The 57671-nt window shown below is 75.0% G+C and carries 47 protein-coding genes and 1 pseudogene (2 of these 48 cut by a window edge); 31 read left to right on the top strand and 17 right to left on the bottom strand.

The features are described 5' to 3' along the window. From KBZ10_RS09535 to KBZ10_RS09505, 7 genes and pseudogenes are all read left to right on the top strand, one after another. Positions 1–865, top strand: the 3' portion of a protein-coding gene (locus tag KBZ10_RS09535) for an ATP-binding protein (RefSeq protein WP_210987073.1). 800 nt of this gene lie to the left of the window's left edge; the window shows 865 of its 1665 coding nt (coding positions 801–1665); the start codon falls outside the window, past its left edge; its stop codon occupies positions 863–865. Between the two features lie 2 nt (positions 866–867). Continuing rightward, the gene (locus tag KBZ10_RS09530; RefSeq protein WP_210987072.1) at positions 868–1278 is read left to right on the top strand and encodes a roadblock/LC7 domain-containing protein; all 411 of its coding nucleotides are present in this window, start codon (positions 868–870) and stop codon (positions 1276–1278) included. Beyond that, entirely contained in the window at positions 1275–1637 is a 363-nt protein-coding gene (locus KBZ10_RS09525; RefSeq protein WP_210987071.1) for a DUF742 domain-containing protein, read from the top strand. Before KBZ10_RS09530 ends, KBZ10_RS09525 begins: the two co-directional genes overlap by 4 nt. After that, positions 1615–2256 (top strand): ATP/GTP-binding protein, encoded by a 642-nt coding sequence (locus tag KBZ10_RS09520; RefSeq protein WP_210987070.1) that lies wholly within the window; start codon positions 1615–1617, stop codon positions 2254–2256. Before KBZ10_RS09525 ends, KBZ10_RS09520 begins: the two co-directional genes overlap by 23 nt. Next, positions 2253–3488: pseudogene (locus KBZ10_RS09515) on the top strand (cytochrome P450); the annotation flags it as partial. The gene KBZ10_RS09520 and the pseudogene KBZ10_RS09515, both read left to right, overlap by 4 nt. 635 nt (positions 3489–4123) lie before the next feature. Beyond that, positions 4124–5047 (top strand): SDR family oxidoreductase, encoded by a 924-nt coding sequence (locus tag KBZ10_RS09510; protein WP_210987069.1) that lies wholly within the window; start codon positions 4124–4126, stop codon positions 5045–5047. A gap of 13 nt (positions 5048–5060) precedes the next feature. Further along, a complete protein-coding gene (locus KBZ10_RS09505; protein WP_210987068.1) occupies positions 5061–6032 on the top strand; it encodes a DMT family transporter in 972 nt (323 codons plus the stop codon). A gap of 77 nt (positions 6033–6109) precedes the next feature. Here KBZ10_RS09505 and KBZ10_RS09500 read toward each other — a convergent pair whose 3' ends face one another. Further along, positions 6110–7663 carry a glycosyltransferase gene (locus KBZ10_RS09500; RefSeq protein ID WP_247702069.1) on the bottom strand — a complete coding sequence of 518 codons (1554 nt, stop codon included), beginning with the start codon at positions 7661–7663 and terminating at the stop codon, positions 6110–6112. A gap of 135 nt (positions 7664–7798) precedes the next feature. Continuing rightward, positions 7799–8227, bottom strand: a complete 429-nt coding sequence (locus tag KBZ10_RS09495; protein ID WP_210987067.1) for an HIT family protein — start codon at positions 8225–8227, stop codon at positions 7799–7801. Positions 8228–8448: 221 nt separating this feature from the next. On the opposite strand from KBZ10_RS09495, the gene gdhA reads away from it, so the two are divergent. The 3 genes from gdhA to KBZ10_RS09480 all read left to right on the top strand — a co-directional run bounded on the left by gdhA (position 8449) and on the right by KBZ10_RS09480 (position 11922). Next, positions 8449–9831, top strand: coding sequence for an NADP-specific glutamate dehydrogenase (gene gdhA, locus KBZ10_RS09490; RefSeq protein ID WP_210987066.1), 1383 nt, complete (start codon positions 8449–8451; stop codon positions 9829–9831). A gap of 384 nt (positions 9832–10215) precedes the next feature. Further along, positions 10216–11025 carry an SAM-dependent methyltransferase gene (locus KBZ10_RS09485; RefSeq protein WP_210987065.1) on the top strand — a complete coding sequence of 270 codons (810 nt, stop codon included), beginning with the start codon at positions 10216–10218 and terminating at the stop codon, positions 11023–11025. Positions 11026–11196: 171 nt separating this feature from the next. Further along, positions 11197–11922: a Mut7-C RNAse domain-containing protein gene (locus KBZ10_RS09480; protein ID WP_210987064.1), complete on the top strand. Its 726-nt coding sequence runs from the start codon at positions 11197–11199 to the stop codon at positions 11920–11922. A gap of 179 nt (positions 11923–12101) precedes the next feature. On the opposite strand, the gene KBZ10_RS09475 is transcribed toward KBZ10_RS09480, so the two are convergent. Then, complete coding sequence (locus tag KBZ10_RS09475) at positions 12102–13217, bottom strand: DUF2804 domain-containing protein (protein ID WP_210987063.1); 1116 nt, start codon at positions 13215–13217, stop codon at positions 12102–12104. Between the two features lie 380 nt (positions 13218–13597). On the opposite strand from KBZ10_RS09475, the gene KBZ10_RS09470 reads away from it, so the two are divergent. Then, complete coding sequence (locus KBZ10_RS09470; protein ID WP_210987062.1) at positions 13598–14971, top strand: SGNH/GDSL hydrolase family protein; 1374 nt, start codon at positions 13598–13600, stop codon at positions 14969–14971. Between the two features lie 136 nt (positions 14972–15107). Here the strand turns inward: KBZ10_RS09470 and KBZ10_RS09465 are convergent, their stop codons facing one another. Next, positions 15108–16322 (bottom strand): arabinogalactan endo-1,4-beta-galactosidase, encoded by a 1215-nt coding sequence (locus KBZ10_RS09465; RefSeq protein ID WP_247702068.1) that lies wholly within the window; start codon positions 16320–16322, stop codon positions 15108–15110. 152 nt (positions 16323–16474) lie between these two features. Then, positions 16475–18565: a beta-galactosidase gene (locus tag KBZ10_RS09460; RefSeq protein ID WP_210987139.1), complete on the bottom strand. Its 2091-nt coding sequence runs from the start codon at positions 18563–18565 to the stop codon at positions 16475–16477. A 195-nt stretch (positions 18566–18760) separates the two neighbouring features. On the opposite strand from KBZ10_RS09460, the gene KBZ10_RS09455 reads away from it, so the two are divergent. The 5 genes from KBZ10_RS09455 (at position 18761) to KBZ10_RS09435 (ending at position 23794) form a co-directional block, all read left to right on the top strand. Then, a complete protein-coding gene (locus tag KBZ10_RS09455) occupies positions 18761–20095 on the top strand; it encodes an extracellular solute-binding protein (RefSeq protein ID WP_210987060.1) in 1335 nt (444 codons plus the stop codon). Further along, positions 20092–21033, top strand: a complete 942-nt coding sequence (locus tag KBZ10_RS09450) for a carbohydrate ABC transporter permease (protein ID WP_210987059.1) — start codon at positions 20092–20094, stop codon at positions 21031–21033. The genes KBZ10_RS09455 and KBZ10_RS09450 overlap by 4 nt, the downstream gene beginning before the upstream one ends. Continuing rightward, positions 21030–21917 (top strand): carbohydrate ABC transporter permease, encoded by an 888-nt coding sequence (locus KBZ10_RS09445; RefSeq protein ID WP_210987058.1) that lies wholly within the window; start codon positions 21030–21032, stop codon positions 21915–21917. The genes KBZ10_RS09450 and KBZ10_RS09445 overlap by 4 nt, the downstream gene beginning before the upstream one ends. Before the next feature lie 65 nt (positions 21918–21982). Next, the gene (locus KBZ10_RS09440) at positions 21983–23005 is read left to right on the top strand and encodes a LacI family DNA-binding transcriptional regulator (protein ID WP_210987057.1); all 1023 of its coding nucleotides are present in this window, start codon (positions 21983–21985) and stop codon (positions 23003–23005) included. 360 nt (positions 23006–23365) lie between these two features. Continuing rightward, on the top strand, positions 23366–23794 hold the full coding sequence (locus tag KBZ10_RS09435; protein ID WP_210987056.1) for a subtilase-type protease inhibitor: 429 nt from the start codon (positions 23366–23368) through the stop codon (positions 23792–23794). Between the two features lie 183 nt (positions 23795–23977). Here KBZ10_RS09435 and KBZ10_RS09430 read toward each other — a convergent pair whose 3' ends face one another. Continuing rightward, positions 23978–25198 (bottom strand): type III PLP-dependent enzyme, encoded by a 1221-nt coding sequence (locus tag KBZ10_RS09430; RefSeq protein ID WP_307847316.1) that lies wholly within the window; start codon positions 25196–25198, stop codon positions 23978–23980. A gap of 153 nt (positions 25199–25351) precedes the next feature. On the opposite strand from KBZ10_RS09430, the gene KBZ10_RS09425 reads away from it, so the two are divergent. The 4 genes from KBZ10_RS09425 to KBZ10_RS09410 are packed head-to-tail and all read left to right on the top strand — an operon-like array spanning position 25352 to position 29511. After that, positions 25352–26386 (top strand): radical SAM protein, encoded by a 1035-nt coding sequence (locus KBZ10_RS09425; RefSeq protein ID WP_210987054.1) that lies wholly within the window; start codon positions 25352–25354, stop codon positions 26384–26386. A 2-nt stretch (positions 26387–26388) separates the two neighbouring features. Further along, a complete protein-coding gene (glmS, locus tag KBZ10_RS09420) occupies positions 26389–26835 on the top strand; it encodes a methylaspartate mutase subunit S (protein WP_210987053.1) in 447 nt (148 codons plus the stop codon). Further along, positions 26819–28219 (top strand): hypothetical protein, encoded by a 1401-nt coding sequence (locus KBZ10_RS09415; protein ID WP_210987052.1) that lies wholly within the window; start codon positions 26819–26821, stop codon positions 28217–28219. The genes glmS and KBZ10_RS09415 overlap by 17 nt, the downstream gene beginning before the upstream one ends. Then, entirely contained in the window at positions 28216–29511 is a 1296-nt protein-coding gene (locus KBZ10_RS09410; protein WP_210987051.1) for a glutamate mutase L, read from the top strand. The genes KBZ10_RS09415 and KBZ10_RS09410 overlap by 4 nt, the downstream gene beginning before the upstream one ends. A 58-nt stretch (positions 29512–29569) precedes the next feature. Here the strand turns inward: KBZ10_RS09410 and KBZ10_RS09405 are convergent, their stop codons facing one another. After that, the gene (locus KBZ10_RS09405) at positions 29570–30877 is read right to left on the bottom strand and encodes an acetyl-CoA carboxylase biotin carboxylase subunit family protein (RefSeq protein ID WP_210987050.1); all 1308 of its coding nucleotides are present in this window, start codon (positions 30875–30877) and stop codon (positions 29570–29572) included. A gap of 182 nt (positions 30878–31059) precedes the next feature. Here KBZ10_RS09405 and KBZ10_RS09400 point away from each other — a divergent pair, with 182 nt between their 5' ends. Continuing rightward, positions 31060–32220, top strand: coding sequence for a GNAT family N-acetyltransferase (locus KBZ10_RS09400; protein ID WP_210987049.1), 1161 nt, complete (start codon positions 31060–31062; stop codon positions 32218–32220). Further along, positions 32217–33797 carry an AMP-binding protein gene (locus KBZ10_RS09395; protein WP_210987048.1) on the top strand — a complete coding sequence of 527 codons (1581 nt, stop codon included), beginning with the start codon at positions 32217–32219 and terminating at the stop codon, positions 33795–33797. Before KBZ10_RS09400 ends, KBZ10_RS09395 begins: the two co-directional genes overlap by 4 nt. A 114-nt stretch (positions 33798–33911) precedes the next feature. On the opposite strand, the gene KBZ10_RS09390 is transcribed toward KBZ10_RS09395, so the two are convergent. From KBZ10_RS09390 to KBZ10_RS09380, 3 genes are all read right to left on the bottom strand, one after another. Then, the gene (locus KBZ10_RS09390) at positions 33912–34988 is read right to left on the bottom strand and encodes a ThiF family adenylyltransferase (protein WP_210987047.1); all 1077 of its coding nucleotides are present in this window, start codon (positions 34986–34988) and stop codon (positions 33912–33914) included. Continuing rightward, a complete protein-coding gene (locus KBZ10_RS09385) occupies positions 34975–35595 on the bottom strand; it encodes a hypothetical protein (RefSeq protein ID WP_210987046.1) in 621 nt (206 codons plus the stop codon). The genes KBZ10_RS09390 and KBZ10_RS09385 overlap by 14 nt, the downstream gene beginning before the upstream one ends. Before the next feature lie 330 nt (positions 35596–35925). Beyond that, positions 35926–36879, bottom strand: a complete 954-nt coding sequence (locus tag KBZ10_RS09380; RefSeq protein WP_210987045.1) for an LLM class flavin-dependent oxidoreductase — start codon at positions 36877–36879, stop codon at positions 35926–35928. Positions 36880–37247: 368 nt separating this feature from the next. Here KBZ10_RS09380 and KBZ10_RS09375 point away from each other — a divergent pair, with 368 nt between their 5' ends. From KBZ10_RS09375 to KBZ10_RS09345, 7 genes are all read left to right on the top strand, one after another. Continuing rightward, positions 37248–38078 (top strand): formylglycine-generating enzyme family protein, encoded by an 831-nt coding sequence (locus tag KBZ10_RS09375; RefSeq protein WP_210987044.1) that lies wholly within the window; start codon positions 37248–37250, stop codon positions 38076–38078. After that, positions 38075–38884 (top strand): SUMF1/EgtB/PvdO family nonheme iron enzyme, encoded by an 810-nt coding sequence (locus KBZ10_RS09370; RefSeq protein WP_210987043.1) that lies wholly within the window; start codon positions 38075–38077, stop codon positions 38882–38884. The genes KBZ10_RS09375 and KBZ10_RS09370 overlap by 4 nt, the downstream gene beginning before the upstream one ends. 117 nt (positions 38885–39001) lie before the next feature. Then, positions 39002–39280 carry a phosphopantetheine-binding protein gene (locus tag KBZ10_RS09365; protein ID WP_247702066.1) on the top strand — a complete coding sequence of 93 codons (279 nt, stop codon included), beginning with the start codon at positions 39002–39004 and terminating at the stop codon, positions 39278–39280. After that, complete coding sequence (locus tag KBZ10_RS09360; protein ID WP_210987042.1) at positions 39277–39666, top strand: hypothetical protein; 390 nt, start codon at positions 39277–39279, stop codon at positions 39664–39666. The genes KBZ10_RS09365 and KBZ10_RS09360 overlap by 4 nt, the downstream gene beginning before the upstream one ends. Continuing rightward, the gene (locus KBZ10_RS09355; RefSeq protein ID WP_210987041.1) at positions 39663–40790 is read left to right on the top strand and encodes a serine hydrolase; all 1128 of its coding nucleotides are present in this window, start codon (positions 39663–39665) and stop codon (positions 40788–40790) included. Before KBZ10_RS09360 ends, KBZ10_RS09355 begins: the two co-directional genes overlap by 4 nt. Next, positions 40787–42142 (top strand): cytochrome P450, encoded by a 1356-nt coding sequence (locus tag KBZ10_RS09350; protein ID WP_210987040.1) that lies wholly within the window; start codon positions 40787–40789, stop codon positions 42140–42142. Before KBZ10_RS09355 ends, KBZ10_RS09350 begins: the two co-directional genes overlap by 4 nt. A gap of 98 nt (positions 42143–42240) precedes the next feature. Continuing rightward, positions 42241–43074 carry a hypothetical protein gene (locus KBZ10_RS09345; protein WP_307847307.1) on the top strand — a complete coding sequence of 278 codons (834 nt, stop codon included), beginning with the start codon at positions 42241–42243 and terminating at the stop codon, positions 43072–43074. 144 nt (positions 43075–43218) lie between these two features. Here the strand turns inward: KBZ10_RS09345 and KBZ10_RS09340 are convergent, their stop codons facing one another. From KBZ10_RS09340 to KBZ10_RS09310, 7 genes are all read right to left on the bottom strand, one after another. Then, positions 43219–46548 (bottom strand): NHLP bacteriocin export ABC transporter permease/ATPase subunit, encoded by a 3330-nt coding sequence (locus KBZ10_RS09340; RefSeq protein ID WP_210987039.1) that lies wholly within the window; start codon positions 46546–46548, stop codon positions 43219–43221. 1 nt (position 46549) lies between these two features. Continuing rightward, positions 46550–48667 (bottom strand): NHLP family bacteriocin export ABC transporter peptidase/permease/ATPase subunit, encoded by a 2118-nt coding sequence (locus tag KBZ10_RS09335; protein ID WP_247702065.1) that lies wholly within the window; start codon positions 48665–48667, stop codon positions 46550–46552. A 371-nt stretch (positions 48668–49038) separates the two neighbouring features. Further along, positions 49039–49845 (bottom strand): HlyD family efflux transporter periplasmic adaptor subunit, encoded by an 807-nt coding sequence (locus KBZ10_RS09330; protein WP_210987135.1) that lies wholly within the window; start codon positions 49843–49845, stop codon positions 49039–49041. 229 nt (positions 49846–50074) lie between these two features. Next, entirely contained in the window at positions 50075–50281 is a 207-nt protein-coding gene (locus tag KBZ10_RS09325) for a type A2 lantipeptide (protein WP_210987038.1), read from the bottom strand. 773 nt (positions 50282–51054) lie between these two features. Beyond that, entirely contained in the window at positions 51055–51384 is a 330-nt protein-coding gene (locus KBZ10_RS09320; RefSeq protein WP_210987037.1) for a multidrug efflux SMR transporter, read from the bottom strand. 268 nt (positions 51385–51652) lie between these two features. Further along, positions 51653–55153, bottom strand: coding sequence for a S8 family serine peptidase (locus tag KBZ10_RS09315; RefSeq protein WP_307847306.1), 3501 nt, complete (start codon positions 55151–55153; stop codon positions 51653–51655). Positions 55154–55752: 599 nt separating this feature from the next. Further along, on the bottom strand, positions 55753–56379 hold the full coding sequence (locus KBZ10_RS09310) for a hypothetical protein (RefSeq protein ID WP_210987036.1): 627 nt from the start codon (positions 56377–56379) through the stop codon (positions 55753–55755). Between the two features lie 441 nt (positions 56380–56820). Here KBZ10_RS09310 and KBZ10_RS09305 point away from each other — a divergent pair, with 441 nt between their 5' ends. Both KBZ10_RS09305 and KBZ10_RS09300 read left to right on the top strand, forming a co-directional pair. After that, positions 56821–57321, top strand: a complete 501-nt coding sequence (locus tag KBZ10_RS09305) for a pirin family protein (protein ID WP_210987035.1) — start codon at positions 56821–56823, stop codon at positions 57319–57321. A gap of 153 nt (positions 57322–57474) precedes the next feature. Continuing rightward, positions 57475–57671, top strand: partial view of a pyridoxal phosphate-dependent aminotransferase gene (locus tag KBZ10_RS09300; protein WP_210987034.1) — the start only. Its footprint extends 1039 nt past the window's final position; only the first 197 of its 1236 coding nucleotides appear in the window; the start codon lies at positions 57475–57477; its stop codon lies off the right edge, out of view.

Genomic DNA, 57671 nt, shown 5'->3' with positions numbered 1-57671 from the left:
GGCGGAGCTCCTCGCCAACGCCACCCAGTGCGCACCGCCGACCACCCATGTCGAGGTGACCGTCCGCACCGTCACCCGGGGGGCCGTCATCGAGATCGACGACGCCGGCCTCGGCATGGACGAGTACGCGCTCGAACAGGCCCGCGAGATCGCCGCCGGACGCCGGCTGCTGGGCTTCGCCGACCTCGGCGAGATCCCGCAGACGGGGCTCGCGGTCGTCGGGCGGTACGCCGAGCGGCACCGGCTCAAGGTCGACCTGCTGCCCTCGCCGTACGGCGGGGTGCGGGCGGTGGTCCTGGTGCCGGGAACCCTGCTGCAGACCCTGGAGCCGCCCGCCGTGCCCGCCTCCCGGCGTCCCTCCGCCGGCGAGACCGCGCACGCCGGTGCCGTGCCGGCCGGCGCGGCGGCGATGACCGGCGCCGTCCCCGTACCGCCGTCCGCCGCCGCCGGCGGCGGTGCGGGTCTGCCGCAACGGCGCTCCAGCCGCCACCGGGCCGCCGTCCCGCCCCTCTCCGAGCTCACCGGTACCGCGAAGCTGCCCCCTCCCCCGCCGCCGCCCTCCCCCGAGCGGGCCGGGGCCTGGATGGGCGCCCTCTTCGCGGGCAGCCGCGCGGGCGCCGCCCGGACACCGGCCCCGGACGGCGCGGAGGCCCCGGGGGAAGGGGCGGAAGCAGGCGAGGCGACGGAGACCGCGGGCCCCGGGGGGCCCGGACCGGAGCGGTCCGCCGCGGTCCCGGGAGGGCCGTGGCAGCGCGTCGGTGCCCGCGGCACGGGGGCGGCCCCCGGCCTGCCGGGCCGTGACGGCGGCCCCGGCGGGGACACCCATCCGCACCGCGACGACGATGACGCCGAAGGACAGAAGTGACGATGCATCAGATGAAGAGCCCGGTCAGCCGCGACTGGATGGTGGCGGACGTCGCCTCCGTCTCGGGGGTCCGGCACGTGGTGGTGCTCAGCACCGACGGCCTGCTGATGGCCCGCTCGGAGGGGACCGGGCGGGACAGCGCCGACCGGCTCGCGGCCGCCTGCTCCGGCCTGCAGTCCCTCGCCAAGGGCCTCGGCCGGGAGTTCGGCACCGGCAGCAAGGCCGTGATACAGCAGATGGTCGAGTTCGACGGCGGCTTCCTCTTCATGGTCGCCGCCGGGCAGGGTTCCTACCTGGCCGTCGTCACCGATGTGGCGGTCGACCCGCAGCTGATCGCCCAGCAGATGCGCATCCAGGTCAACCGCATCGGCAGCCACCTGTCCAGCCCGCCGCGGCAAGGCGCCGTCTCATGACGGCCCCCGGGGAGTATCTGGACACCCCCCTGCGGCCCTATGTGCTCACCGGCGGACGGGCCCGCCCCAGCCGCAACACCGTCGCGCTCGACACCCTGCTCGTCGCCTCCGCCCGGGAACAGGACCTGCCCGTCTCCGCCAGCCGCCAGGAACGCGCCCTGGTACGGATGTGCGGCCGGCTGCTCTCCCTGGCGGAGGCGGCGGCCCACCTCGGGCTGCCGGTGAGCACCGTCACCGTCCTCGCCTCCGACCTGGTCGACTCCGGCCATCTCACCGCGCGCACCGGCATTCCCCCGGCCGCCCGTACCGACCGCGACCTGCTCCAGGAGGTGCTCGATGGTCTCCGCCGGCTCCGCTGACCCCCGACTCGCCACGAGCCGCGCCCTGCCGCCCGGGGAGCGGTATCTGCCCGACACCGTGGAGCGCGCGGTGAAGCTCCTCGTCGTCGGCGCCTTCGGCGTGGGCAAGACCACCCTGATCGGTTCGGTCAGCGAGATCACGCCGCTGCGCACCGAGGAGGTCATGACGGAGGAGAGCGCCGGCGTCGACGACCTCGCCGGCCTGGCCGGCAAGACCACCACGACCGTCGCCATGGACTTCGGCCGCATCACCCTCAACCCGGGCCTCGTCCTCTACCTCTTCGGCACCCCGGGCCAGCGCAGGTTCTGGGATCTGTGGGAGGGGCTGGCCGAGGGGGCACTGGGCGTTCTGGTGATGGTCGACACCCGCCGCCTGGAGGACAGCTTCGAGGTGCTGGAGCAACTGGAGCTGCGCGGGCTGCCGTTCGCCGTGGCGGTCAACCACTTCCCCGACACCCCCCGGCACCACACCGTGGAGGATCTGCGCCACGCCCTCGACCTGCTGGACGAGACACCCGTCGTCATGTGCGACGCCCGCCGGCGCCGCGCCTCCCGCGACGCCCTGATCACCCTGGTGGAGTACGTCTCCGCCACCGCCGCACAGGAGGTGCCCCGATGACCGCCCCCGTCCCGCCCCCCGGCTGCCCGGCCCACGGGGCCACCACCACCGGTCTGACCCCGCTGGTCTCCGCGGCCGGCGCCGGCGCCCGGCAGGTCTACGAACGGCTGCGCGCGGAGTGGGGCAGCGTCGCCCGTGTCGAACTGGAACCCGGCGTGCCCGGCTGGCTCGTCCTCGGCTACCGCGACGTGCTCACGGTCACCCGGCAGGAGAAGACCTTCTCCCGCGACGCCCGGCACTGGCGCGACCTCAATGACGGCATCGTCCGGCCCGATTCGGCGCTGCTGCCGATGATGGCGCACCGCGACAACGTCATCGGCCACGACGGCACCGAGCACCAGCGCCTGCGCCGCCCCCTGGTCGACGCCGTGGCGGGAGCCGACCAGCGGCGGATGCGGCGCTCCGTGGAGGCCGTGTGCGCGGGACTCCTCGAAGCCTTCTCGGGACGCGGCACCGCCGACCTGGTGTCCGAGTACGCCCGCGTGGTGCCGCTGCTGGCCATCGGCGGACTGTTCGGTCTGGAGCAGACGGAGGGACGCGAACTCCTGCGCGCCCGCGCGGCCCTGCTGGAGGGCGGCGGCCGGCCCCGGCCCGGCGGCCACCGCTTCGAGGAGATCCTCTCGGCCGTGCTGCGGGACCGCCGCGCGCATCCCCGGTCCGATCTGACCTCGGCCTTCCTCGCGCACCCCGACCTCCGCGACGACGCCGAGGTGCTGCGCTCCCTGATCGTCATGATCTCGGCCGGCAACGAGACGACGACCGCCTGGATCGCCAACACCATCCGGCTGATGCTGACGGACCAGCGCTTCCGGGGCCGGCTGCACGGCGGGCGGCTAGGCGTCGACGAGGCGCTCGACGAGGTTCTCTGGCAGGACCCGCCGATGGCCAACTTCCCGGCCCGCTACGCCCTCCACGACACCGAGCTCGGCGGCCGGACGATCCGCTGCGGGGACGTGCTGGTGCTCGGCCTCGCCGCCGCCAACGCCGATCCGGCCGTACGCCCGTCCGACCCGTACGACATGCTCGGCAACCGGGCGCATCTCGCCTTCTCCTCCGGCGCGCACGCCTGCCCGGCGCAGGTGCCCGCCCGGCTGATCGCCCGGACGGCCGTGGAGACGGCGCTGCGGGGGCTGCCCGAGGTCAGGCTGTCGGTGCCGGACGAGGAGCTGCCCTGGCGGGCCTCCCCGTGGACCCACTGCCCGGCTTCCCTGCCGGTCGTCTTCGCCCCGGCCGGCACGGGGCGGGCGGCGCCCCGCACGGGGTCCGCCGCGGACCCGGGCGGGGCCCGTACCGGGGGCTCCGCCGGGGCGGCTTCCGGAGGAGCCCCGCACGCGGCGGCCACTCCGACGGTGGTGCCGCCCCCCGGGGCTCCCTCCCCGGGAGGCTCCGCGGCGGAGCTCTCCCCGGCGGGCTCCCCGCCCGGCAGTCCCCCGCCCGGCAACGGGGGTTCTCCGGCGCGGGCCCGTTCCGCCGGGGCGGCGGCTCCGGGGGCGCCGGCCGGCCGCGCGGGCACCCCGGATCCGTCCCGTCCGCCGGCCGGGCCCGCCGGCAGGGTTCCGGCTCCGCCGCGTATCGCGGCCGTCGTCGCCGCGCGGAACTCTCCGGCCGTCCCCGCCCCGGCCCCCCGGGGGGAGCCGCCCGGCCCCACCGCTCCGTGAACCGGCGGCCACCGGCACGGCGGGCACCGGGCGCATGATCCGCAATGGCACCGTATGCCTGCGCTACGGTGCCATTGCCCGTTTCCGCCCCCCTGCCTCCCGTGCCCTCCGTTCGTCCGCTTCCCGTGCCGGCCGCTCCCCCGCGGGGGAGCCCGCGCCGCACCACCTGTCTTCCCCGTCAACTCCGCTGATCCGGAAGGGTTCGCCGTATGTCCGAGCGGGAGTACAAGCCGAAGAGGGACACCGGCACGCTGCCGGAGCCGGCACCGCGGCCCCCCGCGCCGGGACCGGTACCCGGCCGGGCACCGGGCTCCGCGCGGCAGGCGCGGCCCGGCCCCCGGGGTTCCGCCGCCCCGGCCACGGACGTCGCCGGCCGGCGGGGCACCGGGCCCGTGGTGCTGGTGACCGGGGCCTCCTCCGGCATCGGGGCGGCGGTGGCCCGGCGGATGTCCGCCCCCGGCGGCGACCGCCGGCTGCTGCTGAACGGCCGGGACCGGACACGGCTGGCGGAGGTCGCCGCGGTGTCCGGCGGAACGGCCCTGCCCGGCGACCTGGCCACGGCCGAGGGCTGCCGGGCGCTGGCGCGGCAGGCTCTCGAACGGGCCGGGCGGGTGGACGTCCTGGTCGCAAGCGCGGGCGTGGGCCACGCGGGCCGGTTCGAGGCGATGCCCCCCTCGGCTCTGGACGAGCTGATCACCGTCAACCTCACCTCCACCCTGCATCTCGTGCACGCCCTGCTGCCCGCGATGGTGCGGCGCGGCAGCGGCCACCTGGTGCTGGTGGCGTCCATCGCGGGGGCCGTCGGGGTCGGCGGCGAGAGCGTGTACGCGGCGGCCAAGGGCGGTCTGTGCGTCTTCGCGGACAGCCTGCGGTACGAGGTGCGGGAGGCGGGGGTGTCCGTGTCGGTGGTGCTGCCGGGCGTCGTGGACACCCCCTTCTTCGAGCGCAGGGGGGCGCCGTACCGGCGCCGGGTGCCGAGGCCGGTCCCCCCGGAGCGGGTGGCCGACGCCGTCTGCCGGGCGGTCGAACGCCGGTGTCACGAGGTCTTCGTGCCGCGCTGGCTGCGGATCCCGGCCCGGTTCCGGGGCGCCGCCCCGGCGCTGTACCACCGCATGGCCTCGCGGCTCGCCTGACCGGCGCACCGACGTGCTCGCCGCCATCCCCGCCGCCCTGGCCGCGGGACTGTGCTTCGCCCTGGCGGGCGTGTTCCAGCAGCGGTCCGCGAGCGCCCGGCCCTCCGACGAGTTCCTCTCCTTCCGGCTGCTGCTGGACCTCGCGCGGCAGCCGCTGTGGGTGTCGGGCATCGCGCTGGCCGTGCTGGCGTACGGTTTCCAGGGGCTCGCGCTGGCGTTCGCGCCGCTCGCGCTGGTGCAGCCGCTCATCGTGAGCGAACTGCTGTTCGCCATTCCGCTCTCGGCGCTGGTGCTCCGGATGCGGCTCCGCCGCCGCGAGTGGTGCGGTGTGCTGGCGGTGAGCACCGGTCTCGTCACCGCTCTCGCCGCCGCGCGGCCCCAGCCGGCGGAGGCCGTGGCCGATCCGGGCTCCTGGCTGGTGATGCTCGCCGGCGTGGGGGCCGCCGCGGCCGCCGCGCTGTTCGCGGGGCGCCGCGCCGGCGGGACGGTGAAGGCATCACTGATCGCGCTCGCGGCCGGGCTGGTGATGGGGACGCAGTCCGTCCTGCTGGCCGCGACCGTCGAGCGGTTCGGCGGGGGAGCGGCCGCCGTGTTCACGGCATGGCAGACGTATCTGCTGGTGGCGGCCAGTATCGGCGGGCTGCTGCTGATCCAGAGCGCTTTTCAGTCCGGGCCGCTGGCCGCCAGCATGCCCGTCATGGACGCCGTCGAGCCCGCCGTCGCCATCGCGGCGGGGGTCGCCCTGTTCGGCGAGTCGGTGCGCACCGGCTGGCCCGCGGGCGCCGTGGGGGCGGCCGGGCTGCTGCTGCTGTTCGCCGGCATCGTGCTGCTGGACACCTCGCCGCTGCTGAAGGCGCTGTACCGCCGGGAGACGGCCGACCGGTCCCCGGGCCGGGGGCGCGCGGCCCGGGGCGGTGCCCCGCCGGACGGGGAAACCCCCGGGGAGGGCGGGGCCGGGAAGGGAAGGACCGGGCACGGGCCCTGAGCGGACGCCGGACGCCGGTGGACGCCGGGCAGGCGGGCCCCGTGGTGCCCTCGCGGCCGGCCCCGCCGTCGCCTCCGTCAGACCGGAGAGCGGTCCGCCGGCCGGTGGCGGGGGGACACCGCGTACCAGTGCGGTAGCAGGTCCTCGCGCAGCACCCGGTCCCAGGAGCGGTGGTGGAGCCGCGCCGTCTCGGCCGCCCGGACACCCATCGCGGTGCGCACCTCCGGCCGGTCGACCAGGACGGCCAGGGCGCGGGCCCAGCCCGCCGCGTCGTCGTCGGCCACGAGGAGGCCGTCCCCGCCCGGCGCCTCCAGCCACCGCCGGGTACGGGCCCCGGCCGGGAGGACGGCCGGCAGCCCGCACGCCATCGCCTCGGCGACGACGTTGCCGGCCGTCTCCGAGCGGGAGGGGAACGCCAGTACGTCGCAGCCCGCGTACACCTCGGCCAGCCGGTCCTGGGGCACCGTGCCGAGCAGTGTCACATCGGGCCCCAGCAGGGCTCTCACCCGCGGGGAGTCGGCTCCGGTGCCGGCGACGACGAGGTGGACGGGCCGGTCCGTGTCGCGGAGCCGGCGCACCGCCTCGGCGAGCACCATCACCCGTTTGGAGGCGTCGACCCGCCCGGCGAACACCACGGCCGTGCGGTCGGCGGGCACCCCGTGGACGCGCGCCAGCCGGTCCCGCGCACCGGGCCGCGGGCGGAAGCGTTCGTGGTCGATGCCGCGCCCGAACAGGAACACCCGGTCGGGGCCCAGCAGGGTGGCCAGCTCGTTCCGCTCCCCGGGTGTGGAGACGAGCACCCGGTCGCAGGTCCGCAGCAGCCGGTCCCGCCGGTGGCGCGCGAGCCCGGTGGCGAGCGTCTCCGGCGACAGGCACCCGGGCGGCGGCAGGGGGAGCCCCGCGGGCGGGGCGGACCGGGGACCGGGGGACCCGGCACCGGACGCGGCACGGGCGGCGGCCGGGGCGGGACGGGAGGCGGCGGGCGAGGACACGGACGGGCCGAGCCCGAGTCCGGGCACGGCGGGCCGGAGGCGCCCCGCCGCGGGGGGCACGGCGTGCAGGCGGTCGGTGAGCTGCCGCAGATAGGCCGAGGTCAGCGCCGGTACGTCCGTGTGGACGGAGCCGACGAGCCCGGGCGGGCGGCCGGGGCCCGGGTTCCGGTGCGCGCTCCGCCGCTCCCGGCGGGCCATCCGGACCGCCGTCGCGGCGAAGGCGAAGGAATGGGTGAGGTGCCAGACGTCGTGCCGGGGCAGCAGCCGGGCCAGCGCCGGGTGGTACGGGGCGAGGTCGGAGGCGTCCATCCGGCCGAGGGCCAGGGCCAGCGGCGCCGAGCTGACGACCGGGCGCAGCACCACGAACCGCACGTTCGGCGACAGCTCCTCGACCCGGGGGCGGCCGCCGAGCACGTACACGGTCAGATCCGCACCGGCCCCGGCCGGCACGCCGTCACCGCGGTCCCCGGAGCCGCCGGCGGTGCCCGCACCCGGTCCCAGCCGGGCGGCGGCCTCGGCGAACCGCTCCCAGCACTTCAGATGCCCGCCCGCCAGCGCGTTCCACTCCAGCTCGACGAGGACCGCGACCGAGGGCCCGGCCGGGCCGGGGTGCGCCACACGCGCCGGAGAAGAATGCATAACACCCGAATACCCCCATAAGCCGCACCCTCACGGCCCGGCCCGGTCCGATCGCCGGCCCTTCCCGGCCACGGCCCTTCCGCGCACCCGGGGCCCGCGGAGCGGCCCGCCGAGCGGCCGCCCGCCGCGGGGCGGTCATTCCGCTTCCGCGCCGGCGCCCAGTTCCGCCCGGAGCCGCGCGGCGATCCGCGCGGGCTCCTCCTCGTCGGCGTAGCGGCCGCGGGGCCAGAAGAAGCCCCGCAGTCCGTCCCGGGGGTTGCGGGGGACGATGTGCACGTGCAGATGCGGCACGGACTGGCTGACCCGGTTGTTCGCGGCGACGAACGATCCCGCCGCGCCCGTCCCGCGCTCCACCGCGCCGGTGATCCGCCGCACCCGGAGGAAGAACGGGCCGGTCTCCTCCGGCGTCAGCTCCGTGAGGGTCCCGGTGTGCCGCCGCGGCACCACCAGCACATGCCCCGGGAACAGCGGCCGGCGGTCGAGGAAGGCCACCGCCACGCCGTCCTCGTGGACCCGGTGACTCGGCAGCCGGCCCGCGACGATCAGGCAAAAGGTGCAATCCATTCGCTCAGTGAACACCCGCCGGGGGCCCCGGACGTCCCCCCTCCCCGGGAGCGCGCGGCCGGGACCGGCGATAATCGCACCAGCGGCCGCCCACGGCCGCTCAGCACGGCGGTCCCGCAACCGCGCCGCCTCGACGGCGAGGTGCGCGCCCGGCGGAGACCGGCATGACGCACGCGCATCGGCACCCGCACGCCGTACGCCCGTAAAAGGAGCCCGATCTGATGGAGCCCCGCACCTCCACGCTCGTCCAGAACCACCCGGACCAGGATCGCGTCATCGAGCTGCTGTACGCGGAGATCCTGCGGCGGAACCCCGGTGAAGCGGAGTTCCACCAGGCCGTCCGGGAGGTCCTGGAGACGCTGGGGCCGGTTCTCACCCGGCGCCCGGAGTTCGCCGAAGCGAAGATCATCGAGCGGATCTCCGAGCCCGAGCGGCAGCTGATCTTCCGCGTCCCGTGGACCGACGACTCCGGCGAGATCCACGTCAACCGCGGCTTCCGGGTGGAGTTCAGCAGCTCCCTCGGCCCCTACAAGGGCGGCCTCCGGTTCCACCCCTCGGTGAATCTGGGCATCGTCAAGTTCCTCGGCTTCGAGCAGATCTTCAAGAACGCCCTGACCGGCATGCCCATCGGCGGCGGCAAGGGCGGCAGCGACTTCGACCCCAAGGGCCGGTCCGATGCGGAGGTCATGCGGTTCTGCCAGTCCTTCATGACCGAGCTGTACCGCCACCTCGGCGAGTACACGGATGTCCCCGCGGGCGACATCGGTGTGGGCGGCCGGGAGATCGGCTACCTCTTCGGCCAGTACAAGCGCATCACCAACCGCTACGAGTCGGGGGTCCTCACCGGCAAGGGCCTCGGCTGGGGCGGCGCCCAGGCCCGTACCGAGGCCACCGGCTACGGCTGCGTGCTCTTCACCGCCGAGATGCTCAGGGCGCGGGGCGACGACCTGGCCGGGCGGCGCGTGGCGGTCTCCGGCTCCGGCAACGTCGCCCTCTACGCGACCGAGAAGGCACAGCAGCTCGGCGCGGAGGTGATCACCTGCTCCGACTCCAGCGGTTATGTGGTCGACGAGAAGGGCATCGACCTCGACCTCCTCAAGGAGATCAAGGAGGTCGGCCGCGGCCGGGTCTCCGACTACGCCGAGCGGCGCGGTTCCGGGGCCCGGTTCGTCAGCGGTTCCAGCGTCTGGGAGGTGCCGTGCGACGTGGCGCTGCCCTGCGCGACCCAGAACGAGCTCACCGCCCCCGACGCCGTCACCCTCGTGAGGAACGGTGTCCGCGCGGTCGCCGAGGGCGCCAACATGCCCACCACTCCCGAGGCCGTGCGGGTGCTCCAGGAGGCGGGCGTGGCCTTCGCCCCCGGCAAGGCGGCCAACGCGGGCGGGGTGGCGACCAGCGCCCTGGAGATGCAGCAGAACGCCTCCCGGGACTCCTGGACGTTCGCCCACACCGAGGACCGGCTCGCCGAGATCATGCGGCACATCCACGCCTCCTGCCACGACACGGCGGAGCGCTACGGCCGGCCCGGCAACTACGTGGCCGGGGCCAACATCGCCGGCTTCGAGATCGTCGCCGAGGCCATGCTGGCGCAGGGCCTGATCTGAGGCGCGGGGCCGGAGCGCGCCCGCGGGCGGGCAGCGGCGCTGCAAGAACGCGGCCCGCGGCCGGGCCGGTCCGCGGCCCGGCACCGGGCCGCGAGCCCGCTCCGGCCGAGGGGCCACCGGGCCCGGCCGGCTCCGGACCGCCGTGCCGCCCGCCCGCCGGACCGCTCCCGAACCGCCGGACAACGGCGCACACCCACCCATACCGGCCACCCGGCGGCCCTTCCCGTACCCCCGGACAGGGCGGCCGGGCGTTCGACGGTGGACCGCCGGGGCAACCCCGACCCTTTGTTCGGCCGTACCGTGCACATGCACGAGGGTGGGCCGCTACGCTCAGCCACCAAGGATTGGGACAACCGTTCAACTATTCAGGATGAAGCAGGTGTTATGACGGATCAGAGTGCCGCTCCTGCGGGCATCGACACCAGCGTCGCCCACTCCGCCCGGATGTACGACTACTGGCTGGGCGGCAGCAGCAACTTCGAGGCCGACCGCGAGCTGGGCAAGGCGGTCGAGGCGGCCATCCCGAGCATCCGGACGATGGCCCGGGAGAACCGCAGGTTTCTGGGCCGCGCCATCCGCGCGATGGCCGAGGAGGGGGGCGTCCGCCAGTTCCTCGACATCGGAACCGGTGTGCCGGCCGCCGGTGACACCCCCTCCGTCACGGAGATCGTCGCCCCCGACAGCCGCGTCGTCTGCGTCGACAACGACCCGATCGTGCAGGCCCACGCCAAGGACCTCATGGAGAGGTCCCCCGGCGGGAGGACCCGTTACGTCCAGGCCGACCTGAGGAAGCCGGAGGAGCTGCTGGCGCGGCCCGACGTGGCCGGGCATCTGGATTTCGGGCAGCCGGTGGGGCTCCTGCTCGTGGCGGTTCTGATGCTGCTGAAGGACCAGGACCGGCCGTGGGCCACGGTCGCCGCCCTGCTCGACGCCATGCCGCCGGGCAGCCACGTCGCCCTCACCCACCCCACGCAGGACTTCAACCCGGAGGCGATGTCCGAAGTCGTCGAGGCGGCCGCCCGCGGCCAGATGACGCTGGTGCCGCGCACCCGGGCGCAGTTCTCGGAGTTCTTCGGCGACTGGGAGCTGCTGGAGCCGGGAGTGGTGCCCGTCATGGGATGGCGCCCCGAGGACCCCCCGGCGGACCCGAGGGCGGCGTACTACTGGAGTGGTGTGGCCCGGAAGAAGGGGTGAGGGGCGGGGGCCGAGGCGGAGGCCGGGAAGTCTCCCGGCAGGCACGGCGGAGCCGGGCGGCCGGTACCCCGCACGGCCGGCGCCTCCCCCCTCCCCCGTGTCCTCGCCCCGGCCCTCCCCCTCCCTCCGGGAGCCCGCACCGGCACGCCCGCCCGTGGCAGGCTTGCCGCCATGAGCGAATCGGAGGTGCGCGTACGCTTCGACGCCGGTCTGCGGACGCTGATGACCTCGCGCCGCAGAGGACCGGAGGTGCGGGTCGCGCACGACGGCACGTCCTCACTGGGGCATGTGGTGGAGTCCCTCGGGGTCCCGCTGCCCGAGGTCGGCGGACTGGCCGCCGGGGGCCGTCCGGTGGAGGCTTCCTACCGGCCGCGCCCGGGCGACGTGGTGGAGGTGCACGCGGTGCGGCGCCCCGAAAGGCTGCCGGACGGCTCCCCGCCCCGCTTCCTCCTGGACGTCCACCTCGGCGCGCTCGCCCGGCGGCTCCGGCTCGTCGGCGCGGACACCGCCTACCGCAACGATCTCGACGACCCCGCGCTGGTGGACCTCGCGAACGCGCAGCGGCGGGTGCTGCTCACCCGGGACCGCGGCCTGCTCCGCCGCCGGGCCCTGTGGCGGGGGGCCTTCGTCCGCGGCTCGCGTCCGGACGAACAGCTCACCGATGTGCTCGACCGGTTCGCCCCGCCCCTGGCCCCCTGGACCCGCTGCACCGCGTGCAACGGCACGCTCGCTCCCGTCGCCAAGGCGGAGATCGCGCACCTGCTCGGGCCGGGCACCCGGCGCACCCAGGAGTCGTTCACCCGGTGCCGCGACTGCGGCCGGGTCTACTGGCCGGGTGCGCACCACCGGCGGCTCGAAGAGGTCGTGGCGGCCGCGGCGCGTACCGTCCGCCGGTAGGCGCTCCGACGCGCGGGGCCGCGCGGCCGCGGGGCCGGCAAGCCGGCGCCGCGCCGGGGTGTCCGCCGCCGGAGTCCGCCCCCGCCCGCCCCCGCCCGCCCGGGCCGCCGCGCCCGGCCCGCCCGGCGCGCTCGCGTGTCCTCGCACCTCCCCGGAGGCCCGCGTCCGGACGCCGCCGTTCACCACCGCATGCGGACCCGTTCCGCCCAGCCGAGGAGCCCTTCGACCCGGATCCGCGTCCCGCCGTCGGCCCGGACGGTGCCCGTGTAGTGGCCGAAGGACTGGTGGGTGTCGTTGAGGATCACGCCGGTGTTGATCCGGTCCTCCCGCACGTGGAACGGGGTGAAGCCGAGGTCGACCGCGTCCGAACCGGGGGTGCGGATGGTCCACGGCTCCCCGAAGTCGTCGTAGCGCCACTCCAGTTCCTCGCCGATCTTGGTGAGTCTGCCGTCGACGCAGAGGGCGTTCTCCGTCATGCCCGTGCCGGCCGTCCACGTCCCGCCGAACTGCAGGCCGACCACCCGGCCGTCGGTGGTGCCCGAGGCCGCGCCCCAGTTCCACCGGGTGTCGTACGGCCAGCGGCCGCGGCCGTGGTCGAGCACGCCCCAGCCGCCGTGGAAGTCGTACGCGGTGCCGCCGATCCGCACCGTGCCCTCGGCCGGTCTCGCGGTGTGCTTGGAGGTGTACTGGAAGCGGCGGTCGCTCCAGGGGATGACGACGCCCAGCGTCTCGTGGCCGGGCGGCATGGCCACGAACAGGTCCCCGTCGAGCGGCCCCTCCGCGGTGCGGCAGCGGAAGCGCAGCCGGGTGCCGTCCCGCTCCTGGCGTATCCCGATGCGCACGGAGCCGGCCGCGGACACCTCCCCGCCCCGGTCGCCCCCGTCCGTCCCCCCGTTACCCGCGTTTCCCCCGTTTCCCGCGTTTCCCGCGTCCAGGCTGTGCGGCAGGCGGATGCCGCGGGCGAGGGGCCGCAGGGCGGTCCGCGAGAGCTCGCGCCGTACGGCTCCGAGACCACCGGTGCCCGCCCGGCCGCCGTCCCGGCCGTTCCCCCTGCCGTACTCCAGGAAGTAGACGGATCCGAGGCCGAGGTAGTCGAGGTCGGCGACGGTGACGGCGACCAGGTGGGTGGGGGTGGTGACGCACCAGTACTCCCACCGTTTGGTGCGCCCCCAGCCGCGGAGCTCGCACCGGTGGAGCGGGGCCCGCGACCAGCCGACCGCGGCCCGGTCGAGCCGGCGCCCGCCGGGGGTGCAGAGGTCGACGGGCCGGGTGATCTCTCGTTCGTGGGTCGGCATGCGAGGAGCCTACGGACCGGGGACGCCCCATAGGCATGATCCCCCCTTCCGGGGACACTGGGAGCGCACCCAACTCCCGTGCACCATGGCGCAGTTGCGCGGGAAACCGCCCACATCACCACACAGCGCCGACCGCACCACACAGCACCGCCCGCACCACACAGCGCCGCACAGCACCACGCGCCACCGCGATGCCCCGCCGGCACGCACCGGTCACGGCCCGGAGGGCCCACGCCCCCCGTGCGTCCGCTCCCTCAGCGAGGACGCGCCCCGGACCGTGCCGCCGGCGGCTCCGGCCGGCGCTCCGCCCACGGTCCTCCCCGGCCCCGTCCGGCGGCGGGCCACCCGCCCACGCACATCAGCACCGGAAGGCACCCCCCATGAAGAGATGGTCGTCCGTCCTCAACCTGATCGTCGCGGGAGCGCTCGCGGCGACCGCCGCCGTGGTCTCCCCCGACGTGTCCGGGGTGAGGCAGGCGGCGGGCGGCGGAGGTTCCGCCGCGGCCGCCGCGCAGGTGTCGCAGGAGACGCCGAGCCACCGGCCCGCGAAGCGGAAGAAGCCGCGGACCGTGACCCCCCGCTGGGTCAACTCCTGGACCGCCATGCCCCAGCTGACCGAGCCGCACAACATGCCGCCCGCGCCGTTCACGCGGGACGGGCTCGTCCTCGCCGACAGCACCCTGCGGCAGACCGTCCACACCACCATCGGCGGCGAGCGGCTGCGGCTGCGGTTCTCCAACGCCTTCGGCGGCACGGTCCTGCCCATCACCTCGGTCGAGGTGGCGCTCCCGCGGGACGGCGAGGCGGGGGCCCCGGCGATCCGCCCGGGCAGCTCCCGGCCCGTCACCTTCCACGGAAAGCCCTCGGTGAGCATCCCGGTCGGCGCCCAGATGGTGTCGGACCCCCTCGACTTCGCGGTGGCGCCCGGCTCCGAACTGACGGTCACGATGTACCTGAAGGAGGGTCAGGCGTCCAACGACATCACCTCGCACCCCGGTTCGCGGACGACCTCCCATCTGCTCGCCGGTGACCACACCGGGGCCGCCGACCTGCCCGGGGCGACCCGCACCGACCACTGGTACTTCCTCAGCGGCCTGGAGGTGACGGCCGGCGGCACCGCGGCGGCCGTGGCCGTCCTCGGTGACTCGCTGACCGACGGCCGCGGCTCCACGACCAACGGCAACGACCGCTGGCCGGACCTGCTGGCCGAACGGCTGCGCGCCGGGAAGGGCACGTCCGATGTCGCCGTCCTGAACCAGGCCGCCGGCGGCAACCGCGTGCTGCAGGACGGCCTCGGGCCGAACGCCCTGGCCCGGATGGACCGCGATGTGCTGGCGCAGAGCGGCGTCGCGTGGCTGATCGTCCTGGAGGGCGTCAACGACATCGGCACGGCGGAGGCCGCCCCGGCCGCCCAGCGCGCGGTGGTGGACCGGCTCATCGCGGCGTACGACCAGATCGTCACCCGCGCCCACGCACAGGACATCCGGGTGTACGGCGCGACGATGCCGCCCTTCGGCGGCAACGAGATGTACGACGACCCGGCCGGGCACCGGGAGGCGTCCCGGCAGGCCGTCAACGCGTGGATCCGCGACAGCGGCCGGTTCGACAGCGTGATCGACTTCGATGCGGCGACCCGCGACCCGCGGCAGCCGGAGCGGCTGCTGGAGAAGTACGACACCGGCGACCATCTGCACCTCAACCCGGCGGGCTACCGGGCGATGGCGGACGCCGTCCCGGCCCGGCTGTTCCGGTAGCGGGACCTCCGTCCCTCCCGGCTCCGCAGGAGCGGGGAGGGACCGGATCGGCGCGGCGGACCCGTCCCGGTGACGGGCCCGCCGCGGCGGCACGGAACCGGGGCCGCGGCCGACACGGAGCCGGGCCCCGGGCGGGTCAGCCCGTCCCGCCGAGCGTCCGGGCGGCGGGCAGCGCGCGGTCGTCGTAGCCGAAGAGGGCCTGGTTCTCCCAGGCGTTGCCGGAGCCCGGGTCCGCCGGGTCCCAGCCGCTGCCCGGCACGGCCGTCCAGGCCGGCTCCCAGTAGACGACCCCCAGACCGCGCCCGCCGGGCACGTCCGCGACGGCGGCCATCACGTCGCGGAGCTGGGCCGCCTGCCCCTCGGGGGTGGCGGGATACCCGGGGACGAGCTGGTCGCCGCGGGCGATGATGTTCTCCAGCCCGTCGTCGTTGCGGAGCGTGTGGGCGTACGCGGTCTCGGCGACGAGCACGGGCCTCCCGTAGCGGCCGGCGGAGGCGTTCAGGTTGGCCCGCAGGTCGGCCAGGGTGCCGTGCCAGTAGCCGTAGTAGGACAGGCCGATCACGTCGAACGGGACGCCGTGGGCGACCGCCTGGTCGAACCACCAGCGGGTGCCCTCCAGATCGCCGCCCTCCGCGAGGTGCAGCACGATCCGGGTGCGGGAGTCCACCGACCTGGCGGCGTCCGCTCCGGCTTTCAGCAGCCCGGCGAGCTGGGGCCAGTTGCCGGTGGAGCCCTCCGGCCAGAGCATGCCGCCGTTGATCTCGTTGCCGATCTGCACCATGTCGGCCGTGGTGCCCTGGGACTTGAGGGCGCTCAGGACCTCGCGGGTGTGGTCGCGGACGTCCCGCTTCAGTTGCTCGTAGCCGTGGGAGGACCAGGCGGCGGGCTTGTTCTGCTTCCCGGGGTCGGCCCAGGCGTCGGAGTAGTGGAAGTCGACCAGCAGCTTCATGCCCTGCGCCTTGGCGCGCCGGGCCATGGCCAGGACGTTGTCCTGGTCGTTGTAGCCGTCGGCCGGGTTCACCCACACCTTCAGCCGGACGAGGTTCATCCCGGCCGAGCGGAGGATGGCGAGGGCGTCGCCGGCGGTGCCGTCCCCGCCGCGGTAACGGGCGCCGAACGCCTCGTTCTTGGGCAGGCTCGACAAGTCACCGCCCCGGACCTCCAGCTGCGCGGCGGCCGGGCCCGGCCCGTGCGCGGCGGGCGCGCCGTGCGCGGCGGGGGCGACGGCGGGCAGGGCGGCGGCCAGCAGCAGCGAGCCGAGCGCGGACAGGGCGGCTCTGCGGGTGCGGCCGGTGCGGGCGGAGCCGGGGGCGCGCGGGGTGGTGCCTCGTGAGTGGAACATCGTCGACATCCCTTCGACCATGGTGGATTGAGGCGGAACGTGGAGCGGTGGCGCGGTGGGGTGCTGCTCCGCGACCCGGAGCCGCGGCGTCGCGGGGGTACGGGGCCCGGGGGGGGGCAGCCGGAAGCGGCGGCGGAGGGCGGGCCGGGAGGGAGGCCCGTTCACTCCCGCAGCCGGACCACGGCGACTCCTCCCCCGGCCACCGCGATCCGTCCGGAGACGGGTTCGCCGGACAGGAGTTCGGTGCCGGCCGCCCGGCCGGGCAGGGGCACCTTGGCCTCGGTCCCGGTGTGGTTGATGACGAACAGGTGCTCGCCGGTGCTGCCGGAGCGCCGTACCACCTCGACGTCGCGCGGCAGTTCGTCCCGGGCGGGCACACCGGCGTCCGCGCAGACCTCCCGGAGCAGCATCCCGAGACCGGCGGCGCCGAGCCGGGTGGAGACGTACCAGGCGGTGCCCCGGCCCAGCCGGTGGCGGGTGACGGCGGGCCGCCCGGCGGCGGGGCCGTCGGCGTAGGTCCAGACGGTTCCGGCGCCGCGCGGCACCACGAACTCCGTCCACACGTCCGCGGTGAGAGGGTCCGGGTGTTCTGCACCGCTGGCGCTGCCGCTGCCGTTCCGGACGCCCGCGCCGCCCCCGTCCTGCCCGCCGGTGCGGCGGAGCCGGACCCGCTCGCCCTCCCCCAGGGGGGAGAACTCCTCGACGGTCAGCCCGAGCACGTCCCGCAGGGCTCCGGGGTACGGGCCGGGGTGGACGGCGTCGTGCTCGTCGACGATGCCGGAGAAGTAGGAGACGAGGAGGGTGCCGCCGCCCTCCACGTAGCGGCGGAGATTGCGGCCCGCGGCGGCCTCGGTGAGGTACAGGGCGGGGACGACGGCCAGCGGGTACGCGGAGAGGTCGGACTCCGGGTGGGCGAAGTCCACGGTGAGGTGGCGGTCGTAGAGGGCCTCGTAGAAGGTGTCGGCGCGTTCGCGGGCGTCGTGGTCCTCGCTGGGCCGCCACTCCAGGGACTGGGCCCACCAGGACTGCCAGTCCCACACCACGGCGGCGTCGGCGGCCGTCCTGCCGCCCGCGACCCCGGCGATCGACTCCAGGTCCGCGCCGAGCCGGACGACCTCCCGCCAGACCCGGGAGTCGGTGCCGGCCTGCGGCAGCATGGCGGAGTGGAACTTCTCGGCGCCGCGCCGGGACTGGCGCCACTGGAAGAACATGGCGCCGTCGGAGCCGCGCGCGACGTGGGCGAGGCTGTTGCGGGCCATCTCTCCCGGGGCCTTGGCCGGGTTGCGGGGCTGCCAGCTGACGCCGCTGGTGGAGTGTTCCAGCAGCAGCCAGGGGGAACCGCCCGCGACGGAACGGGTGAGGTCGGCGGCCATGGCGAGGTTGACGTGGGTCCGCCGGCCGTCGGTGATGAGGTAGTGGTCGTTGGTGACGAGGTCGACCTCCCGCCCCCAGGCCCAGTAGTCGATGGACGAGCACTGGCTGAGCGCGGTCATGAAGTTGGTGGTGACGGGGATGCCCGGGGAAAGCCGGTGCAGGATGTCGCGTTCGGCGGTGAAGTTCTCCCGGAGGGTGGCGTCGGCGAAGCGGGCGTAGTCGAGCCGCTGGGCCGGGTTGCAGACGGTGGGGGTGGCGCGGGGCGGGTCGATCTGGTCGAAGCCGCCGTAGCGCTGGCCCCAGAAGGCGGTGCCCCAGGCCTCGTTGAGGGCGTCGATCGTGCCGTACCGGGCGCGGAGCCAGTGCCGGAAGTGCTCGGCGCAGGAGTCGCAGTAGCAGGCGGAGACCGGGACGCCGTACTCGTTGTGGACGTGCCAGAGGGCGAGGGCCGGGTGGCGGCCGTAGCGGCGGGCGAGCTGTTCGGTGATGGAGGCGGCGGCGGCGCGGTAGGCGGCGGAGCTGGGGCAGATGGCGCCGCGGGAGCCGAAGGAGAGGCGCACGCCGTCCCGGGTGACGGGCAGGGCCTCGGGGTGGGCGCGGTGGAACCAGGCGGGCGGGGCGACGGTCGGGGTGCCGAGGTCCACGCGGATGCCGTGTGCGTGCAGCAGGTCCAGCAGCCGGTCGAGCCAGCCGAAGTCGTGGCGGCCGGGCTCGGGTTCGAGCAGCGCCCAGGAGAAGATCCCGGCGCTCACCATCGTCACGCCGGCCTCCCGCATCAGCCGGACGTCCTCCTGCCACACCTCCTCGGGCCACTGCTCGGGGTTGTAGTCCCCGCCGAACGCGAGTCGGGTGAGGCCCTGGGGAGGCGTGTGGGGCATGGCGGGCTCCTGCTGGGGGCTGGCGGGCATGGCACAAATCTGTGAACGTGCACAGCGCCTCTCGGCGGCACACACCCAACATAACCGCACAGCAACAACCATTGACAACGGTTGGAAATGTTTCTCTACTGTGAACGCTCACAGTCCCGCTCGTCGTCCGCCCAGCGGCGGAGGCCCTTGCCAGGGGAGATCTCCATGCCATCCACCACGCGCCGCCGGCCGGCGGCAGCCCTCTCCATAGCGGCAGCCCTGACCGCCGCGACCCTCACCGGCTGCGGCGGCGGAGGCTCGGACGGCTCCGGCGCGGACGGCTCCGGCGGTTCGGGGCCGGCCAAGCTGACGTACTGGGCCTGGGCCCCCGGCATGGACAAGGTCGTCGCGCTCTGGAACAAGGAGCACCCGGACATCACGGTCACGGTGAAGAAGCAGGCGTCCGGCGACGACCTGGTGACCAAGATCCTCACCGCCGCCAGGGCCCATGAGGCCCCGGACCTCGTGCAGGCCGAGTACCAGGCCCTGCCCACCCTGGTCAGCAGCGACGTCCTCACCGACCTGTCCGGCGAGGAGCCGGTGAAAAGGGCCGAGAAGGAGTTCGCGCCGGGCGTCTGGCAGCAGGTGACCCTCGGCTCGGACGCGGTGTACGCCGTCCCGCAGGACTCCGGGCCGATGATGTTCTACTACCGCGAGGACCTCTTCGAGAAGTACGGCCTCGACGTCCCGCGGACCTGGGCCGAGTTCGCGGACACCGCCCGCGCCCTCAAGAAGAAGGACCCGGAGAAGGCCCTCACCACCTTCTCCGCCAACGACCCCGGGCTCTTCGCCGGACTCGCCCAGCAGGCCGGCGCGCGCTGGTGGAGCCCCGACGGCGAGCGGTGGAAGGTCGGCATCGACGACCCCGCCAGCCGCAAGGTCGCCGGCTTCTGGGGTGGTCTCGTCGAGGAGGGCGCCATCGGCAACCAGCCGATGTACACCCCGGCCTGGAACAAGGCCCTCAACACCGGCTCCCAGATCGCCTGGGTCAGCGCCGTCTGGGCGCCGGGCGTCCTCACCTCCGCGGCGCCCGACACCCGGGGCAAGTGGGCCATGGCCCCGCTCCCCCAGTGGTCGCCGGACGAGAACCGGACCGGCAGCTGGGGCGGCTCGACCACCGCCGTCACCCGGGACAGCGAGCACAAGAAGGCCGCCGCCGAGTTCGCCGCCTGGCTCAACACCGATCCCGAGGCCCTCGCCGCCATGGTGAAGGAGGGCGGGATCTACCCGGCCGCCACCGCCGCGCAGACCGGGGGCGCGCTGTCGGAGGCGCCTGCCTTCTTCGGCAACCAGCCCGACTTCTACACCGAGGCCGCGAAGATCGCCAAGACGACGGCGCCCGGCGCCTGGGGCCCGAACGTCAACGTCGCCTACAGCGCCTTCCGCGACCACTTCGGCAAGGCCGCCAAGGCGAAGTCGGACTTCGGGGCCGCGCTCGCCGCCATGGAACGCGCCACCGTCGCGGATCTGAAGAAGCAGGGCTTCGGAGTGGCCGGGTGACCCGGTCCTCCGCCGGCGCGGCCTCCGGGCCGCGCCGGGCCCCGTACCTCTTCCTGCTTCCCGGTGCCACGCTGTTCGTCCTCTTCCTCGCGCTGCCCATCGGCTACGCCGTCCACCTCAGCTTCCGCCGGACCGAGGTCAAGGGGCTGGGCCTGGGATCGGGCGCCCGACAGGAGGTGTGGGCCGGGTTCGCCAACTACACCGCGGCGCTCACCGACCCCGGACTGCTGAACGGCGCGCTGCGGGTGCTCGGCTACGGCCTCATCGTCATCCCCGCCATGCTCGGCCTCGCCCTCCTCTTCGCCCTGATGCTGGACGCCGACCGGCGCGGCCGCCGCGACACCGCGCTCCGCGGCTTCGCCCGGCTCGCCATCTTCCTGCCGTACGCGGTGCCCGGGGTCGTCTCGGCGCTGCTGTGGGGCTTCCTGTACCTGCCGTCGGTCAGCCCGTTCCACTACGCGCTGGAGCGGGCGGGCCTGCCCGGGCCGGATCTCTTCAGCGGCGGCACGCTCTACGTCGCGCTGGCCAACATCGCCGTCTGGGGCGGCACCGGCTTCAACATGATCGTGATCTATACGGCGCTGCGCGCGATCCCCGCGGAGGTCTACGAGGCCGCGCGGCTCGACGGCTGCTCGCAGTGGCAGATCGCCCTCCGTCTGAAGATCCCCATGGTGGCGCCCTCGCTGATCCTCACCTTCTTCTTCTCGCTGATCGCCACCCTGCAGGTGTTCAGCGAGCCGACCACCCTGAGGCCGCTGACCAACGCCGTGCCCGGCGACTGGAGCCCGCTGATGAAGGTCCACCAGGACGCCTTCGCCCGGGGCGACCTCCACACGGCCGCCGCCACCGCCGTGATCATCGCCGCGGTCACCCTGCTGCTGTCCTTCGGCTTCCTCAGGGCCGCCAACTCCCGTACCCGACAGGACACGTCAGCATGAGCGCCACCACCGCCGCCGATCCCGCCGTCCGCAACGCCACGGCCGGCCCGCGCGGCCGCCGCGCCGGCCGGATCCCCGTCGCGGTACTGCTCCTGGGGGCCGCCTACTGCCTGCTGCCGGTCGCCTGGGTCGTGGTGGCCGCCACCAAGTCGGGCAGCGAACTCTTCGCCACCTTCACCTTCCTGCCCGGCTCGGGCTTCGCGGAGAACGTGGCCGAGCTGTCGGCCTACCGCGACGGCGTCTACTGGCGGTGGATGGCCAACTCCGCCCTCTACGCGGGCGCCGGGGCCCTGCTGTCCACGGCCGTCTCCGCGCTCAGCGGCTACGCGCTGGCGCTGCACCGGTTCCGGGGCCGCGAGGTGATCTTCAACGTGCTGCTCGCCGGGGTGCTGATGCCGCCCGTCATCCTCGCGATACCGCAGTACCTGCTGCTGGCGGAGGCAGGACTGGCCGACAGCTACGCGTCCGTGCTGCTGCCGAGCATCCTCTCCCCCTACGGCATCTACCTCGCCCGGATCTACGCCGCCGCCGCGGTGCCCGCCGACGTCGTGGAGGCGGGCCGCATCGACGGCGCCGGGGAGTGGCGGCTCTTCCGGTCCGTCGCGCTGCCGATGATGCTGCCGGGGCTGGTGACCGTCTTCCTGTTCCAGTCCGTGGCCATCTGGAACAACTTCATGCTGCCGTACATCATGCTCGGTGACGACGAGAAGTTCCCGGTCACGGTGGGGCTGTTCACACTGCTCCAGCAGGGCGCCTCCGCGCCCGCGCTCTACACCCTGGTGATCACCGGCGCGCTGCTCTCCGTGATCCCGCTGATCGCGCTGTTCCTGGTGATCCAGCGCTTCTGGAGCCTGGACCTGCTGTCCGGAGCGGTGAAGTCCTGACCACCGTAGAGTCATGCGCGCAGGACCACCCGCGACCACCGAGACAGGCCAGAGGACACAGCAGGATGAGCACCACGGGGCGGCGCCGCCCACCGACCATCCACGACGTCGCCCGCGAGGCGGGCGTCTCGCGCGGCACGGTGTCGCGGGTGCTCAACGGCGGGCACAACGTCAGCCCCGCCTCGGCCGACGCCGTCAACGCCGCCATCCGCAAGACGGGTTACGTGGTCAACCGGCACGCCCGCAGCCTGATCACCGGACGGTCCGACTCGGTGGCGTTCCTGCTGACCGAACCCCAGGAGCGGTTCTTCGAGGACCCCAACTTCAACGTGCTGCTGCGCGGCTGCACCCAGGCGCTGGCCACGCACGACATCCCGCTGCTGCTGATGATCGCGGGGACGGAGGCGGAGCGGCGCCGGATCAGCCGCTACATCACCGCCGGGCACGTGGACGGGGTGCTGCTGGTCTCCAGCCACTCCGGCAACCCGATGGCCGAACGCCTGGTCGGGGCGCGGATCCCGGTGGTGGCGTGCGGCAAGCCGCTGGGGCAGGGCGCGCGGATCGCGTATGTGGCCGCCGACGACCGGGACGGGGCACGGGAGATGGTGCGGCATCTCGCCGCGAGCGGCCGGCGCAGGATCGCCACCGTCACCGGGCCACCGGACACCCCCGGTGGCGTGGAGCGGCTGGCGGGGTACCGGGAGACCCTGGCCGAGGCCGGGCTGCCGGCCGACGAACGGCTCGTCGCCGTGGGCGACTACAGCCGGGCCGGCGGCGAACGGGCCATGGCGGAACTGCTGGAGCGGGCCCCGGACGTGGACGCCGTGTTCGTCGCCTCGGACCTGATGGCGCAGGGGGCGCTGACCGCGCTGGAGCGGGCCGGCCGCCGGGTGCCCGAGGATGTCGCGGTGGGCGGATTCGACGACTCGCCCGCCGCGCTCGGAACGCGGCCGCCGCTGACCACGATCCGCCAGCCCTGGGACCGGATCAGCACCGAGATGGTCCGGGTGCTGCTGGGCCGGATCGCCGGGGAGGAGCCGTCGGCGGTGATCCTCCCCACGGAGCTCGTCCGGCGCGACTCGGCCTGAGCGGCGCCGGGCCGCGGGGGCGGGCGGGCCGCCGGGGTCCGGGCCACGCTGTCCCGTCCGCGTCCGTGCGGCGTTCTCCACCTCTTCGTGTACCACCAGCGGAGTCCGGTAACCGCTCAGCGGTACATTTCCGCCGTTGCCGAGTGGCGTGATCCGGCTGCCGGTCTTCCCAGGTCCGGCGCGGACAGCGCTGTCATCTCCGGCGCGCCACGCGCCCCCGCCGCCACTTCCGGCCAGCGGCTCCTCACGCACATGTACCGGAAAGCACCGGGTTGATGTGCATTCGGTGCGGGTTCTCGGCAGACTTCGGAAGCGTCAAAACCGGCGCAACACAGCACAACAAGCGGAAGGAAACACATCATGAGGAACCGCGCGAAAACCGCCTTAACCGGAACCCTCGTGCTGGCGGCCGCGTCCCTCGGTCCGCTGGGCGGTACGGCACACGCCGGGGAGTCCTCGCTCTACGCTCCCTCGGCCCTCGTCCTCACCATCGCGCACGGAGAGGATGCGTCCTCCGTCGCCCCTGAACGCGCGGTGACCCTCAGCTGTGAGCCGAAGGCCACGGGCACGCACCCCTCCCCGCAGGAGGCCTGCGTCCTGCTCGGGGACGCCGGGGGCGACGTGGACGCGATCGTCCCGCCGGCCGAGCCCGAGCTGTGCACGTACCAGTACGACCCGGTCGTCGTCACCATGCGCGGCGTCTGGCAGGGCCAGCGCGTCGACGAGGAGCGCACCTTCGGCAACGAGTGCGTGATGCGGGCGGAGACCGGAGCCGTCTTCGACTTCTGACCCGCCCCCGCCCCGCCCCTCCGGCGGGACCCGCACACCCCACCGTTCTCACACGCGCTGTACGGCCGGACCGTACAGCGCGTTTCCGCGTGTCCGGGCGTGGCGTGCCCGGGCGTGGCGGCGCCCAGGCCCGGCGTGCCCGGCCGTCCTCGCGTCAGCGGCCGGACACCCCCCTTCCCCCGCTCAGGCGGCGCCCGGCCCGCCGCACGGGCCGGTGCCGGGGAGGACGGCCGGCGCCGTGCGGGTGGTGAGCTGCCAGAGCCCGGTGAACTCGTCCCCGTCCACCACGAGTTCCGGAGGCGAGGGGCGGCTGAGGAACGAGGTCAGACTGGCGGTCAGGCCGTACGCGCCGACGTTGGGGACGCACAGCACCTCCCCGGGCTCCGGCCGGGCGATCGCCGTGCGCACCGCGAGCCGGTCGAGCGGGGTGCACAGCGGCCCCACCACATCGGCGGTCACCGGCTCCCGGCTCCGTCCGGCCGCCGAGAGGTTCTCCGGCTCCGCCGCGGGACGCAGCACCCGGCCCAGCCCGGCCATCCCGCCGAGGGCGTCGATCCCCGCGTCCACGACCACCACCACGCCGCCGGCCCGCTCCTTCACGTCCAGCACCGTGGTCAGCAGCCGGCCGCAGGAGGCTGTCAGCCGCCGCCCCGACTCGAACCACACCTCCGGGACGGAGGACAACGGCTCCCCCGCGAGCAGGAGTTCCAGTCCCTCCCGGAGTCCGGTCAGCGCCCGGCCGGCGCCCCGGGCCGCGTACGGCCAGGGGAAGCCCCCGCCGAGGCCGATCGCGGAGGGCGCGACGCCCGTGGCCTCGCAGACCCGCCCGATCACCTCAGCGGCGTGCGTGAACGCGGCCAGCAGGGCGTCCGTCCCGTCCAGTTGGGACCCGAGATAGACGTGGAAGCCGTCCGGTGCCCAGTCGTCCCCGGCCGTGCGGCAGACCCGCACCGCCTCCTCCGGCTCGAAGCCGAACTGCCGCCCCTGCGTCATCGACAGCCCGGACGCCGGTCCGCCCGGCGGCTGCAGGCGGAGCAGGATCCGCGGCCGGTGGTCCCGCCCGGCCCGGGCGAGCCGCTCCAGTTCGGCGGCCGATTCGCAGGAGAAGGAGGAGACGCCGCGGTCGACCGCCGCGGCCAGCTCCCGGGCGGCCTTGCCCGGCCCGGTGCAGAGGAGGTCCGCCGGGTCGAACCCGGCCGCCACCGCGGCGTCGAGTTCCCCGGGCGAGGAGATCTCGGCACCGCAGCCGGCGGTCCGCACGGCGCGGACCACCGGCGGGAGCGGATTGGCCTTGAGCGAGTAGAGCAGCCGGGCGCCGGCCGGGAGCGCCGCCCGCAGCTCGGCCGCTCTGGCACGCACCTCCGCGAGATCGTAAACATAAAGCGGTGTGCCGTGCCGTTGCACCGCGTCGAGAAGCCGGTCACGTTTCACTACGCACCACCTGTCAGTGATTCCGTCCGCCGTCTCCGCCCGCGGAGAATTATTGCGGCGGGGAGGGAGCGGAGTAATCTACAGCACGGCTCCCCCCGCAATCCCCGGACCGGAGGGCATGATCTGATGTTCAAATCCCTGGAGACCCAGGACGTCGGCGCCGGAAATCTGCGGTCCATCGAAATCGGTGTCACCTCGCGCTGTAACTTCCGGTGCGCCTACTGCGGGGCGTACGACCTGCTGGAGCGGCGGGTTCTGTCGCTGAAGGAGATGGTCGGCGTCATCGACGCGCTGCCCGGCCTGGAGCGGGTGAAACTGTCCGGCGGCGAAGTGCTGCTGGAATTCGACTTGTGTGCCGATATCGTCGCGTATTGCACGTCGAAAGGGATCTCCACCCAGATCAATTCGAACGGGACGCTCCTCACCGAGGAGAAGTTCGAGCGGCTGGAATCCGCCGGCCTCGATGTCCTGCACATTTCCCTCAACCATGTGGACGCGGACGCGCACGCGGCTTTCTACCGCGTCACCGGGAAGATGTTCCCGAGAATCGTCCGCGCGATCGAGCGGTCCGTCGCCTCCCCGTCCATCGACACGGTCGTGGAGACCATCCTCTTCGACGAGACGGAGACGGCCCTGCCCGGTGTGCACCGGTTCGCCGCGGACCTCGGGGTGCGCCGGCACGAGATCCAGATGGAGATCCCCAGCGTCCACCAGGGCTACGGGAACACCCTGGACCGGGACCGCCTCTGCGCCGCCATCGCCCGGCTCACCGGGGCCCGGCACCCGGACTGCACGCTGTACTTCAGCTGCCTGTCCGCCTACTTCCGCCCCGGCGGCGAGCACTGGGACCGTCTGCGCCCGCTGTTCCGCGACCCGGGCGTGGTCTACGCGAACTGCGTGGAGGGGAAGGCACAGCTCCATCTGCACTCCAACGGCGACGTGCTGATCTGCGAACTGGGCTGCCCCGAGGTCATCGGCAACGTCTTCGAACAGGATCTGCTGACGCTCCACCGCACCAGCCCGCGGCTCAAGGAGTTCGTCCGGAGCAAGCACGAGGAGCGGACCTTCTCCTGCTTCCGGCACACCGACAGGCCGGGACAGCCGGGCGGCGCGCCGGGCGGCGGCGGGACGCTGCTGCCGCTGCCGCGCCTGCGGGAGTAGCGGTGTCCGGCGGCACGGGGCGACGGGGCGCCGGCCCCGGTGTCGTGCTGGGCCTGGTGGGCCACGACATCCATGTGGTCGCGAGCCGGATCCTGGTCATCGGCCTGGCGGAGAACGGCTTCCGCCCGTACGACCTCGGCACGAACAACGACGCCGGAGACTTCGCGGACGCGGTGCTGGAGACCGGCGCGCGCGCCGTCCTCGTCGCCTCCGTCAACGGCGAGGGCGAGGAGTCCTGCGCGGGGTTCGGCCGGTGCTTCGCGCGCCGGGGGCTGACCGGGATCCCGCGGTACATCGGGGGGAACCTGGTGATCGGGGAGAGGCCGCCGGAGGAGGTGGTCCGGGTCTTCACCGGCTACGGCTTCCACCGCGTGTTCCACCGGCCGCCGGGTTTCCGGGCGGTGTTCGACGCGCTGAGAAGGGATCTGGCCGGTGTCCCGGCCGAGTAGCGGCGCGTGCGCCGGCGGGATCGAGGAGGAGCGGTCCCGGCTCCTCGGACACCACGACGGCCCGGACCCGGCCACCGCCGCCGCCCATCTGGCCTCCCTCCCCCGCTCCCGGTTCGCCTCGCTGGCCTACCGGCGGCCGCACACCCGCCCCTATGTCCAGCCGCGCGGCGGATTCCCGTCGTTCGCCCGGCAGCGGGCCCTGACGCTGGCCCTCGCCGAGGCGGGCGCCGACTTCCTGCCGCTCACCGTCGACAGCCACACCCGGCACAACGACTACGCGACGGCGTCCGCGCTGCTGGCGGCCGGGCTGAGACGGGACCGGGACCTGCTCAACGGCTACCCCCTGGTGAGCCATGGAGTGGCGGCCACCCGCCGGCTGTTCGAGGGCGTCGACCGGCCGGTGAGCCTGCGGCACGGCACGCCGGACGCGCGGCTGCTCGCCGAGATCGCGCTGGCCTCGGGCATCACGGAGATCGAGGGCGGCGGCCTGAGCTACACCCTGCCGTACGCCCGGGAGTTCCCGCTCGACCGGGCGCTGGCCCACTGGCAGTACGTGGACCGGCTGTGCGCGACGGCGGGCCCGGCGGACGCGCCGGTGCACCGGGAGTCGTTCGGCCCGCTGACGGCCACGCTGGTCCCGCCGGTGATCACGGTGGTGGTGCAGCTCTGCGAACTGCTGCTCGCCGCCGAGCAGGGGGTCCGCTCCTTCGCGGTGAGCTTCGGGCAGACCGGCAGTGTGGAGCAGGACATCGCCCTGGCCGCGGTGCTGCGGCGGATGTCCGCCGGACTTCTCGCCCGGTACGGCTTCGACGCGGTGCGGGTGGGCCTGGTGTACCACCAGTGGATGGGGCCCTTCCCCGGCGAACCCTGGCGCGCCTGGCCGCTGATCGCCGTCTCGGCGGCCGTCGCCCGCCTCGCCGGGGCCGACAAGGTGGTGGTCAAGACACCCGGTGAGGCCGCCGGGATCCCCGCGGTGGAGAGCAACGCGGAGGCCGTCCGCGCGGTGCGGTACGTCCTCGACATGGTTCCCGGCGGCTGCGGGATCGCGGGGGGCGCCGTCGAGGAGGAGCGGGAACTCATCGGCGGCGAGGCGGCCGCCGTCATGGAGCATCTGCTCGCCCAGCCCTGCCCGTCCCTTCTCGCCGCCGTGCACCGGGCGGTCCGCACCGGTGCCGTCGACGTCCCGTTCGCGCCGCACGAGCAGAACGCCGGCCGGCTCGTCACCGCCCGTGGTCCCGACCGGCGCATCCGGATCGTGGACCCGGGCGGCGTCCCGCTGCCGGCCGCCGAGCTGCGGCGCGAACGGGCGCTGCTCGGGGCCCGGAAGCCGGGCGGGGAGCCGTTGTGGGAACGGCTGCTCCGGGACATCAGGACCCTGGCGTGAACCGGCCGGCCCTGCTCGTGGACATCGGCAGCACCCGGGTGAAGGTCTGCGAGACCGGCGGCGCGGGCGGACCGGGCGCGGTGGAGAGCGTGCCGCGGCGGCCGGACACCGCGCCCGGCGAGCAGGTCCGGGCCCTGGTCGGGGAGCGGCACCGCGGCGCGGACCCGCCCCGACTGCGGGTGTGCAGTTCGGCGGGCGGCGGGCTGCGGGTGGGGATCCTGGGCCTGACGCGCCGTCACAGCACTGCGGCGGCGGCCCGGGCGGCCGTCGCGGCGGGCGGCAATGTCCTCTACGAGCGGCTGCTGGGCAGCGGCCCGCCGCCCCCGGCGCTCCCGCCCGTGGACGTCCTGGTGGTGGCCGGCGGTGTGGACGGGGCCGCGCTGCGGCATCTGCGCGCGGCGCTGGAGCACACCCCGCCGGCAGCCTTCCGGCACGAGACGCTGGTCTGGGCCGGTGCCGCGGCACCGGACGTCCTGGCCGCGCTGCGGCCGGACCGGGTGGCGGCCAACGTGCTGGACGAGCGGCTCCGGCCGTCGGTGCGCGGGCTGGCCGAGGTGATCCACGGCATCCACGTCGGCGACCTCGCGGACCGCAAGGGGCTGCGCGCCCTGGACGGCATGACGGAGGTGCCCGTGTGGCCGACGCCCGCGGTGGTCGGGCTGGCCGCGGAGCGGCTGGCCGGCGGGCGCTCCCCGGCCGCCGTCACGGCGCCGTTCCTGATCGTGGACGTGGGCGGCGCGACCACCGACGTGTTCCACTGCGCCGAACTGCGCGCGCCCGGGGCGGCCCGGGTGGCGCCCGGGGAGTCCGTCGCCCGGCGGGTGTTCACCGATCTCGGGGTCGCCGGCTCCCTGCCCGCGCTGCGGCAGCGGCTCGCCGCCGACCCCGGGCTGCTGGAGCTGGCCGCGGCGGTGGCGCCGGACCGCCCGCGTGCGCTGTACCACGCTCTCTGCGAGGGAACCGGCGACGCGCTGGCTCCGCCGGGCGCCTTTCTGGCCTGCCTGTATCTCGCGGTGCGGCGGCTCTTCGACCCGGCGGGGCCGGACCGGCTGCGCCCGGGCCCGGGCGCCACCGGTGTCCTCGTCACCGGCGGCGCCTGGGCGGGGGCGCCGGGCGCCGCCGTGCGCCGGGTGCTGGCCGCCGCCTGCGGTGTGCCGGGCGCGCGGTGGGGCGTGCGCTTCGACCGCGGGTACCGGCTGTGGGCGCGCGGCCTGCTGGCCGTACCGCCCGGCGCCGCGGGGGAGGCGCAGCCGCCGCAGGCGCCGACGCGCGGGGCGGAGCGGGGCGGGTGACCGGAGGGCGGGCGGCCGGGACGGGGCGGAGGAGGGCGGTGGAGACCGTGTCCCCGGCTCAGCCGGACCGCGCGTCCCCGGCCCCTCCGCCGGCCATGCGGAAGATCCGCGCGGCCAGGTCCTCCGCGATGCCCAGGTGCGCCAGCGGCGGCACGGACTCGGGGGGCGCGTCCGGCCAGAAACACTCCACATAGCCCTCCCGGTCGCGGAAGTCGGCCTGCGTGGCCCCGGACTCGGCGCCCGGGGCGGCGAACACCGCGTAGTGGCGCACCGCCGGGTCGACCCGGTCCGGGGCCAGAATCCCGGCGATCCGCCCCGGGGGCGCCTTGAGGACGGCGAGGGCGGCGGTGCCCGAGGGCGCGCCCGGCTCCGGGAACTCACCGAGCCGCTCCAGGTAGGAGCGGATGTGCAGCTCGTACGGGGACACCCCGTACACCCGTTCCACCAGGTCGGGGATGCCGTCCCCGGCCGTCCGCGCGCCGACCTCGATGACCTGCGGCTGCTTCCCGTCCTCCAGCCGGAGTTCGACATGGGCCATACCGTGGTCCAGACCGATGGCGGCGCAGGCGCGCACGGCCAGCTCCCGGACGTCCCGGCGGCCGGAGAAGACACTGGGCACCCGGTGGCCGGTCTCGGCGAAGTACGGCCGGGGGCCCAGGGTCTTGTCGGTGACGGCGAGGACGGCCCGCCGGTCGTGGTGGTTGAGGACCTCGACGGAGACCTCCTCGCTCAGCGCGCAGAACTCCTCGACCTGGACGGAGCGGTTGGGCACGGTGAAGACCCGGGAGGCCTCCTCGATGATCCGCCGGACGTACGCGTGGGCGCCGGCCGCCTCGTGCTCCCCGGTGATCAGGCGTACGCCGAGGCTGCCGCCGAACGCGGAGGGCTTGATCACGCAGGGCAGGCCGAACTCGCCGATGGCCTTGCGCACATCGGCGGCGTCGCGGACGAGGGTGTACCGGGGGGTGGCGACGCCGGCCGCCAGCAGACGGTCCTTCATCCGGTTCTTGTTGATCGAGGAGTCCTCCACCGCGTCCCGGGGGAGACAGGGGAGGCCGTAGTGGTCCGCGACGGCCCGGCCGGCGAGCAGACTGGGATCGAAGAAGGGGACGGCACCGGCCGGTGTCATCCCCGTCTCCCGCTCGAATTCCCGGGTGGCGCGCAGCACCGACACCGGATCGCTGAAATCACCGATGATCGTGTGATCGAAGAATTTCGACGCCGGTGCGTTGCGGGTGGGGGAAACGGTCACCACGGGACCGTCGAAAACACGGAGCGCCGCAACGGCCGCCCTTTCCCGCAGAGTTGTCGCAGCCCCGAACACCAGTAGGTAGCGGCCATTTCCGTTGTTCCGCGATGCGTTCATGGCCCGCATACTAGGATTCCTTACCGGGCGTTCTCCGCGTTTTCCGTCCCGTCGCGTCACCTTTCCACGCCCTGCTTTCCACGCCCTGCGCGTTCCGCGGGGCCGGCGCGTGCGCCGCGTACGCCGCGCCGGTCCCCGGGCGCTCTCACCTTGCCGCACCGAGCGCACCCCGAGGAGCCGGAGTGAAGCGGGAACCCGACTGTTTCGCCGATCCGTTCGGCGGCCTCCGCCCGGAGCTGTGGGACGAACTGGCCGGGCGTCGTTTCTACTCCTCGTCGTTCTGGCTGCGGCTGTGCGCGCTGGAGCCGGGCGCGCTGTCCGGCGCGCTCCACACGGAGCTGCCGGGGGGCGGTCGCGCGGCCGTGCCCGTCGCGGCCGTCGGGGACCCGGCCAACCCGCATCTGCGCTGGGACCGGCTGCTGGCCGGCCGGGGGCTGCCCGCGCCGCCCGGGCGGGGGCTGCTGGTCGGCCAGCGCCGGGGCTATCTCGCGCATCTGCTCACCACGCCGGGCGCCGACCGGGAGCGCGCGGCGGCGGAGCTGCTCGACGCGGTCCGCTCGCTCCCCGACGCCGTGGCCGGACCGGCCCGTGTGGCGCTGTACTTCACCACACCCGACGTCCTGGCGCTCCGTGCCGCCGGGGTGCGCACGATGCCGGTGGCGCTGGCCGCCGACGCCTGGATCGACATCCCGCCGGGCGGCTGGGAGGCCTGGCTGGAGTCGCTGGGCTCCCGCCACCGGCTGCGGCGGGTACGCGGTGAGGCACGGAAGTTCGAACGGGCGGGGTACCGGGTCGAGCACCGGGTCCTGTCCGAGGTGTACGCCGACGTCGGGCGGCTGGCCGCCCGCACCGAACACCGCCACGGCATCCCCGCCGACCCCGCCGCGTACATCGAGGCGTTCCGCCGCCACGGCGAGCTGGCCGGTGAGCGGGCGGAGGTGCTGCTGTGCGCGGCGGAGGGCGAACCGCCGGCCGGCTGCTGCCTGTTCGTGCGCGACGGCACCACGGTGTACCTGCGCGCGGTCGGCTTCGACTACGACCGGCTGCGGGGGGCGGCGGAGTACTTCAACCTGGCCTACCACCTGCCGGCGCGGCTGCCGGGCGTGCGCCGGCTGCACGCGGGGATCGCCACGCCCGCCGGGAAGGCGCTGCGCGGAGCCCGGCTCCGGCCGCTGTGGCTGCTCGACCTCTCCCCCCGCAGCCCGCTCCGGGGGCGGGACGCCGAGGTCGTCGCGCACAACGCGGCATTCCGGGCGTCCCTCGCCGGCAGTTCGCCGGCCGTCGCCGCGGCGCTGCGCACCGACGCGTGGAAGCCGTTCTTCGGACAGGAGGCCGTGCTGTGACCAGTCGCCGGGACAGCCATCAGATGTTCACGGTGCACTCCCTGGTGCACGACGCGGCGGAGCGGTTCGGCGACGCCGTCGCGGTCAGCGGCGGATCCGCCGCGCTGGGCTTCGCGGAGCTGCGCGCGGCGGCGCTCGCCACCGCCGCCGCGCTCCGCGCCGAGGGCGTGGCCCGGGGCGACCGGGTCGGCGTCTGCATGGCGAAGTCGGTGGACCAGGTGGTGGGAATCCTCGGCGTCCTGCTCGCCGACGCCGTTCTCGTGCCGGTCCTGCCCGGTCTCAAGCGCGACAACATCGCGCACCTGGTGGCCGACTCCGGGATGCGCACGGCGGTCACGGACGGGGCCCGGGCGGACGAACTGCGCCGCGCCGCGCCCCGGCTGCCGCTGCTGTACGGATCCGGGCCCGCCGGGGCACCGGACGGCGTCCCGGCCCGGGTCCTCCCCCACCTGCGCACGCTCCACGCCGGTACTCCGGTGCCGCAGCGGGCCATCGGGGAGGACCTGGCCGCGATCATCTACTCCTCGGGCTCGACGGGCCGCCCCAAGGGCATCATGGTGACGCACCGGAACCTCTGGCACGGCGCGCACATCACCGCCCGCTATCTCGGGACCCGGGCCGAGGACCGCATCGGCTGTGTGCTGTCCCTGAACTTCGACTACGGACTGAACCAGCTCTGGCAGTCGCTGCTCACCGGGGCCCGGCTCTGTCTGCACGAACTGGTCTTCCCCCGCAGCCTGTTCCGGTTCCTCGCCGGGGAGCGCGTCACCGTGCTCCCCGTCATGCCGGTGATCGTCACGCGCATGTTCGACCCGCGGCTGCTGCGCGGCCGGCCGGAGGCCGATCTGTCCTCGGTCCGCTGCGTCACCAGTTCGGGCGGTCCCGTCCCCGAGCGGATGCTCGGGCAGCTGGGCTCGGTCTTCCCCCGGGCGGAGATCGTGCTGATGTACGGGCTGACCGAGGCGTTCCGGTCCACCTGGCTGGAGCCCGGGGAGCTGTCCCGGCGTCCGGGCTCCATCGGGCGGGCCGTTCCGGACGTCGAGATCCTGGTCCTGGACGAGCGCTTGCGGGAGGTGGCACCCGGGGAGCGCGGCGAGCTCGTCCACCGCGGCGGATGCGTCGCCAAGGGCTACTGGAACGCGCCGGAGGAGACCGCGCGGCGGTTCCGCACCCTGCCGCGGCACCCGGGGGAGACGGTGGTCTTCAGCGGGGACATCGTCACCCGGGACGCCGACGGCTATCTGTACTTCGTCGGCCGGCGCGACGCGATGATCAAGACGTCGGGATTCCGGGTCAGTCCGACCGAGGTGGAGGAGGTCGCCGTCCGCTTCCCCGGGGTGGAGGCGTGTGCGGCGTCCGGCGTGGCGAACCCCGAGACCGGCGCGGACATCGCGCTCGTCTACACCACCGCCCGGCGCGTCGACGAGCAGGCGTTCCGCGCCTTTCTGAAGGAGCATCTGCCCACCCACATGGTGCCCCGCCACCTGCTGGCGGAGGACTCGCTGCCGGCGACCGGGAACCAGGGGAAGATCGACCGGCGGGCGGTCGCCGAGACCGTGGCGCGGCGGCTGGGGTGAGCCGGGGCGGCAGGCGGCCCGGGAGCGGCCGGGGCCGCCGCCGTGGCCGTCCCCGTGGCCGTCCCCGTGGCCGTCCCCGTGGGGCCGTCCGGTGTGCCGGCCGGGGAAGCGCGTTCAGCCGCTCACATGCCGGGCGTAGAGGGCCCTGGCCCGGTTCATCCCGCCGGCGCCGTGGATCAGCGTCCTGCCGCTGGAGAACGCCACGATGCGGCAGCCGTCGACGTCGAGCTGCACACAGCCCGGCCGGGCCCGCAGCGTCGCGTTGCCGCGGTGCCGCTCGCGCAGGCATTCCAGGTCGAGGCCCCCGGCCGGGGCGCTCAGCAGCACGGTGTCCTCGCCGCACAACTCCCGCGCCGCCGTGGTGTGCCGGCCGCGCAGATAGCCGAAGTCGCGCTTCCCGCAGGCCGGGCAGGAACCCGAGACGGCCGCGAACGGAGGCAGCGGGACGCGGCGCAGCGCCGCGTCCCAGGTGTCGATGCGCACCAGGCCGGAGAGGGCGTCCGCCCCCAGGCCGAGCAGCAGCTTCAGCGCCTCCGTGGCCTGGAGTGCCGCCACCACGGCGGCCGTTCCGGGCAGCAGGCCGCGGGTTTCGCAGGTCCGCCGGGCCGCCGCCCCGCCCGGTTCCGGCCACAGGCAGCGCAGGCAGTGCGTGACTCCGGGCAGGACCGCCAGGACCGCTCCCTCCGTGCCGGCGCAGCCGCCGTGGACCAGGGGCGTGCCGTTCGCGACGGCGGCGTCGTTGAGCAGCAGCTTGGACTCGACGTTGTCCACGCCGTCCACGACGACATCGGCCCCGGCGGTCAGCCGGAGGACGTTGTCCGGTGCGCAGTCCGCCACGACCCCCTCGACCGCGCAGCCCGCGTTGAGGGTGCGCAGGCGTCTGGCCGCCGCCTCGGCCTTGAGCCGTCCGGCGGCGGCGTCCCGCTCGGTGTAGAGCACCTGGTGGGCCAGGTTGCGCGGCTCCACCACGTCGCGGTCCACGACACCGACCCGCCCCACGCCGCCGCGGACGAGGTGCTCGGCCACGGCCGAGCCGAGGGCCCCGCAGCCGACGACGACGGCATACCGGTCCCGGAGCACCGAGCAGTCCGCGGGTGCGAGCGCCGCGACACGCTCGACGAGCGCGTACCGGCTCCGCGAGCCCGCGGTCGCGTCCCGCGGGTCCGCCCCGCGGCCGTCATGCTCCCGCAAAGAAGGCCCCGTCGACCTCGCGGATCTCGCCGAACACCAGGCTCGGGCCGATCGCGCTGGTGGCGGGGACCACTTCGTCGAGGCTGTGGAGCCCTGCCAGCCGGACCCAGATCTCGCCCGAGGCGACCCTGCCCAGCACCGGCCGGAGCACGCGGACCGAGACGACGCCCTCCTGCCGCAGGCGGGCCGAGGAGGCCGTCTCCGCGCCCGAGCCCCCACCGGACGGGCGGACGATCAGATGGATGGCCGCATCGGTGCCCGGGTGTTCCCGGCAGTACGTCCCGCTCTCGCCGATGTAGTCGCACACATACGCCTCCGCGTCCGTGCGGTTGCGGAACCACTCCCGCGTGGCCTCACGCCAGCCGTTCTCGCCGGAGGCGATGGTGCGGTCGATCCGGGAGAGGGTGTCCAGCGATTCGATGTCCACCCGCCACTGGTATTCGAACTCCCCTCCCAGGGCGAGGGCGTTGGACAGCAGAAGGGTCCCGGTGACTCCGGGAATGCTTCCCCACAGCCGGGGCCAGGTGCGGGCCGCTTCGAGGAGGTATTCCCTGGCCTCTTCTCCGCGCTGTGCGAGGTTGAACTGCAGTACATAGCAGTACGACATTTCCTCGTCCTCCGTGTCTGTTCGGGGCGGTACCGGAGGAGGAGGTGCGGCTCATGAGAAAACCCCGCCCCGGAAAGGGCGCGGGGACATCCGTTCCGGAATACCGCAGGGCGTTCCTTCGCTGGTGACCGGCCGCCCGCAAAAGCGCGGCGGGATCACGCAGTTATGGTGTTGGGCGCCCGCGAGGGGGTCAATGCGTCCGGTCGGCATTTAACCCGTTCGGCCGTATGTCGCTGCGCGGGAGACACATCCCGGACCGGGAGAGCGGCGGGCCGCGCCGCTGTCGTCCCGCTGAGGCGCGGGCGCCGTTCCCCCCGGCCCCGGCGCGCCTCAGCCGCCCAGCACCGGGCCGATACGGCTGAACTCGTCCGGAGCGGACGGCAGGTCCACGATGAGGTCCGTGACGCCGGCGCCGGCACACGACCGCAGCCACCCGGCCACCTGCCCGGCCGAGCCGACGAGCTTGGGGGCGTCGATCCCGCGCGCCGGCGCCCCGTACCACAACCGCTCGTCGTGGACGTCCCGTTCGCGGGCGAGGGCGTAACCGGCGGTGTGCTCACTGGAGACCACCTGGGCGGTGAACATCCGGCCCGCGATCTCCTGGCGCCGGTCGGGCGGGTGGAGTTCCGCCGCCGCCTCCCATGCCTGCTCCTCCGTCTCCCGGACCACCAGCCCCACCAGCATGGCGATCCGGTCCGTGCCCTGCTCGGCGCGGATCCGGGCGATGTCCCGGACGAGCCGGTCCCGGGGCCGGGCCATGAGGAGGACACAGTCCGCGGGGACGACACCGGGGGTGGACGAGGAGGGGGTGAAGACCAGCGGCCGTCCGCTGTCCGGCCCCAGCCGCCGCGCCAGTTCCTCCCGCACCTCCCCCGCGAACGAGGCCAGGCGCCGCCGCGCCGCCACGCGGTCGCCGAGATCACCGGGCGCGCGGGAGGACCGGGTGGCCCCGGCGACCACGTTGACGTGCGTGGGGCGCCCGAAGCGGTGGGCGAGGTCCGCCGCGCGCCGGGCCACCGCCCCGGCACTCTCCTGGTGGGGGCGGACCGCGACGACCGGCTGGAGCCGCGCGGAGTGGACGAGGACGTCGAAGGCGGCCAGCCACGGGTCCATGGCGACCGGGAAGTCGTAGACGAAAGCCCCCGTCAGCCCTGCCCGTTCCGCCGCGTCCAGATGGCCCGTCAACCGCTGCAGATAGGTCTGCGGCCGGAGCCTGGGGCCGAGCCCGAAGCTCTCCGAGTGCGGCGGGATGATGAAGCTCAGCGAAGTCCAGTCGGTCGGCATGTGCGGCGCTCCTCACGCTCCGGCCGGCCCGGATGCGGGCACGCGTCCTCCGCGGGCGCGGCGGCTCCGCGGGAGGGACGGCGCGCCGGGATCCGTCACCGGCGCCCTGCTCACTGCCGCCGCGCACCGGAGTGGCCGGCGGCACCACGGAAGCGTGCCCCCGCCACCGCGCGCCGGACAAGGACGCCGTCCCCCTCCCGGGTGCAGGCGGGAGCCGTCCGGGGAGCACCGGCGGGGGGCTCGCACATCTGACCGCCGGGGCCCTCCCCGCTTCGCGCCGTGTGCCCCCGGGTAGCCTCCGGCCCTCCGCACCGGCCCCGCGGCGGCCGGTCCCCCGTCAGTCCGCCCCACCGCACCGGGAGTACGCCGTGCCGACCCAGCACCGGGACTTCACCCTGGTCGACTTCCCCGGACGCCGGCTCACCGTCGGCTCACCGGACCACACCGCGCGCGAACAGCCGCCGCACGAGGTCGAGATCGGCCCCTACCGGCTGGCCGACCGCTGTGTCAGCGCCGGGGACTTCCACGCCTTCCTCCGCGACGCGCCGCACCGGGCGGACCATCTGCTGATCGACTGCCTCGACCCGTGCTTCGTCGTCCACCGCGCGGACGGATTCGCGCTCCGGCCCGGCTGCGCCCGGTATCCCATGATCCAGATCAGCTACCGGGGCGCGGCCGCCTATTGCGACTGGCTCTCGCGCACCGAGGGGCTCCGCCCGGTCTACGGTGGTCCGTCCCGCACGGGCACCGCCGACCGGGACGGCTACCGGCTGCCGACCGAGGCCGAGTGGGAGGCGGCCTGCCGGGAAGGGCACCCGGCCAGCACCGCCCCGGACCCGGACGACTGCAACTCCGGCGCCGCCGGCCCGCGGTGCCGCCGGCTGCGGGCGGGCGAGCACGCGGCCGGCGCCTTCCTCCCGGGCCGGCCCGCGCCCGTCCCGGTGGCCTCCCTGCCGCCGGACGCCGCCGGTCTGTTCGAGATGCTGGGCAACGTCCGCGAGTGGTGCCACGACCGGTACGGCCCCTACGGGCCCGGACCGCTCCGCGACCCCCGGGGCGCACCGCGAGGCGCCTTCCGCGTGGTGCGGGGCGGCTCGTTCGCCGATCCGCCGGAGGCGTGCGCCCCCGCGCGGCGCATGGCGGCCCACGAGGACACCCGGTGCGAGGTCTACGGCTTCCGGGTGGCCCGGTCCCGATGACCCGCTCCCCCGCCGCCGGCGCCCCCGGCCCCGCCGCCGGTCTGCCGGTCTTCGCCGAGGTGCCGGGCGGGCGGCTGCCGGTGCCCTTCCCCGGCGGCGCGGGAGCGGGGCACACGGAGGGCTTCGGGCTCACCGTGGTTCCCGTGACGGCGGGCCAGTACTGGCGCTCTCTGACCGACCGGGGACTCCGCGCCGCGCCGGCTCCCCGCCTCCACGGCTTCCCCGCGGAGCCCGGCACGGGCCTGCGGCGCACCCCGGCGGGCGCCGTCGTCCCCGACGGCGACCCGGACCTGCCGGCGACCTGGGTGACCTGGCACGGCGCCCGGGCCTACTGCGCCTGGCTCGGCGCGCGGTCCGGGCGGTTCTGCCGGCTCCCGTCCGCCGCGGAGTGGCAGTACGCCGCGGCCGGGCCGGACGGGCTGCGGTGGGCGCTCGGCGACGCCTTCGACCGGGCCGTGTACGCGCCGCCGGCGTCCGGTCCCCGGCCCGCCGGGGCGACGGCGGCCAACGGCTTCGGGCTGCGCGACATGACCGGCAACGTCTTCGAGTGGTGCGCGGACGCCCTGCCGGCTCCCGGCTTCCCGGACGGGACCGTGCCCGGCTCGCGCGTGGTCAAAGGCGGGGCCTACACGGTGCGCAACCCGGAGAGCTTCGAGAACGCGGCGGTCTTCACCGCGGACGAGCTGAGCACCGTGCCGTACATCGGTTTCCGGGTGCTGTGCGAGGCCGCCGGACCCGGGCCGGAGAAGCGCCGCAGAGGCGCGGGAGGCGCGCACGACTGCGGGCGCGCTCGGCCGTTCGCGTGAACATGCCCCGGTTTCTCCCGCGGTGACCGTCGCGCCTCCTAGCATCGGCGATGTCCGGTGCGGCAGGCGGGCCGTACGGTCCGCCACCGCAGACGCCGCGCGAGCCCGGGGGGTTCCATGGTCGCCACCGAACGGACACCGGCGACGGTGTCCGCCACGCTCCGGGATCTCCTGGAGCGCCATCTGCCCCGGATGCGGGGCATTCCGCGGGACGCCGACCCGGCGGCGGTCTCCCTGCCGGATCTCGGCCTCGACTCGATGTCGGCCATCGAACTGGTCCTCGCGGTGGAGGAGGCCTTCGGCGCGCGATTCCCCGAGGAACTGCTCGTGCGGGAGACCTTCGCGAGCCCGGCGGCCCTGGAGACCGCCGTGCTCTCCATGGTGCTGCGGCCGTGAGCGCGCACCGCTCCCCCGCCGCGCGGGTGCCCGCCGTCCCGGACCCCGCCTCCCCGGCGGACGCCTCTCCTCCGGGCGGCGCCCCTCCTCCGGGGGTCGCCGGGCCGGAGCAGGACTCCCCCGCACACCGGGGCCTCCCGGCCTTCGACGAGTTCATCCGCCCCCTGTCCGGCGGCACCGGCGCACCGCCGTCCGGCGCGACCGCGCTGGGCAGCGTCCCCGTCGGCGACTTCGCCGTGCTGGCCTGGCTCGACGACGTCCAGGCGTGCCACGGGCTCGGTCCGGAGGCGGAGGCGGAGCTCCTCGCCCGCTGGGACAGCGCGACGCTCCATGACGTCTACGCCCTGCTCCGGCCGGACGCCGGCACCGGGGGGCGGGCCTCATGACTGCCGTCGCCGGGCCGGAACTGAGCGCCGTGCGGCGGCTGTTCGACGCGGAGATCGGCCGCGGTCTGGAGACGGGGGTCCAGCTCTCCGTCTCCCACCGGGGAGTCGCCGCGGAGCTCGCGGTCGGCGGCAACGGCTCCGGTGACCCGATGACCGGTGACACCTGCGTCCCCTGGACCTGTTCCGCCAAGCCACTGGGCGCCGTCGCCTTCGCGATCGCCTGGGAGGCCGGCGCCCTCGATCTCGACACCCGCGTCGCGGAGGTGCTGCCGGAGTTCGCCGGGGAGGGCAGGGAGGAGGTGCGGGTCCGCGATCTGCTGACACACACCACCGGAGTACCCGACCCGGTGTGGTCGGCCGATCCCGGTGACGCGGCGTCGGCGTCCTGGGAGGAGGTGGACGCGCTGATCTGGGCGGTGATCTGCTCGGCGGCGCCCCGGGTCCCGCCCGGCACGGCGATGATCTACAACCCGGTGGCCAACTGGTTCGTCCTGGACCGGATCCTCAACGCCCTCGACGGCGGGCCGCCGGGCAACAGCCACCGGTCGCTGTGCCGGCGGCTCGGTCTCTCCGCGACCCTGGGCCGCCCGGAGGTCCCCGCCCAACGGCAGGTCACGGTCACCGCCGCCGAGGACCAGCGGACGGGGCTGGAGCGGATGAGGCTGGCCGGAGCCCTGCCCCTCCCCGGTGTCGGGGTGTGGGGCCCCATGCGGGATCTCCGCACCGTCGGGGAACTGCTGCTGGCCAAGGGGCGGCACCACGGCGTTCCCGTCATCGGGCCGGCCGGCGCGGAGGCGCTGACCTCCACGCACTGGCCCGGCTCCGCCCACCGCTCCGTCTGCGACACCGACTTCCCGTACGGGCTCGGCGTCATGACCCTGCCCTCGCTCTTCGGACGCCGCTGCTCGGCCCGGACCTTCGGCCACGCCGGCGGCAACACCTCCGTCCTGCTGGTGGATCCGCTCTTCGACCTCGTGGCCGCCGTCTACTGGAACGGCCGGCTGGACGATGTGAAGACCTTCGCCCGGCGCTACGCACTGGTCCGCGCCCTCTACGACGATCTGGGCATACCCCGGCTGCCGGTCTCCGCCGGGGCGTCCCCCGGCCCGGGCGGTGCGCGGTGACGGCGGGCCGGCTGCCCGGGCCGGGCCCGCTGGGCCATGTCCGTTATCTCAGGGGCCTGCTGGGCGCGCCCTACGGCGCCCTGCTCGAACTGCGCCGCCGCTACGGGCCGGTGTGCGCCTTCGGCTTCGGCAGCCGCCGCTACGTGCTGCTGTTCGGCGCCGAGGCCAACCGGCTGCTGCTCAGCGACTCTCCCCGGAACCCCAGGTTCCTCTCCCGTGACGTGCTCAGCCTGCTCATCCCGGTGGTCGGCTCCTGCGCCATGGTCGTCAGCGACGGGGAGGAGCACCGGCGGCGGCGCTCCCTGGTCCAGCCGGCCTTCGCGCAGCGGCGGATCCGCGGCTGTCTCCCCGTCATGCTGGAGGAGATCCACCGCATGATCGGAGGGTGGCGGCCGGGACAGACCGTCGACGCCTTCACCGAGGCGCGCTCCTGCATCCGCCGGATCGCCGTCCGTTCGCTCTTCGGGGACCGGCTGGAGGCGCACACCGACGTGATCGGCCGCGATCTGGAGCGGGCCCTGCGGTACATCAACCGGTCGCCGTTCCTCCGCTTCGACCACGCCCTTCCGGGGACCGCCTTCCGGCGGGCGATGGCGGCCCGCGGCCGGGTCGACCGCCTCGTCCGCGCGGAGATCGCCCGGCGGCGGGCCGAGCCGGAGGACCGGGGCGACGTGCTCGACGCGCTGCTCGCCTCCTGCGACCACACCGGCGACCAGCTCTCCGACCCGGAGGTGCGGGACCAGGTCATCAGCCTCATCGCGTCCGGCTACGACTCCAGCAGCTCCGCGGCCGGCTGGGCCGTCCACGCCCTCCTCACGCGTCCGGAGGTGCACGCCCGGGTGCGGGCGGAGGTGGCGTCCGTCGCCGGGGACGCCCCCCTCACCGCCGGTCACCTCGACGCGATGCGCTACCTCGGCTGGACCGTCTCGGAGATCCTGCGGCTCTACACACCGGGGGTCCTCACCGGGCGTACCGCCGTGGAGAGCTTCACCTTCGCGGGCCACGTGGTGGACCGGGGCTCCCTGGTGCTCTACTCCCCGTATGTGACGCACCGCCTGCCGGAGTTGTGGCCGGATCCGCTGGCTTTCCGCCCGGAGCGGTGGGACGCCTCCGCACCCGGCTACCGCGAGCCGGTCCCCTACAGCTTCGTGCCGTTCGGCGGCGGCTACCGGCGGTGCATCGGCTTCGCCTTCGCCGAGCTGGAACTCCGGGCCCTGCTCGCGGAAACCGTGCGCCGAACGGAGCTGTCCCCCGCCGGAGGGCCGGTCCGGCCGACCGGGGTGGCGACGATGTGGCCCCGGGGCGGTGTGCCCGTCGCGGTGCACGGGGTGCGGGGACTGCCGGCGGGCTGAGGCCCTGTGTCGCGGGCGCCGCCGGCCGGGCAGGATGGACCCCGGCGCACGCACCAGGCACATCCTTCACCCCCACCGCCCCCACGAGGAGCCTGTACGTGTTGAGAAGAAGCGCGCTGACGGCCGCGCTCGCGGCCCTGCTGTCACTGTCGTCCGCCACTCCGGCGGCCCCCGCGGCCGGGGCGCACGGCCCCGGGAAGGGCCTCGGCCACCACCGCCCCGCCGGGAGCACCTGCGCACGGGAGAGCGTCCCGCTGCTGTTCTGCGAGGACTTCGAGTCCCGGCGGCCCGGTTCCGCCGGCGGCGGCCGCTGGACGGCCGACACGGAGCGCGGCACCCTCACCGTGAAGCCCCACCCACCCGGCGGCCCCGGCGGGCGGTATCTGCGGATCCGTACCGAGGGCAACGGCCGGGCCTTCCTGGTGGCCGGCGGCCTCAGGCCGCCCGGCAACAGCTTCTGGGGCCGGGCCCGGCTGCGCGTCGCGGCCTTCCCCACCGCCCCCGACTGGGCGCACTGGACGATGGTGGAGGCGACCGGCCGCGGCCCCGGCCTCATCCGCCCGCTCGGTGGCCAGTACGTCCCCCCGGCCGGCCGGAATCTGTGGGGCGTCGGCTCGGACGGCGGCCCGACCGGCGACTGGACGGCCTGGCGGGAGTCGGCCCCGGCCCGCGCCGGGACCTGGATCTGCGCGGAATGGCGGATGGACGCCTCGGACAACCGCATCGAGGTGTGGTTCGACGGCGAGGCGCAGCCGGACCTCACCGTCGACACCCGGCATCACGACGGCGCCGACGTGGACTTCGTCTTCCCGGAGTTCGACACGGTGAAGTTCGGCTGGCAGCTCTACCAGGGGAACCCGGCGCCGTCCCGCTATGACGTGGGCTTGGACGACCTGGCTCTCAGCACGGAGCGCGTCGGCTGCGGCGGCTGACCGGAGGGCACCGGCCCCACCCGGGCACCGTTCGTGCCACCGCCACCGCCACCGCCGCCGCTCCGGCCCGTGGTGGCACGGGCGCTCCGCCGTGGACGCCGGGTGCCCCCGCGGGGGGCGCCAATTCACCTCAGCGGGCGCCGTTCAATGGATCTGGCGGCGGACCAGTTCGTGGAAGAGGCCGGTGGTGTCGGCGAGCAGCTCGGCCGGGCGGCCCTGCTGCACGACACGGCCCTCCGCCAGGACGACGACACGGTCGGCGTCCATGACGGTGGAGAGCCGGTGGGCGATGACGACGCGGGTGGCGTTGAGTTCGCGGGTGCTCTCCGTGACGATGCGCTGCGTCTCGTTGTCGAGTGCGCTGGTCGCCTCGTCGAAGAAGAGGATCCTCGGCCGGCGGATCAGCGCCTGGGCGATCATCAGCCGCTGCCGCTGCCCGCCGGAGACGGTGCCGCCGCCGTCGGAGAGCACGGTGTGCATGCCCATCGGCATCCGCTGGATGTCCTCGGCCAGCCCGGCGAGGCGGGCGGCCTCCCACGCCTCCTCCAGGGAGAAGTTCTCGGCGCCGCGGATGCAGTCGAGGATCGATCCGGAGAAGGGCTGCGCGTTCTGCAGCACGACACCGCACTGGCGGCGGACGGCGGCCTGGTCGAGGGCGGCCAGGTCCTGCCCGTCGTAGAGCACCTCGCCGGAGGCGGGCCGGTCGAAGCCGATGAGCAGGCGGAGCAGGGTGGACTTGCCGCAGCCGCTGGCGCCCACGACGGCGACGAACTCGCCCGGTGCCACCCGGAAGGAGACGTCGTCCAGGACGAGCGGCCCGTCCTCGGTGTAGCGGAAGGAGAGCTGCCGGGCCTCCAGGGCGCCGGAGAGTTCCCCGGGCCGGGTGGAGCCGCCGCGGACCTCCGGCAGTTCCCGGAATACCGGCCGGACCTGTTCGAACATCGGCAGGACGGCGGCGGCTGAGATGAGCGCGCCGGTGAGCTGGGTGACCGAGCTGAGCAGCATCGTCACGGCGGTGTTGAAGGTGAGGAAACCGCTCGGCGAGAGGGAGCCGCGGGCCGGACCGGCGAGCAGCATGAACATGATGAGGGTGCAGAGCGGCAGGTAGACCGCGTTGAGGACGGTGATGAGGTTCTTGATCCGGCCGACGCGCTGCTGGAGTTCGCGGCTGCGGGCGAACTCGCGGGCCCAGGCGGCGTAGGCGAAGCTCTCGGCGGCGGCGACGCGCAGCTTGGGGAGCCCGCGCAGCGTCTGGAACGCCTGGTTGTTGAGCTTGTTGCCGAGCACGACCAGCCGCCGCTGCCAGCGCAGTTGCCACAGTCCGAGGCCGAGGAAGAGCGCGGCGATGACGAGGAGCATGGCGACGGCCACCACCGCCAGCTTGACGCTGAACAGCAGCAGCAGCACGAGGTTGACGGCACCGACCGTGCCGGCTTGGACGAGCACGGAGCTGATCCCGGACAGCACCCGGCGGATGGAGCTGATGCCCATCGCGGCGCTCGCCAGCTCGCCCGTGGAGCGCTGGGCGAAGAACCGGGTCGGCAGGCGCAACAGCCGGTCCCAGACGGCGGGTTGCAGGGTGGCCTCGACGCGGCCCTCCATGCGGAGAATGGCGGTGTTCTGCAGCAGCATGAACACGGCGGCGACCACCGCGGTGACGATCAGCGCCAGGGAGACCTGGACGATCAGGCCGTTCTCGGCGGCCGGGACGTAGACCCCGAGGACCTGCCCGGTGGCGAGGGGCACCAGCGCGCCCAGGCCGACGGCGACGAGGCCGCCCAGTGCCAGATGGCGCAGGTCGGAGCGGGTTCCGCGGAGGCTGAACAGCAGCAGCCGCCAGGCGGGCAGGGGCTCGTCGGGCAGCGGCCGGTAGAACATCACGGCGCGTTCGTCGAACTCGGCCGCGTTGTCCCTGCCGACGCGCCACCGTTCGCCGCTCACGGCGTCCACGGCCTCGTAGCGGCCGCGGCGCCACAGCAGCGCCACCGGTTCGCCGTCGCCGGACCGGTAGCCGACCAGCGGGCCGGAGTTGTCGCGCCACCAGCTGCCGGTGAGACGGACGTCGCGAGTGCGGAAACCGGAGCTGAGCGCGATGCGCTCGACGGGGTCGAGTCTGCCGCCGGACGCGCCGCCGGTGTCGGGGTCGGTCACGGGGATGCGGGCCGCGGCGGCGACCCTGCGGCAGACGGCGAGGGCGGCGTCCGCCGTGCCGGCGTCCGCGCCGGACGGGGCGCCGCGGCGGCGCGGCCGGCCGATGGAGTTCAGCAGGGCCTGGTCGGCGCGTTCCCGTTCGGCCTCGCCGGCCTGGATGCCGGCGGCGGTGCGGTCCTCGTGGGCGCGTTCCAGCCGTTCGATCCAGCGGTCGAGGGCGGACAGCAGCCGGGTCTGCTGGTTGACCATGTCCTGCCACAGCGCGCCGTCGATGAGGAGGTCGGCGGCGGTGTCGGCGCCGTAGGCGGAGCCGTACTGGACGCTGCCGGGGGCCATGGACATCCACAGGATGTTCTCGTCGCCGGTCCCGGCCGCGTCGTGCGCGGCGCCCGCCCCGGGGCCGTCGTCGGGCGCGTCCTCGTCGGACGGCTGCGCGGTCAGCGGCTGGCCGTCGAAGGGCGCCTCGAAGAGGACGCGCAGGCTGCGGCCGTAGCCGCGGGCGAAGGCGTCGTCCAGGGGGCTGAGGACCGGCTCGTGCGCGGGGTGCGTCCACGGGGTGCCGTACGGGTCGTACGGGCCGCCGTCCTGCCACCCGCCGTACGGATCCGGGTACGGCTCGCCGTACCCGCCGTCGTACGGCGCGCCGTAGGGGTCGTGCGGCCCGTACTGCTCGCCGGGGTGGCCGTACTGGCCGTATCCGCCGTAGGGGCTGTAGGGGCCGCTGCCGCCGCCCTGCCCGGACCGCCCGTCATACGGTTCGTGCGTCCCGTGGCCGTCCGGCCCGGGGCGGTGGAGTTCGCGGAGCTGGATGCGGCGCAGCACGCACTCCTGGAGCGGCCGGCCGACGAGGGTGTGCCGGGGGCCGCCGGCGGGTCCGAGCAGCAGCGTGCCGGTCTCCAGGCGGCCGAGGAAGTGCCAGTGGCCCTGTCGGCCGGCGTCGACGGCGAAGAGGTCCATGGCTCCGGCCGTGACCAGCCACAGCACCTGCGGGCCTTCGAGGTCGAGGCTGCGGGCGGCGGTGCGGTCGACGGGAGTGCCGAGACCGCCCAGGGCGGCGACGACCACATCGGCGGGGGACGCCGCGGCCGCCGGGCCGGCTCCGGGTGTCCCGGCGACGGTCCCGTAGCCGTCGTGGGTCCCGTAGCCGTCGTGGGTGTCGTTGCCGTCGTGGGTGTCGTTGCCGTCGTAGGTGTCGCCGGACGGGTACGCGCCGTGTGCACCGGTCTCATAGCCGCCGGCTCCGGCCGGGCCGGGGCCGAGGGCCGGGAGGGCGCCCGTGGCGGTGAGGGCGGAGCCGTCGGACGGCGGGTGGGCGGATGACATGTCAGTGCTCCCTGACCAGTGCGGCGTACGCCCCGCCGGCGGCGGCCAGTTCCTCGTGCCGGCCGCGTTCCACGACGGTGCCGCGGTCGAGGACGACGATCTCGTCGCTGTCCCGCACGGTGCTCAGCCGGTGCGCGATGACGACGCAGGCGCAGCCGCGCCGCCGCAGGTTGTCGATGATGACCTGTTCGGTCTCGGCGTCGAGGGCGCTGGTCACCTCGTCGAGGACGAGGACGCTGGGGCGGCGGACGAGCGCGCGGGCGATCTCCAGCCGCTGCCGCTGCCCGCCGGAGAAGTTGCGGCCGTCCTGTTCGACGCGGCTGTGGATGCCGCCGGGGCGGCGGGCGACGATGTCGTACACCGCGGCGTCCTTGAGCGCCGCGACGACGGCCTCCTCCGGGATGGAGGGGTCCCAGAGCGCCACGTTGTCGCGGACGGTTCCCTCGAAGAGGAAGACGTCCTGGTCGACGAAGGAGACGGAGGCGGACAGCGCGCTGCGCGGGATCTCGTCCAGCCGCTGCCCGTCGATGCGGATGACGCCCTCCCAGGGCTGGTAGAGGCCGGAGATCAGCCGGGAGACGGTGGACTTGCCGCTGCCGGAGCCGCCCACGAGGGCGACCTGGCGGCCGGGCCCGACCTCCAGGGAGAAGCCGCTGAGCAGCGGCTTGTCGAGCGGGCTGTAGCCGAAGGTGACGTTCTCCAGGGTGACGTGGCCGCGGAGCCGCTTGGTGCTGGCGGGCGGTTCGCGCCGGGTGTAGAGGGAGTCCGCGGGAAAGCTCTCGACGTCCTTGAGCCGGGCCACGTCGGCCGTGAAGTCCTGGAGCCGGCCGGCGACGCCGTTGAGCCGGGTCAGGGGCGCGGTGAAATTGGTGACCAGGGCCTGGAAGGCGACGAGCAGGCCGATGGAGACGGCGCCCTCCACGGCCCGCTGCCCGCCGATGAGGAGGATCAGGGCGCTGTTGAGGGTGGCGAGGGTGGGGGCGACGACGGCCAGGAAGGCGCTGGGCACGCCGAGCCGCTGCTGGGTGTCGAGGGTGGTGGCGTGCTGCCCGGCCCAGCGGCGGAACCAGCCGCTCTCGCCGCCGGTGGCCTTCATGGTCTCGATCAGCTGGAGGCCGCTGTACGAGGTGTTGGTGAGCCGGGCGCTGTCGGCGCGCAGCTTCTGGGTGCCGACGGAGCGCAGATGCATCACGACGCGCAGGGCGACCACGTTGAGCAGGGCGATGCCGATGCCGACGACCGTGAGCTGCGGATCGTAGCTCCACAGCAGCACGGCGTAGAGCACCACGACGACGACGTCGACCCCGGCGGCGGCGAGGTCCCGGGCCAGGGTCTCGGCGACGGTGTCGTTGGACTGCAGCCGCTGGACGAGGTCGGCCGGGTTGCGCTGGGAGTAGAAGGTGACCGGCAGCCGGAGGAGGTGGCGCAGGAAGCGGGCGCTGCTGAGGGTGGAGGAGATGATGCGCCCGCGCAGCAGGTTGGCCTGCTGCAGTCCGGTGAGGACGGCGGTGAGGACCACCATCGTGCCCATGGCGGCGAAGAGGACGCCGAGCAGCGAGGTCTGGTCCCCGAAAAGGAACATGTCGATATAGGTACGGCTGAGGGCGGGGACGGCGGCTCCGACGAGGACGAGCAGGAAGCTGGCGACCAGCGCGGCCAGCAGGGTGCCGCTGGTACCGCGGAGCCGTACCGGCATGGCGCCGAGGACGCCCGGCCTGCGCCCGCCGCGGCGGAAGCCCGCACCGGGTTCGAAGACGAGGACGACGCCGGTGAAGCTGGTGTCGAAGTCCTCCGGGGAGACATAACGGCGGCCGCGGGCGGGGTCGTTGATGCGGATCATGCGGCGGCCGAAGCGGCGCACCGTCCCCTCGTAGACCACGTAGTGATTGAACTCCCAGAAGAGGATGGCCGGGGCCCGCACCTCGGCGAGGGCGGCGGGCTCCATCTGCATGCCCTTGGCCGTGAGGCCGTAACTCCGTGCGGCCTTGAGGAGATTGCTGGCGCGGGAGCCGTCGCGGGAGACGCCGCAGGCGATGCGGAGCTCCTCCAGCGGGACGTGCCTGCCGTGGTGGCCGAGCACCATGGCCAGGGAGGCGGCGCCGCACTCCACGGCTTCCATCTGCAGGACGACGGGGCTGCGGACGCTCTTCGGCGCGCGCGTCCGCCGCTGCTTCCGCCCGCCGCCCCGGGGCTGCCTGCGGTCTCCCCTGCCGCGGCCCCGGCCCGGCGGTGGTTCGCGGCGGGCGCGGTCCGCGCGGCGCCGGCCGTGCCCCGGGGGCTGCGCCCGGGGGGCGGCGGTCCCCCCGGAGGACCGGGGAGCCGGGGCCGCGGGCTCGGCGGGCGCGGGATCCCCGGCCGGCACGGGATCCGCGGCGGGCACGGGATCCGCGGCGGGAGCGGGTGTTCCGGCGGGCGGAGCGGCCAGGGGCCCGGCGGGGGCCGCGGGTTCGGTCGTGGGGCCCGTCACGGGGCCGGTCTCGTACGGGGTGTTCACGGCAGCAGCCAGTCGATGGGGCGTTCGGGGTCGAGGTGGATGGCCCCGCTCACCGGGGTGGTGGACTCGATCCGGAACGGCGGGCCGTCCTTCCGCGACCAGGCGTAGCCCGACGGGGTCCCGGCGGACCGTTCCAGCTCGACGAGGACGGCCACGGCCGGGCCGTCGGCGGAGAACCGCTCGGCCAGTTCGGCGCTGCCGAGGAAGCCCGCGATGCGCTGCGCGGTCTGCGGCACCCGGCCGACGGTCTTGACACGCCCCTTCAGCACGCCGAACTGCTGGGCGGGCGCGGACTGGACGGTGAGGTCGACGCGGGCGCCCACCGGCACGGGCGAGCCCTTGCCGCCGGGGACGTACAGCATGGCCACCAGCGGCTCACCGGGGTCCTTGACGCGTTCGACGGTGGCCACCTGGGCGCCGGGGGTGATGACCGAGCCGGTCTCGGCGACGAGCGCGGTGACCCGGCCGGCCTCCAGGGTGCGGATGGCGCGGGTGCCCCGGTCCGTGGTGACGGACAGCACGGGCGCCTTGGCGGGCAGACGGTCGCCCTCGCGGGCGAGGACCTCGGTGACCTGCCCGGCGAAGGGGCTCTGCAGGACGTAGCTGCCCTGGGCCCGGGTGAGGACCCCGGGTGATTCCAGCCGGGACGACACGGAACCGGTCACGGCCCAGAACGCCGCCCCCGCCATCACGACGAGCGTGACCACCAGCACGAGCAGGCCCTGCGGCCGTGCGAAACGCACCGGGATGTCGAGCTCTTCGGGCGACTGCAGCTTGGACAGCGCCTTCTGGCGGAACTGCACGGTCTCCATCCCTCGCCTGCGAAGATGTCGGGCGCGCCGACGCGGTGGCGCATGACCGTAACATGGCCGCCGACCTGCGGTGACGGCAGCCGGCGACCACCCGGCCGACGGCATGCATGGGCCCCGGAAGGGGAATTCCGGGGCCCATGGTCAGCCCTTTCCGGTCTCAGCCAAACCGGGGGGCCGTACAACACTCCGGCCGTTCAGGGCCGGACAGCGGACGTCCGGATCAGAGACCCGCGACGAGGCCGGTGACCTGGCCGGTGGGCAGGCCGGTGACGTCCTGCACGAGACCCAGGCCCTCGGAGAGCGGGGCGACGGAGTCGACGGCGCCCAGAACCGGGGCGACGTTGACGCCGATGCCGCCGGACACGGTGTCCAGGTCGGCGTCGTCGATCTCGCGGGTCTCGACCTGGGGGGTGAAGTCGTTGCGCACTTGGGCTTCCCTTCAATTTCTGCTGGGTGTTTCTGCATCACACCGGCCGGTTCAAGGGGGACGAAAACCGGCCGGTTGAGGGGGCGTCAGCTGCCCCTTTACCCGGGAACCATTTTTCAACAGCTTCCGCGTACCGCCAGATGAAAGCACGTCACGCGGCCGGCGGGCCACCGCGGCAGGGGGCCCGCCGGGCCGGCCCGGCGGGCGGCGCCGCAGGCCGGGCACGGGATGGTGACGGCTCCTTCACACGATCCACTGCCCGGCCACCCGGGCCGGCCGCCCCGGCGGGAACAAACCGGACCGAACGCCTCCGGCTCTTGCACCGATTCGGCGAAAAGCGGCTCCACACTCCGTCCTGTGCCGCTTCTGCGAAAACGGTGTGCAGGACCGGCCGAATGCGACATGCTCCGACACGAGAACCCGCGGGGAAAGAACCGGAGCGCCGGCTTTCTGCGTCGCGCCGCCCGTATCGGATATGCCCGGTCCCTCTCCCCTTTCGCCGTAGGCGCCGTTCCGGCCGTTCGCCGGTTGAGCGCCACCTTTCCGGTACGCGCGACGCGGCGCGCCGGTGCCGCTTCCCCGGGGCGGGGGCGGGGGCGGGCGGACGAGAAGGGACCAGGCGCGCGGAGGCACGGGCGGCGCGGAACGACGGGCCGGCGCGAAAGGGCCTCCCCCGGGCGGGGGCCGGGGACGGCGGGGCCCGGCCGGCTCCCGGCCGGCTCCCGGCCGCGCCCGTACTCGTATCCGTACCCGTGCCCGTTCCCGTACCGCCGTCAGTGCCTCAGGCCACCGCCGAGGTTCATCACCAAGACCCCGGCGATCACCAGCCCGACGCCGATCAGTGTCGTGGCGCGGGCCTCCTCACCGAAGAGCACGACGCCGCCGGCGAACGCCCCCACCGTTCCCACCCCGGACCAGATCGCGTACACCGGGCCCACGTTGAGGGTCTTGAGCGCCTGGGCGAGGAGCACGAAGGCGAGCAGATACCCGGCGACCACCACGGCCGAGGGGCCGAGCCGGCTGAAGCCGTTCGAGGCGCGCAGCGCCAGGGTGGCGACCACCTCGGAGACGATCGCAGCCGCAACCAGCAGCGCCGCACCCATGACGATTCCTCCTCCGTGGCAGACCCGCTCCGACGTGCACAGTAACGCGCGGGGCGGCCGGGGTCCGGCCGGGCCCGGGCGGCGGGGCCCCGGTGCGGCACCCCGGACGTGGCGTACGGGCCGGGCGTCCGGCGGCGCCGGCCTCGGGGGCGGTCCGCGGGCGTGCCTGCGGCCGGCGGGGGACCCGCGCGCCGGGCCCCCGCGGCGGGAACCCCCGGCGGGGGGATCCCGGACGCCGGGGCCCGGTCCGGCGCCCCGCCGCCCTCCGCTACCGGGTGCGGTAGGCGTCGAGGATCGTCTGGGTCAGCTCGTGGCCGTCGCCGCCGGTGACCTCCGCCCTGAGGGAGACGCCCGTCCCGGGCTCGTCCGGGTTGCGGACCCGGACCGCACCGCCGCGGACGGGGAGCTCCTCCCAGGTGCGGCCGCCGTCGGAGGAGACGTGGACGGCGAGCGTCCCGGCACCGTCCCCGGCGGCGGAGCCCTGCACCGTCACCGGGACCTCCGTGACGGCACCGGCGGGCGCGGTCGAGTCGGGAGCCAGCCGGGGGGTGAAGCGGACCGCCGAGGCCGGCAGCCGCAGCCGCTCCTCCCCCGCACCCGCCGCCCCGGAGGTGAAGGTCCAGGAGGAGGTGACCCGGCGGGAGACGGCGGCGGCGCCGCTGCGGGCGACGGTGGTGACGAGCCGGTAGTCCGCCTTCTCCGGGGGCAGGGTGAACGCGGAGCGGTCGAGGACGTCCCCGGTGGCGGCGTAGGGCTCGCCGTTCCGGTAGAGCGTCGTGGAGGCGCCGTCGTACAGGCTCTCCCCGCGGTGCCCCGCGCCGTCGGCCAGCGGGTTGATCCGGCCGGTGAGCGTGTTCCCCTGCCGGAAGAGGCCGTCCTCGCCGCCGCCGTCCTCGCCGCCGCCGTCCTCGCCTTCGATCAGGGGGCCGAAGACCCCCGTGTTGTAGGTGTGCTCGTACCGTTCACCCGCCGTGTACGCGGCCCGTCGCGGACCGGCGTAGACCGCTTCCCGCTCCTCGCCGCGCATCTGCTCGAAACGGTGCGACCAGCGCACGCCCTCGGTGTTGAGGAACTGCGTGAAGGTGCCGGGGACGTCCCGGAGGTGGGCCACCGTCCAGCCGCCGCCCAGGTCGCCGGTGTGCGGCTCGGTGATCACCGCGCCCTGCCGCCCGGCGGCCGCGGCACCCTGATGGATCGTCAGCTCGGCGAGCTCCTCCGGCGCGACGTCCTTGCGGAGGCCGGTGAAGAGGCCGCCCTCCCGTCCGTACGCGACCCGGTACTCGGTGCCGGGGCCGCTGCGGAAGCTGCCGACCGTCTTGGCGTGCAGCTGCCCGTCCGGCAGTTCGGGGCCGGCGTGCCGGGTGCGGAACCCCAGCGGCAGCGGCGGCCGCACCAGCCAGACGCTGCCGACGGTGCGGCCGTCGACGGTGGCGTCGAACGACATGGCGGTGTCGGCCGGCTCCGCCTCCGGGTCGGGCACGGTGATCTCGACCGGCTCGGCCTTCCGGGCGTCGAAGGTGAGGGTGGTGTCCCCGGTGAGGTCCAGCCGCGGCCGGAGCTGCCAGTCCAGTCCGGCCGCGTCGCCGTCGCCGCCGCCGTCACCGTCGCCGCCGGTGAGGACGATCTGATGGCTCAGGAGGTAGCTGCCCTCCGGCAGCCGGAGGGTGGCGGTGCCGCCGGTGCCCGTGGCGCCGGTGAAGCCGCCGCGCTCGTAGTCGTGGACGATGACGGCCCAGTCGGCGGGGGCCGCGCCGTCCCGGCCGATGGTCCGCACCGTGAGGTCGTACGATTCCCGCTCGCGGGTCACGGCGCCGACCGTGCGGACGGACTGGCCGCCGCCGCTCGCCGTGACCGCCACCTCGAACTCCCCGTAGCGGTCCCCGCCGGGCCGGGTGTCGGCGGTCAGCCCGGTGGAGACGGTGCCGCCCGCGGGGACGGTGACCCGCTCGGCGTCCAGGGCGAACATGCCCTCGGGCGCCGCCTCCCCGTCCGGGCCCGTGGCCTCCACGGAGAGGGTGAGAGTGAGTTCCTCCTCCCCCAGATTCCGGTGCACGAGGTCCCGGGTGACCGGTTCGTCGTCGGCGTGCGGCCAGCGCGGCGCGCCGAAGCCGAGGGAGGACGAGCCGGCGACGAGGGTCTGCCCGGCGGCCCGGCCCGCGTCCACCCGGCCGGCGCCCTCCTCGAAGACGCTCCGGCCGTCCCCCGGCGCGGCCGATCCGGTCAGCGCCGCCTTGATCCGCTCACCGCTCCAGTCCGGGTGCCGCTCCGCCAGCAGGGCCGCGGCGCCCGCGGCGTGCGGAGCCGCCATCGACGTCCCGGACAGCGATCCGTAGCCGTCGGCGACCGGCCCGGCCTCCCCCGCCAGCACGCTGCCCTCGGCGAGCGCGGCCCCGATCCCCACGCCCGGGGCGGTCAGATCGGGCTTCAGCCCGCCGTCCCCGGCGCGCGGCCCGACGGAGGAGAAGCCCGCGAGCCGGTCCTCCCGGTCGACGGCACCGACGGTGAGCGCGGCCTCCGCGCTGCCCGGGGAACCGACGGAGCCCGGACGCGGCCCGGCGTTGCCCGCGGCGGCCACGAACAGGGCGCCGCTCCGGGCCGACAGCCGGTTCACGGCCTCCTCCATCGGGCCCACCCCGGGGGCGTCCGCCGCGCCGATACTGAGGTTGACGACGTCGGCGCCCCGGGCGACGGCCCACTCCATGCCCGCGATCACGCCGGACTCGCTGCCGCTGTTGTCGTCCCCGATGACCTTGGCGTTCAGCAGTCGCGCGGCGGGCGCCACACCGCGGTACGCGCCGCCGGACGCGGCACCCGTACCCGCGGCGATGGACGCCACGTGGGTGCCGTGCCCGTAGCGGTCGGTGGTGCCGGGGGACGCGGAGAAGTTCTTCGCCGCGGCGACCTTGGCACCGGCCAGATCGGGATGGGTGGTGTCGATGCCGGAGTCCAGGACGGCGATGGTGACGCCCTCGCCGTCCAGTCCCGCCTCCCAGGCCGCGGGGGCACCGATCTGCCGGACGCTCCGGTCGAGCCCGACCCGGACCGGCCCGTCGAGCCAGACGGAGGCCACCCCGGGCGCGGCGGTCCGCCGCCCGCCCCCGGCGGAGGGGCGGGTGAGCGCGGCCCAGGCCGCCGCGGTGTCCCCGGGCGCGGTGGCCGCGGCGTCGGCGCCGATGCTGCGCAGCGGGCGGACACCGGCGTCCCCGGCGGCGGCGCGCAGCCGGCGCCCGGCGGCCGGGCCGTCCTGTTCCCGGCCCGCCGCCGCACGGCCGTCACGCTCCGGCGCGTTCCCGGCGTTCCCGGCGTTCCCGGACTTCTCGTCGTAGCGGACGATGAACGGGAGCGCGTCGCCGTGCAGGGCGCGGAAGGCGGGCCGGCTCAGCTCCGTGACGTCGAACAGTCTGCGGTCCACCGTGCCGTCGAGGACGAGCCCGGTCGCGTCCTGCGGGATCACCAGAGTGTGGCCGTCGCCGGCGCGCAGCGCCTGGACGGGGATGCGCTCGCGGCCGGGGGCGGGGAGGACGGCGGTGACGCGGCCGGCGCCGTCCACACGGACCCGGTCACCGGTGAGGAGCGTGACGAGCGGCCCTCCGGCGTCCCCGGCCCCGGCCCCGGCGCCCGCGTGGGGGCCGGGAGCGGCAGCGGGGGCCGCCGCGGCCGGTGAGGCGGTGGCAGACGCCGCGGTGGCCGGCGGGGCCGCGGCCGGGAGCAGTGCGGCGGTGACGGCCGCGGCCGTCGCGGCGAGAGCTCTCTGGGCGCGGATGGGCACGGGGATCCCCCTGCTCGCCTCGGACGGGCCCCGGACGGGGGCCCCGGAAGAGAGGGCCCGGCCGGAGCCGGCCGGACGCGGGACCTCGCGCGTCACCGGCGGACGGCTCGGCCACCGGCGTGTCCCCGGGCCCTGCGCGCCTCAGTATCCGCGGCGCGGACGGGCGCGGACAACGGACGGAAACCGGCCACCGCCGGGCCCGGGGGGGAAGGGGACCACGACATGCCGGCGGAACCGGAAGGAGCTGGGGAAGCGGGCATGGAGAAACCGCAACGCCCTTGTGGGGCGGTGCGGTTGAGGCGGAACGGTGACTGTCTTCGGGCGGACCGGCGGCTCTCACGGGCCCGCGCCGGGCGGTCACGGCCGTCCGGCGGCGCCGTGGCGCCCGGGCAGCCGTCGTACTGTCCCCCGGGCTCGGGCCGGTGCCGCCCTGCTCCGGCTGCTCCCGCCGCGGTCCCTCTGTTCCCTGCTCCTGTTGTTCCTCCCCCGCGCCCCGGAACCGTGCCGTGGCCCGTCGTCCCGCCGGTGCCCTCGTGGGGACGGGACGGACCGGCGCGCCGGCCGTGACACGGCACGCGCGCCGCGGTGGCCGCGCCGGCTCAGCGCCGTTCGAGCGGCGGCTGATAGGCCGGGATGGGCGGCGCCGGGCGGGTCTGCAGACCGAAGAGCGAGCCCGCGGAGACGACGAGTTCACCGGCGGAGCCGATGGCGGTCTCGGCGGGGACGTTCATCCGGCGCAACGCCCCGGAGAGGGCGTCCTCGACGAGCGCGAGCCGCACGTTGAGCGCGCCGGGTCCGCCGCGGGCGCGGCCCGACAGGTCCGTCAGCACCTCCTGGGCGCTGTTCTGCAGGTCGGCCATGGTCTGCCAGCCACCCGGCTGGCGGGCGGGGGCCTGACCCTGCGCGGCCGGTGCGCCGAGGGTCTGGGGCAGGCGGACGGCGAGATCCGCGTACCACTCGGAGAGCACACCGGACATCTCCGAGCGCAGTCCGTCGAGGAAGACCAGGAGGACGGCCGCCCCCATGTTCGTGCTGACGGGCGGATGGGCCGCGGGGCCACCGCCGTTCGGGCCTCCGTTGGACTGAACCCCCAGGTACGAACGGAGGACGACGGGCACGTCCTCCTGCTGCTGCTGGGGCCGGAGCGGCACCAGTATGTCCCGGACGGGGGTGATCCCTCGAGCGGCCCGCTCCGCCGCTGCCTGGCAGGCGTAATCAGTGGGCACGGGGCACACCACTCCTCTCCACTGGCCATTTCGGCAGTGGTTTCACATGTTTGGCTTGAATGATCGAGGTCGTACCGTACCCCCATTCGAGTGCTTCGGGGAGGTCTTCGGAGAAGTGGAATTTCACGCATCGGAGGCGTACGGTCGCAGAGCGGGGTGCGGCAGAGCCCCAACTCCCTTTCACCGCTGGACATACCGCCCGGTAGGCGGATAGCGGAGGTACCGGCGGAAATCCGGACGGGGCGGGGGCGGGAATCGGCCGCGCATCCGCCGCCGCCCCCGGAGGGCACGGCAACGCCCCCGGAGGGCACGGCAACGCCCCCTGGCCCCGGCGCCGGCGGCGGGCCGGGAAAAGCTCCGCCGCACAGCCGCCGCACGGCCGCCGCACGGCCCTCCCCGTCCGCGCCGGGGACCGGGCGCAGCGGGGCCCCCGGCCACGGCGTGCCGGCGTTCGAGCACCACGCCGAACTGCCGCGGAGCGACCTCGCCGGCGGCACGGCGACCGTCCTCGTCGTGGACTTCGCCGGTCTCACCAGCCCGGCACGGCACGACACCCCGCTGTCCGGGGTGGACCTCGACCTGCACCGGTCCGCGACCGTGCCGCTGCTGCCCGCCTTCGAGTACGCGGTCGTGGTCCTCGAAGGGGAACGGGCCGTCCACGGACGGCCGCTGCCCCCGGGCAGGCTCGGCTACCTCGGCCGCGGCCGCGGTGAACTCCGCCTCGACGTAAGGGAACCGGCCCGCGCGCTCCTCCTGGGCGGGGAGCCCTTCGAGGAACCCCTCGTCATGTGGTGGAACTTCGTCGGCCGGACCCGCGCCGAGATCGACGCCGCCCACGCCTCCTGGGAGCGGCAGGACGACCACTTCGGCCGCGTCCGGTCCGCGCTGCCGCGCATCCCCGCCCGGGCCCCGCACTGGCAGCGGCCGGGCGGAGGCCGGTAGCGACCGGCGCCACCGGACGGCCCGAGTCACTGCCGCAACGGTCCGGGCCGGAGGGAACCGCTGACAGCGCGTTCCCCGCCCGGCACTCACCCCGGGGCAAAGGGGACGGAGTGTCATTGCCGTGGCCTGCCGGGCAGTGGAATGCTGCGGTGCATGACTGCTGCAGCATCTGAGCCCGCCACCGGTGAGCGCCGCGTTTCCGCCCGCATCGGCGCCATATCCGAGTCGGCGACGCTCGCCGTCGACGCCAAGGCGAAAGCTCTCCAGGCCGCCGGGCGTCCGGTGATCGCCTTCGGGGCCGGAGAACCCGACTTCCCCACCCCCGGCTACATCGTTGAAGCGGCCGCGCA

Origin of the sequence: Streptomyces sp. F63 (assembly GCF_018070345.1) — a bacterium.
GTDB lineage: Bacteria > Actinomycetota > Actinomycetes > Streptomycetales > Streptomycetaceae > Streptomyces.
Note: the sequence above shows the minus strand (reverse complement) of the source record. Positions and strands in the feature narration are given on the sequence as shown.

Bases quoted from the DNA above. Each gene is read 5' to 3' on its own strand.
- KBZ10_RS09530 (WP_210987072.1), top strand. From the start codon at position 868: ATGCATCAGATGAAGAGCCCGGTCAGCCGCGACTGGATGGTGGCGGAC.
- KBZ10_RS09525 (WP_210987071.1), top strand. From the start codon at position 1,275: ATGACGGCCCCCGGGGAGTATCTGGACACCCCCCTGCGGCCCTATGTG.
- KBZ10_RS09520 (WP_210987070.1), top strand. From the start codon at position 1,615: ATGGTCTCCGCCGGCTCCGCTGACCCCCGACTCGCCACGAGCCGCGCC.
- KBZ10_RS09510 (WP_210987069.1), top strand. From the start codon at position 4,124: ATGTCCGAGCGGGAGTACAAGCCGAAGAGGGACACCGGCACGCTGCCG.
- KBZ10_RS09500 (WP_247702069.1), bottom strand. From the start codon at position 7,663: ATGCATTCTTCTCCGGCGCGTGTGGCGCACCCCGGCCCGGCCGGGCCC.
- KBZ10_RS09495 (WP_210987067.1), bottom strand. From the start codon at position 8,227: ATGGATTGCACCTTTTGCCTGATCGTCGCGGGCCGGCTGCCGAGTCAC.
- gdhA (WP_210987066.1), top strand. From the start codon at position 8,449: ATGGAGCCCCGCACCTCCACGCTCGTCCAGAACCACCCGGACCAGGAT.
- KBZ10_RS09485 (WP_210987065.1), top strand. From the start codon at position 10,216: ATGACGGATCAGAGTGCCGCTCCTGCGGGCATCGACACCAGCGTCGCC.
- KBZ10_RS09480 (WP_210987064.1), top strand. From the start codon at position 11,197: ATGAGCGAATCGGAGGTGCGCGTACGCTTCGACGCCGGTCTGCGGACG.
- KBZ10_RS09475 (WP_210987063.1), bottom strand. From the start codon at position 13,217: ATGCCGACCCACGAACGAGAGATCACCCGGCCCGTCGACCTCTGCACC.
- KBZ10_RS09470 (WP_210987062.1), top strand. From the start codon at position 13,598: ATGAAGAGATGGTCGTCCGTCCTCAACCTGATCGTCGCGGGAGCGCTC.
- KBZ10_RS09465 (WP_247702068.1), bottom strand. From the start codon at position 16,322: ATGTCGACGATGTTCCACTCACGAGGCACCACCCCGCGCGCCCCCGGC.
- KBZ10_RS09460 (WP_210987139.1), bottom strand. From the start codon at position 18,565: ATGCCCCACACGCCTCCCCAGGGCCTCACCCGACTCGCGTTCGGCGGG.
- KBZ10_RS09455 (WP_210987060.1), top strand. From the start codon at position 18,761: ATGCCATCCACCACGCGCCGCCGGCCGGCGGCAGCCCTCTCCATAGCG.
- KBZ10_RS09445 (WP_210987058.1), top strand. From the start codon at position 21,030: ATGAGCGCCACCACCGCCGCCGATCCCGCCGTCCGCAACGCCACGGCC.
- KBZ10_RS09440 (WP_210987057.1), top strand. From the start codon at position 21,983: ATGAGCACCACGGGGCGGCGCCGCCCACCGACCATCCACGACGTCGCC.
- KBZ10_RS09435 (WP_210987056.1), top strand. From the start codon at position 23,366: ATGAGGAACCGCGCGAAAACCGCCTTAACCGGAACCCTCGTGCTGGCG.
- KBZ10_RS09425 (WP_210987054.1), top strand. From the start codon at position 25,352: ATGTTCAAATCCCTGGAGACCCAGGACGTCGGCGCCGGAAATCTGCGG.
- KBZ10_RS09405 (WP_210987050.1), bottom strand. From the start codon at position 30,877: ATGAACGCATCGCGGAACAACGGAAATGGCCGCTACCTACTGGTGTTC.
- KBZ10_RS09385 (WP_210987046.1), bottom strand. From the start codon at position 35,595: ATGTCGTACTGCTATGTACTGCAGTTCAACCTCGCACAGCGCGGAGAA.
- KBZ10_RS09380 (WP_210987045.1), bottom strand. From the start codon at position 36,879: ATGCCGACCGACTGGACTTCGCTGAGCTTCATCATCCCGCCGCACTCG.
- KBZ10_RS09370 (WP_210987043.1), top strand. From the start codon at position 38,075: ATGACCCGCTCCCCCGCCGCCGGCGCCCCCGGCCCCGCCGCCGGTCTG.
- KBZ10_RS09365 (WP_247702066.1), top strand. From the start codon at position 39,002: ATGGTCGCCACCGAACGGACACCGGCGACGGTGTCCGCCACGCTCCGG.
- KBZ10_RS09355 (WP_210987041.1), top strand. From the start codon at position 39,663: ATGACTGCCGTCGCCGGGCCGGAACTGAGCGCCGTGCGGCGGCTGTTC.
- KBZ10_RS09340 (WP_210987039.1), bottom strand. From the start codon at position 46,548: ATGTCATCCGCCCACCCGCCGTCCGACGGCTCCGCCCTCACCGCCACG.
- KBZ10_RS09335 (WP_247702065.1), bottom strand. From the start codon at position 48,667: ATGGAAGCCGTGGAGTGCGGCGCCGCCTCCCTGGCCATGGTGCTCGGC.
- KBZ10_RS09320 (WP_210987037.1), bottom strand. From the start codon at position 51,384: ATGGGTGCGGCGCTGCTGGTTGCGGCTGCGATCGTCTCCGAGGTGGTC.